Below are 57671 nucleotides of genomic sequence, written 5' to 3' on the forward strand. Positions count from 1 at the left end.
CAGCCAGCCCTTGAACAGGGCTGGCTGACATGCTTTTCAGGGGCATGCGCTACGCCACGATCCTGCAGCCTGGCCAGATTTGGATGTCTTCCGGTCGCGAGGATTCCCAGCGAATCGTCGTCGATGTCTTCAAGGGCAAGGTGCTCTATCGCCTGGCGTCGCAATCGGCCGATGATGCGCCGCAGGAGGCCTCCCGCAGTGCGTTCCGGCGCTGGATTGCCGAGAACGGCGCTGAATTGACCGATCAGGATGCCGAGGCGGGACAGAAGGTTTCACCCAGCGCCGAACTTGGAAAACGGATCCGGGCATTGCGGCAGGCCGCCGGCATGACCCAGCAGCAGCTTGCCGATGCGGTCGAGGTTTCGCGTGCGGCGGTCGCCTTCTGGGAAACCGGGCGAGAGGGCAGCGTCAACAAGCATCTGACGGCTTTGTGCCAGGCGTTGGGTGTCGGGGAAGACACTTTGCTGAACGGGCTCGCCGAAGAGCGTATCGAGATCACCCTGTCGCCCGACGAGGCCGATCTCATCGCACTCTATCGCATGCTCAGCCCGAGCCGGAAACTGAGCGCGCAGAAATGGCTGGAACGCCAGACGAATCAGCGCGAATCCGATGATGGATGAGGCGCCCGCGCCTGGGTGAGATGCAAGCTCCTCGTCTCGTTCCCGGTGCAGGACTCCTCGTTTTTTTCAACGGTTTCCCAGCCGAAAACCTGCCGGCCTCGGCGGAGAATGCTGCAGCCTTGCCATGACGACCGGTCAGAGCGTCCCCGGGCATCGCATTGCCATTCCAGAAATGGGCTGGATTAGCCAAAAGTAGAATTATATAAAATCAAAATAGGTATTAACGCCGCCGCGTCGCCGCCTGCGAGCGACGGGTTGGCTCCTAACCTCGGAAGGGATTGCCTGGTGTCGGTCAGTTTTGCGAAGCCGTTGCATTCGCACCGGCCCTCAGGCCTGTCTCCTGTCCCTTCCGGGCCATGAAGGGTAGGGACATGTTGGATTCCTTGCCTCCGGCCGAAACGGCGGATCCCAGGATGGTGGGGGATCCTGCCCTGCGCCTCTGGTTCGATCAACGCGAATGTCGGCCGGTCTCGATCGAAGGCGCCATTCATACCTTTGTCGTGCCGCCGGACTTCAGGCAGGCGCGCCTCGTCTCGCGATCCGGCCAGGTCGAAGCTGTGGAGGACGATGACCGTGTGCTCGGCGTGGCTGTCGGGCGCATCTGCCTGCGCGGCGAGCATGGCCTTCGCGAGGTCGCGCTCGACCATCCCAGGCTGGAACACGGATTTTATGCCTGCGAACGCGAGGGGCAGGTCATGTGGCGCTGGTCGAACGGGGACGCCCGGTTGCCCGCCGACCTGCTGGATTATGACGGCTCCGCCCCGGTCCTGATCGAGATCCACCTTCACACAAAACTGTCGGCCTACCGGGTCGATCCGAGCGAGGGCGGCAGTGCAGCCGATGGTTCGGCCGGCCGAAACGCGGTGGCGTAGCGGGAGCGTTCGTGGCTGGCAAAAGTTTTCGAAAGACAAGGTGGAATCGCCGCAATGATGCATTCATTGCTGTATTCATGACGGACGGTGTTTCTCCTCTGCAGTTTTTATCGCGCGATCCGGCTCGTGAAATTGCGTGATATTTGCTGCCGAACCGATAAAGATCACCAGCCGGAAGAGGACAACGGGCAAGAGCTGAATCGCCTGCAGTCTTTTTCCGCCCCTGCGATTTCCCGTGGCACTATATCCACAAACCACATGTCGTGCTGGACCAAGATGTAATTGTCATGGCGACGGCGATCGTCAACAGATAGTAATGTGTTCGACGTATCGATGTAGGTCTTGATCAGGAGCTTGAAGCCCAAGGATGATTGTTTTGCCATTTGGCTAAGCCTCCCCGTTTGATGGGGTGTCTCTACCGCCCGAGACGCGGATGCAGGACCGGTACTGACCGGCCGCCGCGATCGGAACCAAAAGCGTGTTTGAATACCGGTGTAGTATGGGCAAGAGCTCTCGTTTCTGGACAAAATTGGCACCGATCAAGAAGATGCCTTCTTTCGCGTCGTCGGGGTATCAGGCCAATCCGGACCTCAATCTACCGAGTGATTTCGACTGGCAGGTCTACGTCAGCGCCCACACCGATCTGCAATCCTTCTCGCAGGCCAGGGCCGAAAAGCACTATGCCAGCCATGGGGCGGCGGAAGGTCGTCTCTATAGCGAGAAGGGTATCGGCCACTACATTGCCGAGCTCGAGGCCGAGCATGGCAAATTGCCGGAGCTGTTCGACTGGAAGGAATATATCGAGCGCTATTCCGACCTCTCCTCCCTCGGTTCGTCCTATGCGGCCGCCAGGCACTTCCTGCTGCATGGCCGCAAGGAAGGGCGCGTTCCCTACCAGTTCGATGCCGATCTCTACCGTGCCCTCTATTTCAAGGGCATCCAGATACCGAACGACGCCCTGCTGGAGCATTATCAATCCATCGGCAAACCGGCCGGCGCGGTCGCGACGCTGGACCAGCTCGCGCAGAGCGAGGGGCTGCAGGACGGGTATTGGCTGCGCTTCCTCAATCTTGAGGAGTTCAACCTTCTCAACTCGCGCTGGGTCGGGGAGGCCGCCAACAAGCAGGAGGCCCTGCAGGCGATGATCCGCGAAGGATTCGAGCGCCTGGCGCCGATCTCCTTCGTGCACGCCTTCGATCCGGTCTATTTTGCCGATGCCAATCCGGCGCAGGCCGGCAAGACGTCGGCCGAACTCTATCAATATTGGCTGTTTACTGGTCTGAAAGCCAAGGTGCCCGGCAATGCCGCCGAACATCTCAAGCTGCACGGCCTTGCCTTGCTCGAATATCCGGCCGGGTTCGACTGGCGGGCCTATGGCAGCCGGCCTGGCGTAACGCCCAAGCATCGCTGGGACCTGCTCTATCATCTCACCGTCAACGACGCGATCCCGGCGCATGAGATTCCGCTCGGCCCGAGCGGCGGCCAGGACTTCCTGCTGGCCCTGGCAGGCGCCTTGAAGGCGCGCAATCCCGACCGTGCGGCCAGCCTCTATGCCTTCCTCGACCGCAAGGGCCCGCTTGGGCCGGTGGAACGGGAGCGCTGGGCCGATTGCCTGGCCGCGCGGGAAAAGTGGGAGGAGGCGCTACCCCTCTATCGCCAGGCCATCGACGCCGGCTCGATCCAGGTCCAGACCGCCGTCAAGGCGATCGAGGCTGCCTTGAAGCTGCGCGAGCCCGAGCAGGCCGTGGAGGTGCTTCTCCAGACCCGGACGGCTTCCGGCGGCGACATCCGTTGGCGCGAGGCGCTGCGCCAGACCATCGATGCCGCGTTCCGGGAAGCCTGGATGGCGGCCGAGGAACTCTATGCCAAGGAGCGCCGCCAGGAAGCGGACGATGTCATGACCAAGGTGGTCGCCGACATCGCAAGCTGGTGGAACACCTTCGATCCGCCCGGCCCGCCGCTGCCGGCAACGCCCGATCAGCGCGTGGTGATGCTGGCCAATGTCGATTTGCGGCAATGCACGCAATATCGCGTGACCCAGAAGATCGAGATCGCCAAGGTGGCCGGCCTCAAGCTGGAAGTCTACACCCAGGCGGAGGTGGATGACTTCATCACGGCCATGCCGGGGGCCAGCGCCGCCATCTTCTATCGCCTGCCGGCCCTGCCGTCGAACATCCGGGCGATCTCGATCTGCCGGGCGCTCGGCATCCCCAGCTATTACGACATCGATGACCTGATCTTCGACGGCACCCATTATCCCGAGCCGATCGAGACCTATGGCGCCTCGGTCAGCAAGAGCTTCTATCATTCGCTGCAGATGGGGGTGCCCCTGTTCCGGGCGGCGCTTGCGATGTGCGACTATGGCATCGCCTCCACGACCCTGCTCGCCGGCTACATGGAAAAGCTGGTGCGCACCGGCCGCTGCTTCGTCCTGCCCAACGGCATCGACAGCCATGACGCCGACCATTTCCAGCAGCGCATTCCGCGCGTGCGGCGCAACGATGACGTCGTGCTGTTCTACGGCTCGGGCACCAAGGCGCATAACAGCGACTTCCTCGATCTCGTCGGCGGGCCGTTGCTGAACCTGATGGAGCGCCACCCGAATGTGCGCCTGATGGTGGTGGGCTATCTGTCGCTTGACGAGCGTTTCGATGCGGTGCGCGAGCGTATCACCCAGCTCGAATGGACCAAGGACGTGCAGTCCTATTGGTCCTTGCTGGCCGAAGCCGACGTCAACATGGCCGTGCTCGTGCCGGCGCCGACCACCAACGGCAAGAGCGAGATCAAGTGGCTGGAGGCCGCCGCCTTCAACGTGCCTTCGGTGGTCAGCGCCACCCATCGCTATGAGGAAGTGCTCGAAGACGGTGTCGACGCCTTTCTCGCGCGTACGCCCGAGGAGTGGGAAACCGCGCTCGAGACCCTGATCCGCTCGCCCGAGCGCCGTCAGGCCATGGCCGAGGCGGCGCGCGCCAAGGCCGTGAGCTTCCACAGCCTCGAGCGCAATGCCGAACGGTTCAAGGAGCTGCTGGCACCCGCCTTCAATCGCAGCGACACCCGGCTGCAGCTTTCCCGGCGCAAGAAGCGCATCCTGTTCTTCAACATCTTCTTTCCACCGCAGACCATCGGTGGCTCGACCCGCGTCATCAGGGACAATATCGACAGCTTCATCGGCTCGAACTTTGCCACCGAATGTGATTTTGCGGTGATGACGTCGGACAATGACAACCGCAAGCCCTACCAGCTGCGGGTCGAGAACTATAAGGGCATCCCGGTCTTCCGGGCCAATTCCCCGATCGAGGACATCCAGGAGTGGCGGCCCTTCAACGAGCGCTATGGCCAGCTCTTCGCCCGCGTGCTGGAATTCTGGCGGCCCGATCTGGTGCATATCCATTCCCCACAGCGGGGGAGTGCCTCGCTGATGACCGCCTGCATCCGGGCAGGCGTGCCCTATATCAACACCGTCCATGACGGCTGGTGGGTCTCCGATTACAACTTCCTGACCGATATCACCGGCGCGCCGGTCGAGCCGGAGGAGGCGCTGCCCTCCAGGCCTCCCTTCGGCAAATCGATCGGGCGTTCGCTCGAACGCCGCCGTCGCCTGCGCATCCTGCTCGAACGCTCCGCCGCCATCCTGGGGGTCTCGGATGCGTTCACCCAGATCATGCATCGCGCCGGCTACCCCGCAGCGCGTTCGGTGCCCAATGGCGTGCCGGCGATGGAACGCATCAGGAAGACCCGCTCCCCCAATGGCAAGGTACGCCTGGTCCAGGTCAGTGGCGAAACCCACCACAAGGGCTTCCACCTCGTGCAGGCCGCCTTCAAGCAGGGGCGCTTTGCCAATCTCGAACTGACGATCGTCGATCATCAGCGCTTTGGCGGGCCGGTCCTGGAAACGCGTTGGGGCGAGACGCTGGTCCGCTTCGTCGGCAAGACCAAGCAGGAAGACATGCACACGCTCTACGCGCAGCAGGACGTCCTGCTGGTGCCCTCGGTCTGGCCCGAGAGCTTCGGCCTGGTCTCGCGCGAAGCCACGTCCGCCGGCCTGTGGGTGATCGCCTCCGACCGCGGGGCGATCGGAGAAGGCATCGAGCATGACGTCAATGGCTGGGTGCTCGACGTCGCCACGATCGAACCTTTGTTGAGTACGCTCGAAGAGATCAACGCTTCCCCCGAGCGCTATCTCGCTTCGCCGCCGGCCCTGGCCGTCAAGCCCCGCACCGCCGCGGACCAGGCGCGCGACCTGATCGCGATCTACCGCGACATTCTCAAGCGCGCGCCCGAACAGCAGCCCTGGCCCTATTTCATGACCGGCGACTTCGTGGAAGACGAGGATGCAAGCCCGGAGGATCGCGACTGGCTGAAGGGCAAGCGCAAGACCTTCTTTGCCGATTTCGGCAGCACCAAGGGAAGTGGCACCAGATGAAGCTTGATCTTTGCGCCCGATGACGTCGCTCGAAGCCACAAAGACAAGCAGAAACAAAGAGTTGTAGAAGAAGCTCGTTTTTCCGAGAGGCGTTGCTCAGGCGCTGCCGGATATTGGGGGAGTGGAAGGCGTTGGAAGGGGTGGTTCTGGACACGCTCACGGGTTCGGCTGGCGGAGGCGGGCCGTTATGGGGTCGGTTCGACCCGGACTGGTATCGGCGAACCTATCCCATTGCCGCCGAAGAGGCGGATCCCCTGGAGTTCTATCTCACCCAGGGCATGAAGCTCGGGCACTCGCCCAATCGTTATTTCGACGAGGCTTTCTACGTTTCCGAGCATGAGCAGGTGGCCCAGGCGATCGCCGAGGGGCGGATCACCTGCGGTTTCGAGCATTATTGCCAGAGCGGGCGCAACGAGCGCTCCGCACACTGGCTGTTCGAACCGGGGTTCTATCGCCAGCTCTACGCGGATTTGACCGATGCCGCCCTGATCAAGGGGGGCTTTGCCAATCTCTACGACCACTATCTGAAAAGGGGTGCCCAGGAAGGGCGGCAGGCCCATCTGCTGTTCTCGCCGCAAATCTATCGCCGGCACATGGCCGACATTGTCGGCCAGCCGGTCCCGACCGCCACGGGCGCGTTTCAGCATTATTTGGCCTGGATCGACGAGGGCAGGGGGGATGTCCCCACCTCGCCCTATTTCGATGCCGCCTGGTATTGTCTGCACTATCCCGAGGTCGAGCAGGCCGTTGCGGAGCAGCAGTTCAAAGGCGCTCTGCATCACTATCTGTCGAACCCGGATCCATCGTCTTTCGATCCGCTCGAATATTTCCGCGAGCGTTTCTATATCGAACGCTATAGCGACATCGAGAAGGTCATCGGCCGGGGCAAGTGGTTCCGCAATGCCTATCTGCATTTCCTGCGCTATGGCCAACATGAGCTGCGCAACCCGACCAACTATATCAATCTGCAATATTACTGGGCCCGCCGCTCCAGCGTGGTGGTCAATGCAGAACTGGCCAAGGTGGCCGATCCCTTCGCCCATCTCCTCACCGTCGGTCTCCTGAAGGGGCTGCCCTTCGCGCCGACCGGCGCCCCGATCGACGTGCCGGAGAAGCAGGCCCGCGCCCTGTTTCTCAGCCATGCCGAGAACATGGCTCCCCAGCATGCGCGCCGGCCGATCGACTTCACCGTCGAAGGCCGCGCCGATGTCTGCGTCATCGTGGTGGTGCACAACCACCTGGCCATGACCTTGATGACCCTGGCGTCACTACGGGACAACTACGCCGGCGGGATCCAGCTCATCCTGGTCGACTCGGGTTCGACGGACGAGGTCAAGCAGATCCAGCGCTATGTCAGGGGCATGGTCCATCTGCGCTTCGAGACCAATATCGGCTTCATTCATGCCTGCAACAGCGCGCTTCTGCATGCGAATGCCCCCGCCATCCTGTTCCTGAACAATGATGTGAGGCTTTCCACCGGGGCGATCGCCGCCGCCATGGCGCGGCTGGAGGCCGATCCGCAGATCGGCGTGGTCGGCGCGAAGGTGATCCGCACCAATGAAAAGCTGCAGGAGGCCGGCTGCATCATCTGGCGGGACGGCAAGACCAACGGCTATATGCGGGACTGGGCGCCGCTCAGCCCGGAAGCGAATTTCGTCCGCGACGTCGATTTCGTCTCCGGGGTCTTCCTGATGGCGCGCGCCGATCTGATTGCACAGATCGGCGGCTTCGATCCGCAATTCGCCCCGGCCTACTACGAAGACGCCGACCTCTGCCTGCAGGTGTGGAAGGAAGGCTACCGCGTCGTCTACGATCCCAATGTGGTGGTCTACCATTACGAATATGGCAGCTCGCGTGACTCGGGCGCCGCTTTCGGGCTGATGCACAAGAACCAGAAGGCTTTCCATGCCAAACATTTGCAGGCATTGAAGCATCGTTTTCCGAACACGCCGGAAGCCCTGCTGGAGGCGCGTTTTGCCGGCAAGACCCAGCCGAAGATCCTCTATGTCGAGGACTATATTCCGCTGCGCGGCCTGGGAGCCGGTGCGGTCCGGAGCAACGACCTCATCCGCGTGATGGCGGGGATGGGCTATCAGGTGACGGTCTTTCCGGTCCACGGGACTGCAGCGCCGATTGCCGAAATCTATGCGGATTTTCCTGATAACGTCGAGATCATTCACGATCTCAATCATCATGACTTCAATAAATTCATTAATGATCGAAAGAATTATTTTGATTGTATCTGGATTTGCCGCGCTCACAATCTGAATTTTCTTTATAGATACCTTGAAGATCTCAATCTCAACCCGAACAAGACGAGCGTCGTCCTTGATACGGAAGCGGTCTTCTCGCTGCGGGAGGAGCTGCAGGCGAAGCGTGAAAACAGGCCCTTCGATCTCGGCGAGGCCATGGCGCGGGAATTCGAGCACGGCCATTTCTGCCAGGAGATCGTCACCGTCAGTCCGTCTGAAGCCGCCGTGCTGCACAAATTCGGCTTCCCCCATGCCAGGGTGGTGGGGACCTACCGGCCCGTCACCCCGACCCCTCGCAGCTTCCAGGATCGGGCCGGCCTCCTCTTCGTCGGCAGCCTCTATGCCGAGAACACGCCCAACTACGATTCATTGAACTGGTTCATCGAGGAAATCCTGCCGCTCGTCGAGGCGGAGCTCGGCTGGGAAACCCGGCTCAACCTGGTCGGGCATGTCGCCCCCGGCCTGGCCCTCGACCGTTTCCTGTCGCATAGCCGGGTCACCTGGCACGGGCCCGTGGCCGATCTCGCTCCGATCTACGATAGCTGTCGCATTGCCATCGCGCCGACGCGCTTTGCTGCCGGGACGCCCTACAAGGTCTATGAAGCGGCCTCGTTCGGTGTGCCCGCCGTGATCACCGACCTGCTTCTCGGGCAGCTTGGCTGGAGCAACGAGCGGGAAGTGCTGTCCGTATCAGTCGATGACACGGAGGGGTTCGCCGCTGCGATCGTCCGGCTCTACCGTTCCGAAGAGTTGTGGCATCGTCTCCGGCAAGGCTGCTGCGACAGGCTCCAATCAGAGCACAACGAGGACAGGTATAGGGAAGCCCTGTCGCAGGTCCTGCCTGCCCTCCATCGGTCGCAGTGATGCCGATGCCCGGCCATTTGAATAGTGAATTGGGCGTGAAGCTGATATGGTGTCACCGTCCGCGAGGGACGGGGCGTCAATCCTGGATGGCAGTTCTTCGGTCGACATGATTCAACTCAGCAATGTGACGAAGTACTACAAGGTCGAGAAACATCGAAAGATGATCCTCGACCGTGTCTCGATGATCTTCGATACATCCTATGCCTACGGCCTCATGGGCGTGAACGGGGCGGGGAAATCCACTCTGCTGCGGCTGATTGCGGGGACGGAGATGCCCAATGGCGGCAAGATCCGCCGCTCCGTCCGCATATCCTGGCCGATCGGATTTGGAGGCGGCTTTCATCCCGCCATGTCGGGCCGCGAGAACGTGCATTTCGTCGCCAGGGCCTATGGCGCCGACATTGCCAGGGCAGCCCGCTTCGTGGAGGATTTCTCCGAACTCGGCGACTATCTCGACGTGCCCATCAAGACCTATTCTTCCGGCATGGCGGCCCGACTTGCCTTCGCCCTGTCGATGGCGATCGAGTTCGACGTCTATCTCATCGACGAGATCATCGCCGTCGGCGATGCCAAGTTCCAGCTGCGCTGCCGCCAGGCCTTCGACGAGCGGCGCAAGAATGCCGGCCTCATCGTAGTCTCTCATTCGATGGGGACGATCTCGACCTTTTGCGACCGAGGCGGCGTCCTGGCGGATGGCCGGCTGACCATGTACCCGAACGTGCCCGACGCCATTGCCATGTACAACCGTTTGAACCGCTGACGGATCGATGAACGATATCCAGACTGAAATCGACGATCGGCAAAGCAGGTCGATCGAACGCGTGCGGTCCGTCTCGAAGGCGCTGTCCGATGCCTCGCGTCGTGCCCGTTTCTCCAGCCGGTCGAAACAGGCCTTCTATGGGGCACAGGGCCTGCGCCGGCGGGCGCGCGAGCGCATTATCCGCCTGGTTCTGCTCGTTCTCGTCGTGGTTCTGCCCAATATCGCGTCGATAGCCTATTTCGGCTTCATCGCTTCCGACCAGTATGAATCGATCGCCAAATTCACGGTCTCCAGCGGTGCCCTGCCCAAGATGGACGATCTCGGCTCGGCTACCGGCCTGCCGCCGATCGCGATCGTGCAGGATACGATGATCGTGGTGTCCTATGCCGAAAGCCAGGCCCTGGTGGCCAAGCTGCAGGACTCCATCGATCTGCGTAAATATTACAGCTCGGACAAGATCGACCGTTTCTCCCGCTTCAATGCGGCGTTGCCGATCGAGAAATTCACGAATTATTGGACACGGCGCTCCTCGGCTGCGGTGTCCATGCCGTCCGGTATCGTCACGCTCCGCGTGCGGGCGTTCAGCGCCGCGGATGCGAAGACGATCGCGACCGCAGTGATCCAGCAATGCGAGGCAATGATCAACCAGCTCAACGAGCGCATGTTCAAGGACACCGTCTCGGCGTCGGAACGGGATCTGCAGCTGGCCGGGGAGGCTCTCAAGACCACGCGCGTCGCCTATGAGAAGGCCCGTAACGCGGAAGGGATCTTCGACATCAAGGAAGAGAGCAAGAATCTGGGCACGCTCCTGACCCAGCTCGAGGGCCAGTTGCTGACGATGCAGTCGGAATATGCGACCCGCTCGGCCTATGTTGCCGCCGATGCGCCCCAGATGCGCTTGGCGGCCCAGCGGATCGCCTCGCTCAAGGAGCAGGTGAAGGGCGTGCAGAACCGCATCACCACGATGCAGCAGCAGGGCGACAAGGGCGCCCTGTCCCAGAAGCTCAGCCTCTTCGCCAATCTCGATCTCGAGCAGAAGATCGCGGAAAAACGCTATGCCCAGGCCTCGATCAGCCTGAACATGGCGCGCATCTACAGCGAACGTAAAATGCTCTATCTGCATACCGTGGAAATGCCGGCCGAGGCCGAGGAACCGCGTTATCCGCGCCGCTGGCTCAGTATCGGCGTGGTCCTGCTGGGCTCGATCCTGGCTTGGTTCATCTGTATCGGCCTGGTCGGGGTCATTCGTCGCCGGCTGGCTTGAGACGTGCCATTGCGCTGCGTTCAGCGCAGCGCAATGGCACGATAGAGATCCGCCAGTTCGCGGCCCTGGTCTGCAGCCCTGCGCAGGAGGCCTTGTGCTGGAGGGGATCCGGCCCGCCATGCCTCGGGATTGGCGTTCATCGCCCCCAGGATCTCGGTGAGCGCCGCATCGCTGGAGACATCGATGACCACGCCTTGCTCGGGCAGGCGGATGCATTCGCCGATCGCTCCCCTGTCGGAGGCCACCACGCGCAGGCCCAGCGAGGCCGCTTCGCGGGCGACCAGGCCGAAGCTCTCCGGCCAGACCGAAGGCGCCAGCACCGTGTCGAGCTCGGCATAGAGCGCCGCCACCTTTGACGGAGGGCAGGGGCCGCGCAGGAGAACCGGCGTGGCGCCCCAACAGGTGGGCAGGCGTTCATCCGGTGCGAGGGTGTGATCGATCATGGTCAGGGCCAGGCGCTCGAAACGGCCTTTGCGGAGAGCGGCCTCGACAAGGGTCGCGCCTTTCTGGATCGAGCGGCCACCCAGATGCCCAAGGGCGAGACGGCCGTCCGTTCTGCGGCGGCGCGGATGGAGCTCCAGCGCGGGCACGCCATTTTCCAGCGCCTCCGCTGTGACGATGCCGGCATCGCGATGGAGGGCGGCAAAGGACTGCGACACGGCGAGCACTGCCGCGGCCTTACCCAGGAGCGCGGCCAGTGCCTGGCGACGCGCGACCGACTGCGGCAGGCTGACCCCCTCGACGGCGCAGGTGTCGAACGGGTTCTCACCCGGCAGCCGCAGGATACCATCGCGATCGATGAAGAACTGGGAATCGCTGAGCCACCAGCCGTCATGGAGCGTGATGAGATAGGGGATCCCGGCCTGCTCCGCGGCTTCGACGATGGAAGCGCTGAGGCGCTGGATGCAATGGAAATGCACGATGTCCGGCTGGACGAGATCGAGCACTCGACGGAATTGCCTGCCGTGGTTCGGGTTGAAGGGCTGCCAGTCCCGCAGAGGGGCCGGTGGGACGGAAACCCGGAAGACCGGACGGCCTCTGTAGCTGTCACAGCTCAGGCTCTCATAGGGCAGGCGTCCCTCGTCGCTGGCGAAGATACTGACCTCGATATCCGGGCAATGATCGATGAGGTGATCGACATTGTCCTCCACCACGCGGGTAGCGCCGCCATGGCTTTGCGGTGCGAAGAAGACATTGCAGACCAGTACCTTGAGAGGCGATGATGACGACGGGGAGGTGCTTTCGCGTCCTGCGGGGGCGAAGGTCTCGGCCAGAATGGCGGCGCCCCTGTCGAGGGCGTAGCGCTGCCGGGCTTTCTCGCGGGCCCGGTTCCCGATGTCCAGCCGTAGTTCGGGGGAGTCGATCAGAGCCTTCAGGCAATCGCGCCATTCCTGCCCGTTTTCGGCCAGAAAGCCGTCGACGCCGTGCGACAGCACCTCGCGATAGGTGGCGGTGGCACTGACCACGGATGGCATGGCGCAGGCGGCGGCCTCCAGCCATTTGATTTCGCTCTTGCAGTCGGCGCTCCCTCCAGGCGAAAGCACGGCGAGATTGATGTCGCAGGCCTGCAGCACACTCCAATATTCGTCGATATCCTCGACGAAGCCGACCCGGGTGATCCGGTCGGCATGAACAGCGAATTCCGGCCCGAGCCGCAGATGACCGGCGACGACCAGGCGCAACTGCGGATAGTCGCGCAGGAGGTCGAGAAGAATGGGAGCAAGCTCCCGGGTGAAATCGAGATTATGCGCCTTGGTGCCTGATCCGTAGAACAAGGTCACCGGCTTGTCGGACGGCTGCAATTGGCGCCTGCGGGCGAGGAAGGCGTCGTTGCGCGCGTCGAGCCCGTTGGGCAGCACCAGCGACCTACCCAGGCGAACCAGCGGCTGCATGTGCCGGGCGAGCGCGGAGGTGGAGGCGATCGCCGTGTCGCACAGCCTCATGGCGAAGCGATGGAGCGGTACCCCGAGCTGGAGCTGAAGGTGCTCGTGCGGCGTGATCTGTCCCTCATAGGTCGACAGGTCCGGTGGGAAATAGCGGCCGTCGAACAGGAGATCATCGATTTCGTAATAGGTCGGCAAGCCGAGGGCGCGGGCATGCAGAATGGCTCGTTGCACGGCAGGCGTTGCGGTCACCCGATAGAACAGTGCGGCCTTGGCGCCGGCAAGAGCGGCAATGAACGCCTCGGCCTGTGTCTCGTCAAAGGCCTCGGCCTGCAAGCCGGCCTGTTCGAACTGGCGCAGTTTCTGCTCCACCCGATAGTGCCGGCATTGGCGCAGCTGCTGGTTGGCCAGAATGATGACGGTGCCCCCGGCTGGGAGCGGCAGTGCGGGCGGCAGGCGGTCGAGCGCGACGAGTGCCGCCTCAATGCCGGCGAGGGCGGCCTCGATCACGCTGTCGGCTTCCTTGCGCCTCCCGAGGGCGTAGAGCTCGAGCGCGCCGGCCTTGGCATGATCGAACCAGGCCTGAAGGGTGCGATGGACGCAGGCGAGGAAGTCGGCACGCTCGTTCCAGCGTTCCTGTTGTTCGCGCAGGACGTGCAGGGCCTGCTCGAAGGCGTTTTCGCCGATCAACAAGGCGATCGCTGCCTGCACGGCATCCCAGGGATGGTCGTCTCGCGCGATTGCCAGGCGGAAATCGGACAGGGCTTCGCCGGCGGATCGAGCCTGTCGGGCCTTGCCGCGCCGACAGAGCAGCGAGCCGTCGAACCCGGCCGCATCGCGTGCCTCGGCCTGGTCATAGGCTCGGGCCGCCAGGGCGAGACGGCCACGCCTGAGCTGAAAGTCTCCGATTGCCGCCAGGAGATCGAAACCGGCGATGTCGCCGACGTCTCCATTTGTCTCGAAGCCTCGTTCGAACAGGTGCGCCAAGGCCCCGGCACGATTGGCTATCCCGGCGCTTTCAGCCGGCGGCAGCCCCGCCCGATAGGCCTGCCAGGCGAAATCCGCGGGATAGCAGCGCCCCCCGAGATAGGGCTCCAGGAATGCGGTTTCGTTGGGCGCGCGGCCGGCCGAAACGCCTTCGGTGAGCCAGGTCCGGTAGAGCTCAGCCGCATCGGTTGCCTCGGCCCGGCCGTAGGTCTGGCGATAGAACTGCGGGTCGAAGCCGTGCTTGAAGCTGATCGGAGCGAGGCGCTCGATGCCACTCTCCACGAAGATGCGCAGCGCCTCGGCGCGCGACAGGGCGCTCGAGGGCAGCCAATCCAGGGCCATCGCCGTGAATTCGGGCGTGCGGAACAGAGCTGGCCAGGCGCCGGGAACGGCGTTCGTTCCGCCGGTCGGCATGTCGAGGAGGAAGGGGCGGCCTTCCTGCCTGCCATGCTCGAGAAAATGGCGGATGAACTGGTGGTCGTGCACGTAAGCGAGGGCAAGGTCCTCATTGAGGAGGCGATAGGCCGTGACGTCGAAGGCGGGTGGTAGCGGACCAAAGCGCCGCTCCCACTCCGCGATTGCCTCGCCGAGATTGCGTGGACGCCCTTCGCGTCGGCCATGCTCGACATAATGGGCCCACAGGCGCTCGGCACTGGGCAGGCCCTGCAGATCGGGATGATGGGCGGCGTAGAAGACAGGGTCGAAATCGGCTGCGATCGCCGGGCGTTCACGAAACGATTTCAGCAGGGACCTGAGCCGTTTCACCGACCGTGGCCTCCCACCCGCATGGCCGAACCGGAGTGCTGGTCGCCGCTGCTCACAGCCGATGGTCTTCCACGGACGCATAGGTGAGGGCGCCGATCGCCCAGATGATCAGCAGGGACAGGAAGAACATCAGGGGATAGACGAGGCGGTAGGGATATTTGGCGAATTCGGGCAGGCTTGGCGGCACGAACATGCTTAGATAGACGGCCTGTCTCTGTGCCCTGATCTCGGCGCGATCCAGCGCCGCCTGTGCCCGGGCGTATTTGCGTTCGTTGAGCAGGCGGTCGACGTCGAGCTCTTCATATTTGGCAAGCGAGGTGGCCAGGGTCTGGGAGTCGCTGCCGGTCAATTGTCCGCGCAACGCCGCGATCTGCTCATCCAGGGAGGCGATGCGATTGCGCAGGACGCGCAGGCTGGGGGCGTCGGGCTGAAGCTCGGCCGCCATCACCGCCTCGTCATTCTTCAGCTTCAGCCGTTCCGTCATCAGGGGCATCAGCAAGGTCGCGATCTGGGTACCCTGTTGGCTCGGATCGATCAGCGCGTCCTTGTTGCGAAAGTCCTGCAGCGCTTTGAGGCTGTCCTGCAACTGCTTGAAGACCTGGCGCGTTTCGGCCTCTGCGGCCTGGGTCGCGTCCCGCCGCGCCCGCTCCGACATGCGATTGATCAGCTTCTCGCTTTCGGCCAGCACGGCCTGGTTCAGCCGCAGGGCATCCTCGGCGCGAAAGGCGGTGACATCCACCGTGACGATGTTGGAGACGGGGTCGACATAGGCATCCACCTTGCGCTGCCAATAGTCGGTGAGTTCGTCGATCGAAGCTTTATTGGACAGGCGGGCGATGCGGTCCACTTCCGGACGCTGGAAGATCTCGCGGATGTTCAGTTGCGCGCCGATGTCATCGATGATGGCACGGCTGCGGATGTAGTTGGCAACGATATGCGCGTTCTGGGCGGTTGCTACGGGTATCATCGAGCTGCTCGTCGGGGTGGCCGCGGTTTCCGATTCGCCGCCCTTGTCCGACATTTCCGGCTCCATGGCCCGCACGGTAAAACGGGCTTCGGACTGGAACTGATCCGATGCGATGACGAAGAAATAGACGAACGCGGCGATGCTCGGGATGAGCACCAGCAGGACGAAACTCCACAGATAAGGCCTGGACTGGCGCGAACCGAGGTCGGGAACGGCTTCGGGCGAACGGGTATCGTCGACGACGGTGACGTCTGTGCTCCGCCCGCGGAACACCTTGGTGGCATTGGCGAACTGGCGCAAGGCGAGCCCGGTCCGCCTGGGCCGTTCCTCCGGGCCGGGGGGCGGCAGGAGCTCCTTGGCTTCGCCGTCCTTTTGCTGCTTCAGATCCGTTCTCATATCCAGATTGCGCTCATCCGCACCGTTATTCCTGTCCGATCGAGCCTGCCGCGGGCGCCGGCCTGCTCGAGGATCTCGGGATCGACCGTTCTATTTCCGCGCATAGATCGACATCGCCGGCCCGTAGCGATGGTCGGGATCCTCATCCTCCAAGGTGATGTGGGCAAAGCCGACCGCCCGCAGGGCGGCCAGCAAATCGTCGCGGTTGAGCCAGCGATGCCGATCCATGGGACCGCCGCAGAATTCGGCATGTTTGGCGGCACCGCGATAGGTTCGCGGATAGGTTCGCACGGCGATGCCGTGAAAATCCTGGACCTGCGGCTGGCGGGCGAAGACGGCTCGTCTCGGATCCGATGGCGGCATGAGTTCATCGTCCACGAAATGGGTCCAGAAATAGACCGCGTCGGTTCGCCTGGCGATCAGTTCGATCAGATGCAGCGGATCGTCGGCATGGTAGAGCACGCCGGACGCAACGATGAGATCGTAGGTTTTCTCGGTGTTCTCCAGCCATTTGACGAAATCGCCGAGCCAGATGCGCGACCGCGACAGGCCGAAGATCTCCTTGGTGATCAAACAGCGCAGAAAAGCCGACTGATTGGCCTCGACGGCATCGACCATGGCGCCGGCGCGTTCGAGCATGACGGTATGGCCGGCCTCCAGCGGTCCCAACTCCAGGACGACCTTGCCCTCGAGCGGGCCGTGCTGATTCATCATCCAGGCGATCCGCGGGTCCAGATAGGTCGCCAGCGGCCCGGCGCTAATACCCAGTTCCGGCGGAAAGCCACTGTTCCAACCCGGGATGACATCGACGGCGTTCTGATGGCTGGGCATCGAAACTACATAGCGATCAAATACTTTTAGCGATTTCTGCTCGGATAGGAATGCGGGAACCGATTGGCGCCGCAGCTTGCCAAGCCATCTCGATAGCATTTACTTTTCCAGTCGGCAGTGTTTCTCGATATGCCACTATGATGGCCCAGCCCCCATCTCTTCATAGCGCAATTCAGCATGGATGAGACCTTAAAATCGCTGCGCCGCAATATGTAGCCCGAAATTTATGTCCAAATAATCTACCTCGAGACAAAATCTCAAAAAACTGCACTCAACCGAGGGCCGCCCTATACCACTCCAGCGAGAGCGCGGGATGGAAGTAGGGGTCGTTCCTAAGTAGGTGGAGCCATTTCGAACGGAAATATCCTATCTCTTTTCTGTACAGCACCTCGGACGGCATCTTGTTGCTGCGCGAGGCGGACTCGTGATGGTGCAGTACCACGCACGGATCCAGCAAGGTTCGCCAGCCGCGCTCGTTGAGGCGCAGGCACAGATCGATGTCGTTCAGGTCGATCGGAAGATTGTGCTGGTCGAAGCCGCCGATGTCGCGAAACTTCTCGCGCGAGACCGCCAGGCAGGCGGCCGTGACCGCCGACAATTCATGCGGCAGGGAGAGCCGTCCGAAGAAGCCGGTATCGGTGCGTGGCAGGCGTCGCTCGAAATGGGCAGCCCGCCCGCCCATGCCGAGCACCACGCCGCCATGTTGCAGCGTATCGTCCTTGTAGAGAAGTTTCGCGCCGACGGCCCCGATGTCCGGTTGCCGGGCCCAGCCCGTCAGCCGGGACAGCCAATCGTCGGACAGGATCTCGGTGTCGTTGTTCAGGAAGACCAGCGTGTCACCGCGGGCCCGCCCTGCTGCCTCGTTGCAGATGGCTGCGAAATTGAAGGATCCGGGGCTGCGCAGGATGGAAAAGCGAGGGTCCTTCGTCACGTTCTCCAGATAGGCCAGGGTGTCCGGATCCCTGCTGCCATTGTCGATGATGACGACCTCGAAACGGTCCTGCGGGGTGCGGTCGAGCAGACTGCCGATGCAGGCCGACAACAGGTCGGCCCGATCCCGGGTCGGAATGATGATCGTCGACATCGGCGACTGCCCCCCGGCGAGCATGACGGCCGGGCTGAGCGGAGGAAGAGGAACGGCCGGGCTGGCATGCGGGGTGGCGAGCAGAATGCGGCGAACATGCACGGCCCGGACGAGGGCGTCGACGGGCGGACGAAACAGCAGGTCCTCGACCGTGGCGCCGGAGGGCATGACCTGACGCAGCCAATTGGCACGAGCGAACCAGGCCCGCCCGAGCAGCGCCGCATGGCGGGCGAGGACGGGGCTCCAGTCCGGCTTGAAGCGGGGCGTGCCGTCACATTCCTCGTCGCCATAATAAAGGGCTGCCGGGTCTTCGACGGCTCGCTGGGCAACGGCGGCCAGGGCGAAAGCGGTCAGCCGGTCGTCTGCCCGCAGGCCGATCACCAGATCATCCTCCGCGATCCCGTTCAGGAGGGGAGCAAGGGAGGTTTGGGGGGAAGCCCATGACAGGGCGATGCCCTTGAGTGGTTGGGAGGCGAGGAAGTCGTGCCACGCCGCCGCATGCTTCGATGGATCCCCGATGATGACGAGATGGAAACCTATGCCGAGGGCAGCCGGCGATGGCATGTCGAGGCCTGTCCACTCGATGGCGCGGCTGCGCTCGAGGCGCCAGGCCTCGTACATGGTGAGGGGCGTCGCCCCCAGCGCACGCCTGAGCCGGGTTTGCTCCACCTGCCGATTGCCGCGCATGCCGGCCCACAGCGCGCTCATGACCGCCTTGGGGTGGCGCCGTGCGCCTCTGGCCAACCGCCGGAACGGGCCGACGCGGCCAAGGCTCACCAGCCGGAACGCGAACGGGCCGGCCCAATCGACCGGCGACAGGTGCAGCTCGGTTGCATCGGACGGCAGGAAGCCGATCCAGCTTCCGCGGCCGAAGGACGGAGCGGGCAGCATCACTTCCTCCTCGCCGCCTGGGCGGACGATGCGCAGGATCGGCCGGGTCAGGGGGTCGAGCAGGCTGGCCTCGAAGACGAGGCGGACCCAACGCCCGGCCCATAGCCGCGCCGGCGCTTCGATCCTGAGCCAGGGCAGGCCACTTTGCGAGATGGTCCGGCCGTCCCGCAGGACGACATCGACGAGCGGCGTAAGCTTCATGCCGGCGGCCGTGCCTTGCGGGATTGGCGCCCGGTGATGACGGTCATGCTTGGTCGGCCTTGAACAGGAGGGACATGTCGGTTTCGCCGGAACCAGTCGGGATTGTCGTCCAGGAGCGCGGCGATGGCAGGCTTGGCGGCAGAATTTCTCGGGGGGTGGCCAAATGCCTGGAATACCAGGGGCTGTAAGCTGGATCCTCGAAGGCATCCGTATGATATTTTTGGCGCAAGGCCTCCTTTTCGCGTTGGAAGCGTTCCTTGTTCGCCTTGGTCTCGTCACTGCCCCGTGAGGCGGATTCATGATGGGTGAGGGTGGCGAAGGGCGTCCACACGGTCCGCAGGCCGGCGGCGGCTGCACGCAGGCAATAATCGACATCGTTATAGGCGATGGCAAAAGCCGTCTCGTCGAACTCGCCGACCCGGGCGTAGCATTGGCGCGAGATCAGCATGCAGGCGCCGGTGACGGCACTGAGCGTCTGGCGTACCTTGAGACGGTTCATCGGTCCCGACGAGTCCTGCGCTGCGTTGGCGTACCAATGGCCGGCCAGACCGCCGAGCCCGACGATGACGCCCGCATGCTGCAGCCTGCCGGTGGGATAGAGCAGGCGGGCACCGACGATGCCGGTTTGCGGATAGTCGAGGCAGCTCACCATTTCCTTGAGCCAGCCGGCGGCGGCGATCTCGATGTCGTTGTTGAGCAGCAGGATCGCCTGCCCCTTTGCTTCCCGCATGCCCCGGTTGACCTGGCGCGAGAAGTTGAAGGGCTCGGTTGTCATCACTGTCCGGAAGTTATCGTGCTGGCCACGCATGGTCTCGTAGAGCGACAGCGTCTGTGCGTTCGTGCTGCCATTGTCGACGACGATGATCTCGAAATCGGCATAGTCGGTGCGTTCATAGAGGTCGGCCAGCAGGCGGCCGATCAAAGCGGGACTGTCGCGATTGGGAATGACGATACTGACGGAGGGCCACCGGTGGCGATCGGGTACAAGTTCGACACGGTGAAGATCGGGTACCAGTGCCGGACCAACCGGCGCGGCGATGCCGTCGCTGGCATAATGCGCGGCCAGGGCCCGGCGGGCGTGGCCGACCGCCGTGGCCAGGTTGGCGTTGGAAAAGGACGTCCGGTGCCGCCGCCACAGATAAGCGGGGTAGGGCAGGTGGACGATGGTCTCGGCCGGCAGTCCCGAGAGATAGCGCAGCAGGAGTTCATAATCCTGCGAACCGTCGAAGCCGGCGCTCAGGCCGCCCAGCGCCTGCAGACGCTGGCGCCGATAGAGCGAGAGGTGATTGATGTAGTTGACCCCGGACAGCAGCACGGGGTCATAGGCGGGCTTGAAGAAATAGCCCGTCGGTTTCAGCTTGGCGTCGGTGATGGTTTCATCGGTATAGATGAACTGTGCGTCGGGATGGCGGCGGATGGTCTCGTTGAGATAGTCGAGGGCCAGCGGCGCGAGGGCGTCGTCATGGTCGATGAGGCCGACCCATTCCCCCTGCGCCGCGGCGAGGCCAAGATTGGTGGTGTCGGCAATGCCCTGATTGCGCGGATTGCGCAGGATGCGGATCCGGGGCTGTCCCTCCAGGCGTTCGAGCCAGGCGAGGGTAGCCCTGTTGCTGGATGCATCGTCACACAGGAGCAGTTCCCAGTTGCCGGCGCGCTGGCCGCGCAGCGAGTTCAGGAGGGTATCGAGAAAGGCGGTCGGCGTATCGCGAAGCGGAACCACGAAGGACAGCAGCGGTGCCGGCGGTCTTTCCTCGGATGGCTCCATCTGCCGAAGGCCGGCCTCGGCCAGATGCAGGACGGCCCGAAAATGCTCCTCCGGCGGGAGCTGGCGCGGAGGTGGCGGCGCTTTGGCCAATTCGTCGAGCTCGAGCAGATGCAAGTGGTCGGCGGCGGTGCCGAGCTGCCGGCGGAGCGAGGCCAGGGAGCGGGCCGTGCGGATGTTCAGGGTGAAGCTGCCCTGCTCCCCGTTCGCCCCCGGATAGTCCTCGCAGGGGTCGAAGCGCACGCGACGGAAGCCTTTGATGCCGCTGGTCCGGAAGGCATAGACGCCGTGACGCGCCGCCGGCAGCGGCAGTACCTGTTCGGGCCGAAAACCATAGCCGGTATCGATGTAAAGGTGCGGTTCGAGCTCTGGGCCGTTCGAAATGACTTCGATGGCGACATATCTGGCGGGCCAGGGGCCGAGCTTGAAGACGAAGTGAGGATCGACCTCGCATACGCTCCATTGCGACGCTCCGACGCGAACCAGCCCCTTATGGCCTTTCATCAAGGGCGCAAACACGATGCCGCTTCCTCACATGGCCAGTCATTCATCACGAACCGGGGAGACATGTCGTCGTTGGTCTTTAGGCTCTTGCGGTCATCCGCGACTAAACCGGGAGATTACAGTAGAGGAAATAACGCGAGAATATTGAAAGATAAACTGTACTGTCCCTTGCGGCAAGGAGCCGGAGAGGTGAACTTGACGGGCAGGTAAACAATGCTTTCATCGACGGTATAGCATTCAAGAACTCATCGCCGATCCTATAGCTGATTCTGGAATAAAAGCGATCTTCCAGTCAATGATCCGACATTTGACGTTTTCTCAGCGCCGGTGCCATAATCGGCTCGCGATGTCCGGCTGCAGGGATGTACTGGCGTGAATGCAGCGCCTGACATCGGCATAAAAACACAAAAACGACATTTGGGAGGGATGAATGGCTTCGAAAGGCGGAGTTGTTGGCGCCGCGTTGATGGCTGCGGCGCTCGCGGGAGCGGCGCTGCCGGCCAAGGCGGGCGAGTTCGATGGCGTCACCGTCAACATTATGACGCAGACGGGCGCCATCCAGGAGCCGCTGCAGCGGCGCGCGCCGGAATTCGAGAAGCTGACGGGCGCCAAGATCAACGTGATCGCGGTGCCCTTCTCCGATCTCTACCAGAAGGTGCTGACCGATTGGGCGAGCGGCACCAATTCCGTGGATGCGGCCGTGTTCGCGCCGCAATGGATGGTGGACTATGTCGCCGGTGGCTATCTCGAGGACATCGGCGGCCGGGTCGCCAAGGACAAGGCGATCGCCTGGGACGATATCGCCCCTTTCTTCCGCGACTTTTCGTCGAGCTATGGCGGCAAGACTTATCTGGTGCCGTTCGATGGCGATTTTCACATGCTCTATTACCGCACCGATATCTTCGACAAGGCAGGGCTGAAACCGCCGACGACCTGGGACGAATATCTGGAAGCGGCCAAGAAGCTGAACGGCATGGAGGTCGACGGCCAGAAGGTCTATGGCTCCTGCATCGCCAAGAAGCGCAACGCCCAGAGCTATTGGTTCGTCACCGACGTGGTCGGCTCGATGACCCAGTCGAAGGGCACGTCACAGGGCACCTTCTTCAACACCAAGGACATGACGCCGCTCGTCGATAACGAGGCCTTCCGCAAAGCGCTGTCCTTCCTCAAGGAATCCGGCAAGTACGGCCCGCCGGACGAATTGAACATGGACGTGTCGGACACCCGCCCGCTGTTCACTTCCGGCAAATGCGCCCTCAACCTCGACTGGGGTGATGTCGGCGTGCTCGCCATCGATCCCGCGACCTCCAGGGTGATCGACAAGACGGGCGCCACCATCATGCCGGGGGCCAAGCAGGTGCTGAACTGGGACACCGGCAAGCTCGAAGCCTGCTCCAAGGAGACCTGCCCGAATGCCATCGACGGCGTGAACCATGCGCCCTATGCCGCCTTCGGCGGCTGGAGCGGCGGCATCAACGTCAAGGCCAAGGACAAGGTCAAGGATGCGGCCTATGCCTTCTTCTCCTATATGAGCGCGCCGGCCCAGTCGAATGTCGACGTCACCATCGGCAAGACCGGCTTCAACGCCTATCGCACCTCCCAGCTCAGCTACAACGACGGCTGGAAGAAGGCCGGCATGAGCGAGAAGGCGGCGGCCTCCTATCTCGGTGCCATCAAGGACAGCCTCAACAGCCCGAACATGATCCTGGACCTGCGCATCCCGCAGAACCAGAAATATCAGCAGGTGGTGCTGGATGAGGCGATCGCCCGCTTCCTGGCCGGCGAGATCGACGAGGAAGCCACCGTCAAGGCGGTCGCCGATGGCTGGAAGGACCTCAACGACCAGATCGGCACCGAGGACCAGCTGAAGTTCTACAAGAACACGCTGGGCGCGAAATAGGGGGCTACCTTCCTCCTGGAGGGGGAGGGGCGAACGAAGTCCGGGGTGGGGTGAAGAGGCGCTTTGTTCTGGCAAGACGAGCGAGGCTGCAGAACGCCCTTCGCCGCGAAAAAGTCACCCCACCCCGACGCTGCGCGTCGACCCCAGGCCATTCAAGAGGAATGGCCGATCCCTCCAGGGGAGGGTAAAGAGCGGCGCCATCTCAAAACCGGTTGAATCTCAAAACGACGCGTTGAGAAAAATATGGCCGTCAACCTCTCCATCCCCGATGAAACCGACCGGCGGGAGCGTCTCTCTCAATGGGTCGATCGCCATTCCGGCCGCATCATGGTGCTGCCGGCGGTGCTCATCCTCTTGGCTTTCGCCATCTTTCCGCTGGTCGCCTCGGCCTATCTGTCGCTGTCGCGCTTCAAGCTCGCCGGCGGCAGCTTCACGCTCACCTTCATCGGCTTCTACAATTATCTGCGCCTGTTCCTCGGGGCCCAGCAATATCACTTCCTCGGTACGCTCAAGGTCTTCGGCCTTCTGGAATGGCTGCTCTTTGCTGCGGCTCTCGCTTTGCTCGCGCTGTGGCTGGTGCGTTTTGCCCGCGACGGCTTCACGCTCTTCGGTTTCCTCGGGCGGCTGATCACCGCCGGCCTGGTCGCCGGCATCGTCTATACCGTGCTCGCCACCACGGTGGCCGGCGGCATTCCCGGCACGCTCCTGAACACGCTGCTCTATGTCGTGGTGGGGGTCTCAGTCCAGTTCCTGATCGGTCTCGGCCTGGCACTGCTCTGCGCCCAGCCGATCCGGGCCCGCAGCTGGTTCCGCGTGATCTTCTTCATTCCGGTGATGGTGACGCCGGTGGGCGTCGCCTACATCTTCCGCATGCTGGCCGACATGCAGAAGGGACCCTTCGCCCCGCTCAGCCAGCTCTTCGGTGTCAGCCAATGGTCCTGGGCCACGGAAGCCTGGTCGGCGCGGCTGATGGTGCTGGTCGGCGATACCTGGCAGTGGACGCCCTTCATGTTCATCGTGCTCTTGGCGGCGATCGAGAACCAGCCGCGCGACCAGCTCGAGGCGGCCCATCTCGATGGCGCCGGCCCCTGGCAGATCTTCAAGGACATCACCTGGCCGGCAATCGCGCCGGTGGCGGCCACGGTGGTGCTGATCCGCCTGATCGAAGCCTTCAAGATCATCGACATGCCGAACGTGCTCACCGCCGGTGGCCCGGGCCTGGCGACGGAATCGCTGACCCTGCATTCCTTCATCGCCTGGCGGACTCAGGATTTCGGCGGCTCGGCGGCGGTCGGCTACCTCCTCCTGTTCGTGTCGACGATCACCTGCGTCTCCTTCTTCAATTTCGTGGTGCGACCCAGCCGGAGGTATCAGGGATGAGTGCAACTCCTGATGATCGTCCCTTGCTGCGCCGCCTGTTCGAGCGCCGCAGCCTGGAGGAACTGGCCCCGATCCCGAAGGCCTTGACCTATGCCGCGCTCGTGGGCTGGACCTTCGTGGTGCTCTTCCCGCTCTATTGGGTGCTGGTCACCTCGCTCAAGGTGCAGATCCAGGTCGATGCCGGCCCCTATTACCTGCCCTTCGTCGACTTCCAGCCGACGCTGGATGCCTGGAACTTCATGCTGTTCCAGAACAACACGCTCTGGCCCTATGTGAACTCGATCATCGTGGCGCTGGTGAGTACCGTCCTGGCCCTGATCATCGGCTCGCTCGCCGCCTATGCCCTGGTGCGCATCCGCTTCCAGGTCAAGCTCGCGGCGATCATCGCCTTCATCGTCCTGGCCGCCGGCGTCATCGTCGCCGTCTCCGTGTTTGCCGTGCCCTGGCCGGCAGCGGTGGTGGCGGCCCTGGTGCTGTTCTTCATGATCCTCGGCACCATCGGCCGGCGCTTCAAGGCGGCGCTCGGCAACAACGACATCGAGTTCTGGATGATCTCCAACCGCATCATGCCGCCGATCGTGGCCGTGCTGCCGATCTATGTGATGTTCCAGAACCTCAAGCTGCTCGACACCCAGATCGCGCTGATCTCGACCTATACCGCCGTCAACCTGCCGATCGTGGTCTGGCTGACGCGCGATTTCTTCGCCGGCATTCCGCTGGATCTGGAAGAGAGCGCCGAGATCGACGGCGCTTCCAAGCTGCGCGTGTTCTTCACCATCGCTTTGCCGCTGGTGCGCTCGGGACTGGCTGCCACCTTCATGCTGGTGCTGATCCTGGCCTGGAACGAATATCTCCTGGCCCTGTTCCTCTCCAATGCCAATGCGCAGACCATGCCGGTGCTGGTCTCCGCCCAGAACACCACGCGCGGCCCGCAATGGTGGTACATGTCGGTGCTGATCGTCATCATGATCGTGCCCGTCATCGTGATTGCCGCATTCCTGCAAAAGCATATTGCGCGAGGCCTGATGGTCGGCGCCGTCAAGGGTTGAAGATGCAAGTCACGCTCAACAACGTCCACAAATCCTTCGGCGCCGTCGACGTGGTCAAGGGGCTCGACCTCGAAGTCAGGGATGGCGAGTTCCTGGTGCTGCTGGGCGCCTCCGGTTCCGGCAAGACCACGGCCCTGCGCATGATTGCGGGGCTGGAGACGGTGACCTCCGGCTCGGTGCGGATCGGCGAGCGCGACGTCACCCATGTCCTGCCGAAATATCGCGACATCGCGATGGTGTTCCAGTCCTATGCGCTCTATCCGCACAAGACGGTGTTCGCCAACATCGCCTATCCCCTGACGGTGCGCAAACGCCCCAAGGCCGAGATCGAGGCGGCGGTGAAGGACGTGGCCCGCCAGGTCCAGCTCGATCATCTGCTCGACCGCCTGCCGCGGCAGCTCTCCGGTGGCCAGCGCCAGCGCGTGGCGCTCGCAAGGGCCATCATCCGCCGCCCCGCCGCCTTCCTGATGGACGAGCCCCTGTCCAATCTCGATGCCAAGCTGCGCGGCCATATGCGCGCCGAACTCAAGCACATGCAGCACGAGCTCGGCATCACCACCATCTATGTCACCCATGACCAGGTGGAGGCGATGACGCTGGCCCATCGCGTGGCCCTGCTCGACAAGGGCGTGCTGCAGCAACTGGATACGCCGGCCAACATCTACAACCGGCCCGCCAACCTCTTCGTCGCCGGCTTCATCGGCTCGCCGCCGATGAACTTCCTGGAGGGAGAGCTGAAGGAAGGGCGCTTTTCCTCCGAGGCCGGCGGCTTCGGCACCACCAACACCAGTTCGACGTCACGGGCGGTTGCCGGCATCCGGCCCGAGGATTGCCGGGTGACCGAGCCGGATCTCGGCAAGTTCGCCGGCGAGGTCTTCGCCATCGAGCTGATCGGCGATCATTCGCTGGTCACCTGCCGCTGCGGGGCGGCCAGCGTGACGGTGAAGGTCGACAAGGAGTTCCAGCGCGAGATCGGCGAAAAGGTCGGCATCGGCTTCGACGACAGGGCCCTCCACCTCTTCGATGGCGAGAGCGGGGAGAGGCTGGGGTAGGTCGTGGATGATTGGAGCGATTGGAGCGCGGGACTGTAACTGTCTGATATCGCGATTGAAACGCTACCTTTTGTCATGCCCGGGCTTGACCCGGGCATCCAGGTGCCGAGGGCTCACTGTGCTGAAAAGAGACTGGGTTGCCGGGTCAAGCCCGGCAATGACAAATGTCGCGCTAGGGTTTGTATAGTTACGCTACGCGCGCAATCTGCACAGGAGTACAAGATGGCCACCGTAAGACTTCTCAGCGACGACGAGGTCGCTGCCAACCCGGCCGCGAAGGCGGTGTTCGACGACATCAGGGCGACGCGCAAATCCGATTTCGTCAATAATTTCTGGCGCGGCCTCGCCAATGATCCGGTGCTGCTGAAACGCACCTGGGAAGAGGTCAAGGCGGTGATGGTGGGCGAGGGCGCGCTCGATCCCCTCACGCGCGAGCTGATCTATATCGCGGTCTCCACCGCCAATTCCTGCCAATATTGCGTACATTCCCATACGGCGGCCGCGCGGGCCAAGGGGATGGATGACGCGCAATATGGCGAGCTCATCGCCATCATCGGCCTGGCCGGCAAGACCAATCATCTGGTCACGGCCATGCAGATTCCGGCCGATCCCGAGTTTCTGGTGACGGGCTGAGATCGCGTTTTCAGCCGTCGTTCTCAGCATTCAGCTCGTCCGGCCGAAGACCGGGCTAAAGCGTTTTGCGATTTGACCGAGTCACCTGGAATCGCAAAGACGCGTCGAACCAAAGAGTTAGAGTAAAAAAGCGTTTTCGTGAAAACGCGTTTTGCTCTAGTGATCCACGCCGGAAGCCTCCCGCAGGATCGCATTGATGCGGTCCTGCCACCCGGGTCCATCAGCCTGGAAGTGCTCCAGCACGTCGCGGTCGATCCGCAGCGAAACCAGTTCCTTGGCATTGGGCAGGGCCGGTCGTGGCGCGGCCGCCGCCGGTGCCTTGGGTGCTGCGGGCTTGAAGACGGCCTCGGCATTCTTCCAAGGATCGCCCGGGGGGCGTGTTCGGTTGTTGCTCATGGCTAAAACTATTTCTTGGGCTGAAACTATTTCTGTTGCCGAAGGATCGGATCTGTCTATCTGCCGCCAATTCGCAGGTCGAGTCCATAGCTGGCACCGATGGGGCGGCGCCACCTGCAACGGCAGGTCTTTCCTCCCGTCCCTGGCCATGCCAAGAATGAGTCGAATCCATATGTCGGACTTATTCTCGGGAGCGAATCGCGATGGCCAAGACGCGCTGGGGCATCCTTTCAACGGCAAAGATCGGCACGGGCAAGGTCATTCCAGGCATCCAGCGGGCGAAGGGCGCGGAAGCGGTCGCCATCGCTTCGCGCGACTTGGCCCGTGCCGAGGCCGTCGCCAAGGAGCTCGGTATTCCCAAGGCCTATGGGTCCTATGAAGCCCTGCTGGCCGACCCCGATATCGATGCCATCTACAATCCGCTGCCCAACCACCTCCATGTGCCTCTCACCCTGCAGGCCGTGGCGGCGGGCAAGCATGTGCTGTGCGAGAAGCCGATCGGCCTGACGGCCCAGGATGCGGCGCAGCTGCTGGTGCTGCCGCGCGACCGGCTGGTGATGGAAGCCTTCATGGTGCGCTTCCATCCGCAATGGCTGCGGGCGAGGGAGGCCGCGCGCTCGGGCGAACTCGGCCAGGTCAGGGCCGTGCAGGCCTTCTTCTCCTATTACAATGTCGATCCCGCCAATGTCCGCAACCAGCTCGACATCGGCGGCGGCGGCATCCTCGATATCGGCTGCTATCCGATCGTCGCGGGCCGCTTCATCTTCGAGGCCGAGCCAAGGCGGGTGGTCGCCCTGGTCGATCGCGATCCGGCGACGGGCGTCGACCGCCTCGCCTCGGCCATCCTCGATTTCGGCGAGGGGCGCCGCACCGAGTTCACGGTGTCGACGCAGCTCACCCCGCTGCAGCGGGTCGACATCGTCGGCACCAGGAAGCGCTTCGAGATCACCATCCCCTTCAACGCACCGCAGGCCGAGGCCGTCACCGTCTATACCGACGACGGCTCCAGGCTCGGCGACGCCTCGGCGGTGGCCGAGACCATCGCCCCGGTCGACCAATATGCCGAGGAGGTCGATGCCTTCTCCGCCGCCATCCGCGGCGAGATCACGCTGCCCTACGGTCCGGCCGACGCCGTGCAGAACATGAAGATCATCGATGCGCTGTTCCGCTCGGAAAAGAGCGGCGCGTGGGAGGCGGTGTGAGGATATTGGGGGGCTGGTCTTCAGACCAGCCTGCAGGCGCCAAGCCGGTGCGGTATAAGGCGGGTCTGAAGACCCGCCCCCCGAATGTCACCATCGTCTTTGCGAAGAGGGAATCTGCCTGAGATTGCAGATCTGCGTGCGCGTGCGGATCGGGCGGCCCTGATAGCGCGAGCCGGGCCGGTACCAGCGGCAGCCATACCAGGGCGGGCGCCGCGTCGTCGTCTCGATATGCACCGATCCGTAGCGGCGGTTGGAGAAATCATGGCCGCCGATGAAGACGTTCCTGCCGAAGCGGACTTCGGCAAGAGCAGTCCCGCCGGCGCTGAGGAGCGCCAGCAGGATGGTGACGGCGAGGAGCCGGAAACGGCCCATCGCGACAGGCTTACTTGGTGCCGAGCAAAGCGGCTTCGAGGATGTCGAGGCCTTCCTTGAGCACCTTGGGCTGGATGGTGAGCGGGGCGAGCAGGCGCACCGTTTCGCCATAGACGCCGCAGGTGAGGATCATCAGGCCGCGCTCGAGGCATTCGGCGGCGAGAGCCTTGGCCGCGGCGGGATCGGGCTCGTTGCCGCCATGGCTGGTGACGAGCTCGAAAGCCGTCATGCCGCCGAGGCCTCGGATATCGCCGATCGGGCGCCCGGTCTTCTTGCGCTTGATCGCCTTGAGGCGCTTGAGGATGAGTTCACCCTGCTTGGCCGACTTGTCGAGCAGGTCCTCGGCCTCGAAGGCCTCGAACACGCCGAGCGCGGCGGCGCAGGCCACCGGGTTGCCGGCATAGGTGCCGCCGAGGCCGCCGGGCTCCGGTGCATCCATGATATCGGCCTTGCCGACGATGCCGGCGAGCGGGAAGCCGCCGGCCAGGCTCTTGGCAGTGGTGATCAGGTCGGGCTCGACGCCGGAATGCTCCATCGCGAACCACTTGCCGGTACGGCCGAAGCCGGTCTGGATCTCGTCGGCGACCAGGAGGATGCCGTGCTCGTCGCACAGGGCGCGCAGGCGCTTGAGGAATTCCGGCGAGGCGATGTAGAAGCCGCCTTCACCCTGCACCGGCTCGATCACGATGGCGGCGACGTTCTTGGGATCGACATCCGTCTTGAACAGCCACTTCAGCGATTCGAAGGTGTCCTCGACCGAAATGCCCTTGTGCTCGATCGGATAGGGCACGCGCCAGACGCCGCCGGGGAAGGGGCCGAACTTGGTCTTGTAGGGCACGACCTTGCCGGTCATCGCCATCGCCAGCAAAGTGCGGCCATGGAAGGCGCCGTTGAACACCACGACGTCGGAGCGGCCGGTATGGGCGCGCGCGATCTTGATGGCGTTCTCGACGGCCTCGGCGCCGGTGGTGACCAGCATCACCTTCTTGGGGCCGGAGATCGGTGCGATCTCGATGAGCTTTTCTGCGACCTGCACGGCCGGCTCATAGGGCGTCACCATCAGGCAGGTATGGGTGTAGCGCTCGAGCTGCTCCTGCACCCGCTTCATCACGGTCGGGTGGCGGTGGCCGGTGTTGAGCACGGCGATGCCGCCGCCGAAATCGATGAAGCGGCGGCCTTCCACATCCCAGATCTCGGAGTTCTTGGCCTTGGCGGCGAAGACCGGCTGGCCCGCGCTCATGCCGCGCGTGAAGACGCTGGCGCGCCTTTCCAGAAGGTCCTCCGTCTGGGTGCGGTTGGCGCCATGCGCCTTGGTGGCGGGTGCATTCATGGATCGAACTCCGATTGCTTGATCAATGCGCTGTGGGCGCATGCTATGGCGCTGTGCGACCGGCTCGTCAATCTCCGTGCGGGACCATCGACGGGCTGTTGTCCGATCGGTTCGGAGCCTTTCCGTGACGACGCTCTTGGATTGCGGCTGATCAGGCGCTTGGGGCGAATCCTGCCACGTCTTGCCGCAAGGCGGCAGGTGCTTTATGCCTGCCGCGGTGGTGCGGATTTGTAACCACTGAAGCCTTGAGGCACCAGTCACCCGGCGTATGGCCGCAGGCGGGGATGCGGGGCGGGATCGGGCATGGAAAGGGCACGGCGCGGTGGCGGGTCCAGGCAACAGGCCTTCGAGCGAAGCTGCATTCGGCACCGAGGAGGCGGATGCCGGCGATGGCGCCGGGCCGGCTTTCGGCGGCCGGCTGCCGCCTTTATCCATGCTCCGGGCCTTCGAGGCGGTCGGGCGCTTTTCATCCATGCGCAAGGCCGGCGAAGCGCTCGGTGTCAGCCATACCGTGGTGTCCCGGCATGTGCGCCACCTGGAAGCCTGGTTCGATCTTCAGCTTGTCACCTCCGGGGCGCGTGGCGTCAGGCTGACCAAGGCCGGTGCCCGGCTGTTCGAAGTGACGACTGCGGCTTTCGGTCAACTCGCCGAAGTCACCATGGAGCTGCGGCCGGCCCAGCGCCTGCGCGGCCAGTTGCGGCTGTGGTGTGCGCCGGGCCTGGCGGCCCGCTGGCTCACGCCGCGGCTCGATGCCCTGCAGGCCGTGCTGCGGGATACGATCATCGTGGTACGCGCGACTTCGGACCAGCCCGATTTCGCCCGGCATGAAGCGGATGCCGCCATCATCTTCGCCGAGGAGGCGCCGGCATCGCCTGTGACGGCTGCGCTGCTCCAGCGCGTGCGCATCTTTCCCGTCGCCAGCCCGGCCTGGCTGGCGACGCAGGCGCCGATTGCGAGCCTCGCCGATCTTGCCGGCCAGAAGCTCATTCATGAAGACAATGCCAGCCAATGGCATCGCTTCTTCCGTCTCGCTGGCTACCGGGCCGCCACGCTGAAGGGGCCGTGGCTGTGGTCGGCCTCGTCGACCCATGACGCCGCCCTGGCGGGCCAGGGTGTGGCGCTGTCGACCAGCCTGCAGGCGGACGGGGACATCGCAGCGGGACGGCTGGTCGAACTCCTCGACACCGACGTCTCGCTGGGCAGCTATTGGCTGATCGCGCCCGAAGCGCGCTGGCGCCATCGCACCATATCGACCCTGCTCAAATGGCTGCGCCAGGAAATCGGCGAGCGGACCCCCACTGCTTGAGCCCGTTAACCAAAGGGCGCTTCCGCCCCCCCAAAAGTGTTGCAAATCGGGCACGGCTGGCAAGATTCGGGTAACCATCCCGTTAAAAAGACACCCGTATGGAGAAGTTTTGCAGGCTCGTTGCAATTCCGCCACAAAAATGATTACCGGTCGTTAACTTTCTCAACGCACAACGAGCGCATGAAGACACGAACCCTCACATCTGCCCTGCGTTTCCTCGCGATTGCGGCGGTCACCTCGGCTCTTGGCGGCTGCGCCCTCTTTTCGACCTCGCGTGTGGCCAGCACCACGAATGAGCGTGAGTGTCTGGCACGTGCCATGTATTTCGAATCCAACCGATCCAGCGACGACGGCATGCTCGCCGTCGGCACGGTGGTGATGAACCGCGTCGAGTCCGGCAAATATCCGCGCTCGATCTGCGGCACGGTTGGCCAGCGTGTGCAGTTCGCCCCGGGCGTGCTGACCAAGAAGATGAACGATTCCGGCCGCGAGCGCGCCTTCCGCATCGCCGATGCGGTGATCAGTGGCAAGCGCTATCCCGGCATGTCGAAGAACGTGCATTTCTTCCATACGGCCGGCTACACCTATCCCTATAACAACATGCATTATGTGGCCGTTGCCGGCGGCAATGCCTTCTACGAGAAGCGCCGCCGCGGTGGCGATGCGCCTTCCGCTCCGCCGGTGATGGTGGCCCAGGCCGAGATGCCGCCGCTGCCGACGACGGTGGCCGCCGCCGAGCCGATGCCCTCGCCGCAGCCGCGCAGATATTCGCGGCCTGCCACCCGGCCTCTGCCGACCGTGGCCTATCAGGATGCCGCTCCGCAGGCCGATCCGGTCATCGACATCCTGCCTCCGACCCGTCCCCGTTTGAGCCCGGCCAAGCGCCGTGCCGTGCCTGACGTGCAGGTTGCCCAGAATGATCCGGATGCCGGCATGGTGCCGGAGGCATTGCCGCCGGTGCGTCCGCGCGGTTCCGTCGGCAAGGTGCATCTGGGCGCAGCCCAGCAGGATGGTTCCCACATCGCTTTGCCGCCGGCCCGTGGCAACGCGCAGCCGCAGTTCAACTTCCAGCAGGGACCGTCCGGTGTCGAGGCATCGGCGCCTGTGGCCAAGCCGCGGCGGCCCATGGTCGCCCAGTCGCGCACCGTACCCACGGTCCGTATCCAGCCCGAGACCGTACAGGCGGATATGGGCGGCATGCCTGAGCCGGCACCCCAGCCCAGGACCAACAAGAGGCGTTCGAGCCTGGAGCCGGAACCACTGTACTGATCGGCTTGCATCAGAGATGACGCCCTTCCGGATTTGAGGGAGGGCATTCGAAGGGCGGATGAGGGGGTCTCTCCGCCCTTTTTCTTTGCCTGGATTCGGGTGAAGGGGGCCAGCGCTCAGGCGATGGTGGTGTAGCCCTGTTCGCGGGCTTCGCGGTCCCAGGCCAGCGTCCTGTCGAAATCGGCCTGCTCCACCGGCGCGAAGCCGTTGAGCCGAAGCGCTGCGCCGAGTGGGGCGAACCAGGGCTGGTGATGGGCGGCGGCGAAGGCGGCCTTGAGCCGCACGATCGTCTCTGCGGGCAGGCCGGGAGCCGCCACGAAGGAGGGGATCGGCGCCAGGCCGGTCGAGCCGATCACGCGGATGCCCTCGGTGAGGTCGGGGCGATAGGCGCGGATCAGTTCATGCCAATAGCCGTCCAGCGGGCCGACATCGATCTCGCCGGCCAGCACCTTGTCGAGAATGCCGCGCGCGGTGACGAGATTGCCGACGACCTCCCGGTAGAGTGCCGGGCGATCGGGGGAGCGATGCGGCAGCAGGTGATGGCGCAATGCGTTGAAGCCGGAGTGGGAATGCTCGACGGTCCAGCCGATGCGATGGCCGAACGTATCCTCGAGGCGCTGGAAGGGACTGTCGGCCTTCACGATCAGGTCGGAGCGGTAAAGCGGCTTGCCGCCCGCCCATGCGGCGGCCGGAATGGGCGCCGCGATCGGGATCACCTCCGAGAGCTGGAAGGCGATCGGATAGCCGCACATGAAGACGCAGCCGAGATCGTCACGCTCCCACAGCACTTCCAGGGGCTGCGGGGCGGGATAGGGCTCGTAGTCGAAGTCCACGCCGGCGCTCGCCATGACATGGCCGAGCAGGACCTTCCAATGCTCCTCGACTTCCGGCGTGACGGAATACATGCGGGCATTGGCGATGAAGCGGGTCATGGGCTTTGAGATCTTTCGAAAACGGATGGATTGTCATCCCCGGCGAGGCCCCTTCCCCTCGCGCTCTCTCGCTATGCTGGCGAGTGGCTCGGTCGGGGATGACAAGGTGCGTGTTGACGGCTCTCACAGCCCGCCCGGCTGGATGGCGAGGCCGGTGCCGATCATGGCATCGCGGGTGACGAGCTGCGCCAGCGCCATTTCGCTCCAGCCCTTGGTGCCGTCGGGCCGCTGGGGCAGCACAAGATAGCGCAACTCCGCGGTCGAGTCCCAGACCTGGATTTCGGTATCGGGCGGCAGGGTGACGCCGAACTCGGCGAGCACCCCGCGCGGATCGATCACGGCGCGCGAGCGATAGGGCGCGGATTTGTACCAGACCGGCGGCAGGCCGAGCACGGACCAGGGATAGCAGGAGCACAGGGTGCAGACGATGAGGTTGTGAACGCCCGGCTTGTTCTCGACCACCTTCATATGTTCGCCCTGCCGGCCCGAATAGCCGAGCGAGGCGATCGCCGCGGTGGCGTCCTCCAGCAGCCAGGCTCGGAATTCCTCGTCCCGCCAGGCATGGGCGACGACATGGGCGCCGTTGCGGGGGCCGACCTTGTTCTCATAGGTATCGATGAAGACGTCGAGGGCCGCCGGGTCGACATAGCCCTTCTCGACCAGCACGGTTTCGAGCTTCTTCACCCGCTCGGCCATGGGGGAGGGCGGCGCGCCATGATGATGGTCGTCGTCATGGTCGTGGTCGTGATCATGCGTGCTCATGGCGAATGTGTCGCAGAGATCGCGGTGAGAGGCAATGGCGCGATGTCCGCGGTCCCAGCCGGTTGCGCTCCCGACGCGAACCCGGTCAGGCTTGCGGGGGTGACGCCGCGGCTGGGCCGTGGACGTCTCGTCCGCCTCTTCTGGATCCCCCACACTTGCGGTGCACCGTCCCGGTCGCTAGATCAGGGCAGGTGTGAATGGCCCGGAAGGCTTGGAGACCCGATGCGCGCGATCCTCGACATCATCCTCATCCTGCTGCAGCTCTATATCTATATCGTGCTGGCTTCCGTGGTGTTTTCATACCTGGTGGCATTCAACGTGGTCAGCCGGCGCAATCCCACGGTGGCGGCGATCGGCGATGCCCTCTATCGCCTGACGGAACCGGTGTTCGCGCCGATCCGGCGCCGCCTGCCCGATTTCGGCAGCATCGACTTCTCGCCCTTCGTGGCGATCTTGATCGCGATCTTCATCGAACGGATCATCGCCTACTACATCTATCCCTACGTGCCTTGAGCGCTTCAGATCCTGGCGCCCCCTGGCGAATCACGCCGGACGGGCTGCTCGTCGCGATGCGCCTGACGCCGCGCGGCGGCAGGGATGCGCTCGGCAGCGTGGAGACCCTGGCGGATGGCCGTGCCGTGCTGACGGCGAAGGTACGCGCCGTGCCTGCCGACGGCGAGGCCAACCAGGCCCTGGTGAAGCTGGTGGCCAAGGCCCTGGGGGTATCCGCGAGCCGTGTATCGATCAGGCAGGGGGCGACCAGCCGGATCAAGATGGTGCTGGTGGAAGGCGAGGGTGCCGCACTGGAACGATCCATTCTCGCCGCGATGGGCCGGTAGCCGCGGAACAAACGACCTCACCTTGCGTTAATCAGGGCAATTTTGCTGGAGCAAGAGTGGGGAACTGGCCATATGGCGATGATTTTGCGTTCACTTCTGGCCGCAGGCGGGATGATGCTGGCGCTCGACGCCCGGGCGGCCGAGGCCCCCGAAGTCGCGGCCTGCAAGGCAAGCGGCCTGCTGGCGCTCCAGCAGAAATCGCCTGACGTCGCCGATCTCGTCATCGACCAGGAGAGCATTGCGGTCTCGGCGGCGGATACCAAGGTCGGAGACGTACCGGTCAAGACCGTCGTGCTCGGCGAGGCCTATATCAAGCGGGCCAAGGAGACGGGCCGGCCCGACCGCTTCGTCTGTCTGATCGGCGAGAAGGGCAAGGTGCTCCTGACCTTCTTCACGGCGAAATAGCGACACGCGCCCAAGCGCTTCCCGGCGCGACGCCTCAGACCGGCGGCTTGTCCCAGCGCTTGCGGATCAGGCCTTCCTGGGCCACCGAAGCGATCAGGCGGCCCTCCTGCCAGATCTCGCCGCGGGCAAAGCCGCGGGCTCCGCCGGTGAAGGGGCTCTCCTGGGCGTAGAGCAGCCACTCGTCCATCTTGAACGGGGCATGGAACCACATGGCATGATCGATCGACGCCGGCTGCACGTCGGGATCGAACACGCTCTTGCCATGAGCGACGAGCGTGGTGTCGAGCAGGGTCATGTCGGTGGTATAGGCCAGCACGGCCTCGTGCAGGGCCCGGTCGTCGGGCAGCCTGCGGGCAGCGCGGATCCAGATATATTGCCGGGGTTCGCGGGGCGTGCGGGCGGTGTAGCGCTTCATGTCCACCGGCCTGAGCTCGATCGGGCGCTCGCGCTCCCAATAGTCGCGGACGACCTTGGGCAGATGGCCGAGGAACTGGTCCTTGAGCTCGGCGAGCGAGGGCAATTGGTCCGGGGTGGGCACGTCGGGCATGGTGGCCTGGTGGTGCCAGCCCTCCTCGGGGCGATGGTAGGAACAGGAAAGCGAGAAGATCGGCTGGCCATGCTGGATGGCGATGGCGCGGCGGGTGGTGAAGCTCTTGCCGTCGCGCAGCCGGTCGACCTGGTAGATGATCGGCACGGCTGGATCGCCAGGCCTCAGGAAATAGCCATGCAGCGAATGGACATGGCGGTCGGGCTCGACGGTACGGGTTGCCGCCACCAGGGCCTGGCTGATCACCAGGCCGCCAAAAACGCGCTGCCAGCCGCCCTGCGGGCTCGTGCCGCGGTAAAGATTGTGTTCGAGCTGTTCGAGATCGAGTATCGAGATGAGATTCGCAAAGGGATCGGACATGAGGCTTTCCTTGATGGAAGGCAGAGCAGCGATCCTTCCTAGAGCAAAGCGTGTTTTGGTAGAAACGCCCTTTGCTCTAGCTCTTTGGTTGGATGCGTCTTTGCGATTCGAGGTGATTCCGTCAAATCGCAAAACGCTTTGGAAAGTCAAGCGCGGGGTTCGGACATGGCCAGCAAAGCCGATCTTGTCATCGCCGGAGGCGGGTTTGCCGGCCTCGGTCTCGCCTTGGCGCTGAAGACCGAACTCGGTGCGGGCTTTTCGGTCGTCATCGTCGATCCCATGCTCGGCAAGGGCCCCTCGCGCGATCCGCGTTCCTCCTCGATTGCCACGGGTGCCCGGCGCTTCCTGGAAAAGCTCGGCGTCTGGGAGGCGGTGGCCGATGAGGCCCAGCCGATCCTCGACATGGTGATCACCGATTCCAAGCTCGACGATCCGATCCGGCCGAGCTTCCTGTCCTTCGCCGGCGATGTCGAGCCGGGCGAGCCCTTCGGCCATATGGTGGAGAACCGGCTGCTGCTCGATGCCCTGGTGGCGCGGGCCGGGGCCCTTGGCATCGAATTGCGCGGGCAGGGGGCTTCCGTCAGCCGCTACAAGCTGACCGAGGACGGCATCACCGCCGAACTGCCCTCGGGCGACGACATCGCCACGCAATTGCTGGCGGCGGCCGATGGCGGGCGCTCGCGCCTGCGCGAGCAGGCCGGCATCGCCATGCATGGCTGGGACTATGGCCAGTCCGGCATCGTCACCACGGTCGAGCATGAGCTCGACCATGAAGGGCGGGCGGAGGAGCATTTCCTGCCGGCCGGTCCCTTCGCCATCCTGCCACTGACGGGCCGGCGCTCCTCCCTGGTCTGGACCGAGAGGACCGAGGAGGCGACCCGCATCCTCGGCCTCGACGATGCCGGCTTCCATGCCGAGCTGGAGCGCCGCTTCGGCCTCAAGCTCGGCGAGCTCAAGGTGATCGGGCCACGCGCCGCCTTCCCGCTGTCGATGCGCATCGCCCGCAGTTTCATCGCTGACCGGCTGGCGCTGGTCGGCGATGCCGCCCACATCATCCATCCCATCGCCGGACAGGGCCTCAATATGGGCATCCGCGATGCGGCCGCTCTGGCCGAATGCGTGGTGGATGCGGCGGCGCTCGGGCTGGATATCGGCAGCCCGGACGTGCTGGAGCGCTATCAGCGCTGGCGGCGCTTCGACACCGTCTCGATGGGCCTCGCCACCGATGGCCTCAACCGCCTGTTCTCCAACGACCACGACGCCATCCGCCTGGTGCGCGATGTCGGCCTCGGCCTGGTCGAGCGCTTTCCGGCGGCCAAGCGGCTGTTCATCCGGGAAGCCACCGGCCTGACCGGCACGGTGCCGCGCCTGATGCGGTGAGGGATGGAGCGCGGACATCTTGTCCGCCCTTGCAAGAGCGGACAAGATGTCCGCGCTCCACACGCCACTCTGACACTGTCGCGCTTCGAGCGTGAATGAGGCCCGCATGGATCTGGAATTCGCCGGCAAGGTCATCGCGCTGACGGGTGCTTCGCGGGGTGTCGGGCGGGCCATCGCCGAGCGCCTGGCGGCGGAGGGCGCGGCGGTGGCGATCGCGGCGCGGTCGGCGCAGGAACTGGCCGAGGCCCATGCCGTGATCGAAGGCCATGGCGGGCGCTGCCTGGCCTATGCCTGCGACCTTTCCGTGCCGGGCGAGGCGGCCGCCTTCATCGCTGCCGTGATCGAGATCTTCGGGCGCCTCGACGGTCTGGTCTGCAACGCGACCATGGCGGCGGGGCAAGAGCGCGAGGGGCAGGAACGGGAGGCCTGGCAGGCGGGGCTGGCGCTCAATCTCGGCCATGCGGTCGAGGCCCTCCAGGCGGCGTTGCCGGTGCTGGCCGCACCGGGCAGTATCGTTCTCGTGGCGCCGAAATCGGGGGATGACTGGCCGGGGGCGGCATGCCGCGGAGGGCTGGGAGCCATCATTCACCATTTCAGCGGCAAGGCGGCCGGCCGTATCAATCTGATCGGCAGGGACAGCACAGCCCTCGCCGATAGTGTCGCTTTTCTGCTGTCTGCCCGCGCCGTTGCGATCGACGGCGCCGTGCTGGGGATTTGAGGCGGCAAGGGCTCTGCCACAGCGGGCCCATTATGACCGCCCGACCGGCAGGCCGATGGCGTCGCCGGGACGCACGAAAACGTAGCGAAACGAAGAATTGGAGCCGGGTGTGTTCCCGCCTAAACACATCTTTGCTTCAGTGCATCAGGACGCCTTGACAATGATTCTGGGGCAGGAGTAACCGTAGCGGGAATGAATGGGGGCAGAAAACTTCGATTCATTGTCATGTCGAACTTAATCTGAATGCCTATTCGATAATGACGGATCGGATTTTATATTAAAATCGCCTATCAATGCTGCGGTAAAAGAAATGAAAAATATAAATACGAAGATTTATGCTTTTGGATCAGTTGTGTTGATAGGCCTGACGCTCTCTACATCGGCTTTTGCAGATGGGACGGTGACGGTGGTCAATCGTAATTCGGGCCGTTCCATCCAGGAAGTCTTCTTTGCCAATGCTGGCGAAAGTGATCCCTGGCAGCCTGCCGACCTGGCGTCTCCCGTCGCGCCGCAGAGCTCGAAGGTGCTGAACATGAGCGGGTCCAACTGCTTCTTCGACATCAAGGTCCGGTTCAGCGACGGCTATGAGGCCACCTTCACGAATGTGAATGTCTGCCGCGACGATCGCGTCCTGGCAGACTGACGCTTATGCAGAATTTCCCCGCGAAACCCACGGATGGGTCTCGCGGGGAAATTCTGCAAGTGTTTGCTATCTTGCAGATTCCTCTTGATCGGGCCCGTGGCTCGATCAAGAGGGGCCTGCCTAGGCCGCCAGCGCCTCCTGCTGCAGCACGGTTTCGCGCAGGAAGGTGGCGAAGCGCTTGGTGGCGACGCTGGCATTGGCGGGCACGACCAGGGCGATGTCGAGATGCGGCAGCTCCGGAAAGCCTTCCTCCTCGCCCAGGCGGCGCCATTCCTTGGGAATGGAGGAAATGCCGAGAATGGTGATGGCCATGCCGGCATTCACGGCCGAATGGATGCCCGGCATGTGGCTGGACGTGTAGGCGATGCGCCAGGGCTTGCCCATGGCGTCGAGGGCGGCGAGCGCGTCCGGCCGGCAGCGGCAGCCTTCGGGAAACATCGCGAGCGGCAGGGGATCGATCAGTTCGGGCCGGTGGTCGCGTGCCGCGCACCAGGCGCGCGGCTCGCGGCGCAGCACTTCGCCGAGCGGGCGGGCGGGATCCTGGGTGATGATGGCCAGATCCACCTCGCCGCGCTCCAGCATGGGCTCGAGGCGGAAGGAGAGGTCGCAGCGCATTTCCAGCTGCACGCGCGGGAAGCGGCGGGAGAAGGCGCCGATCAGCGGCGACACCATCATGTCGACGAAGTCGTCGGGCACGGCCAGGCGCACCCGGCCGGCGGCCTCGTCGCCGCCGATGGCGGCGAGCGCCTCGTCCTCCAGGCTGAGGATGCGGCGGGCATAGCCGATCAGGATCTCGCCGGCGAAGGTCGGCGTGACGCCCTTGCGCGAGCGTTCCAGCAGGCGCTTGCCGATACGCGCTTCCATGCGCGAGACGATGACGCTGACGGCCGCCTGCGTCTTGCCGAGGGCGTCGCCCGCCGCGGTGAAGCCGCCACGGTCGATGATGGTGACCAGCGTTTCCAGGCTGTCCGTATCGAAATGCCGCATCGGGATAGATCCATAAGGAAATGAAATCCTGCCATAAGATACATTCGTTTTCGCTTATGTGAAGCGCGGCTTATCCTGGCAGTAAGTGACGATCCGGAAACAATTGAAACACCGCCTTTGTCATGTCCGGCAATGACAAAGGTCGAGCCAATTCGATCCGTTCATCCGTCGACGAGTCCCAGTACACGAGTACCAGCTTCCGAGCCCGCCATGAGCGACATCGCTTCCGCCCCGCGTCCGGCCAGCCTGCCCACCCTCGATTCCGTCGGCCTGGGCGCCATGATCGCCTCCGTCCTGGCGATCGCCTGGTCGCCCATCCTGATCCGCTTCGCCGATGTCGCGCCGGCCGCCGCCGCCTTCTGGCGGCTGGTGTTCTCGCTGCCGGTGCTGTTCGTCTGGGCCGAGGCCGAGAGGCGGCGGGCCGGGCGCGGCAGCATGGCATCCCTGGTGACCCGGCCGGGTCTGCTGGCGGCCAGCCTCGCCGGCGTGGCCTTTGCCGCCGATCTCGCCTTCTACCATGCCGCCCTGCCGCTGACCTCGGTGGCCAATGCCAGCTTCATCTCGAACCTGGCGCCGGTGGCCTCGGTGGTCGCCGGCTTCGTGCTGCTGCGCGACCGTATCCGGCCGGCGGTGCTGGGGGCTCTCGCCATCGCCCTGGTCGGCGTCGCCATCACCAGCGGCGCCCATCGCACCGGCCTCACCATGGGCAGGGGCGATCTGCTGGCCCTCGGCGCGGCGCTCGCCTATGCCTTCTATCTCGTGGCGCTCAGGGTGGCGCGCAACACCCGCCTGGCCGCCGATGCCTCGCTGGTTTCCACCGTGGTCGCGTCCATCGGCCTCATCGCCATCGTGCTGGTCGAGGGCGGCCCCTTCCTGCCGCAGTCGCCGCAGGGCTGGGCCGTGGTGATCGGCCTCGGCCTGATCTGCCAGGTGCTCGGCCAGGGGCTGAGCGCGGTCGGCATCGGCCGGCTGCCTGCCGGCGTGGTGGCGATCATCCTGCTCTCGCATCCGGTGCTGTCGGCGATCATCGCCTATTTCGTCTTCGGCGAAGCCCTGAGCCTCGACCAGCTCGTCGGCGGCGTGCTGATCCTGGCCGCCGTGGTGATGACGCGCATCAACATGAAGTGATGGGCCTACGCCCAATCGCGGACTCGACAGCACATCGAGCCGGGCATACCTTACCTTAGGTCGCGTCGACGCTCATGGATTGCAATCCGGTCCATGAGCGACGGTGCGGCCTGAGGCATGCGAAGCGGTGGGCCGTTGCATGCTGTTAGGTGATGCATGCGTTTGTTCCTAGCCCTGTCCGCCCTGATGATCCTCGCGCAACTGCCGGCCGCCGCGCAGGCCGCCGCCCCGCAGGACGTCGAGGACCCCATCTTCGACGATGTCAAACTCTACCGGCCCGCCGACAAGCCGGCCAATGTCATCGTGCTGCTGTCCGATGCCGACGGCTTCGGCCGCGACGAGGACACCCTCGCCAGCGAATTCCGCCAGCGCGGCGACCTGGTGATCGGCCTCAACTGGCCGACCGCGCGGCGCACCGCCGGCGGCCGCCGCCGCATGACCTGCCCCGAACTCGCCGGCCATATCGAGGACACCACGCTGCGCATCGAGCGCGAGCAGGCGATCGCGCCCTATGTCACGCCCGTGCTGGCCGGGGCCGGCCTCGGCCGCGATGCCGCGCGGTCGCTCGCCCTGCAGGCCGACAGCCATCGCATCGCCGGGGTGATCGCCGTCCATACCACCACGATGAGGCCCGACACCATCTCGGCCTGCGCCATCGACAAGGCGGCGCTTGCCAGCGCCGACGTCTCGGCCGCGACCACCGCCAGTTTCATGGCCCTGCGGGAAATCGAGGATGGCGACGAGAGCGCCGCCGAGGAGGCGGCCGAGGCCCTCGGCAAGGATGCCGGCCCGCATGGCCCGGGGGATCTCTCCGACCTGCCGCTCTATGTCTCCGAACCCGCCGAGCCGGCCCATCGGCTCGCGGTGGTGCTGACGGGGGATGGCGGCATGGGCCAGCTCAACGTCGACCTCGCTACCGCGCTGACCCGGCGCGGGGTCGGCGTGGTTACCATCGATTCCAGGCGCTATTTCTGGGCCAAGCGCGATCCGGGCGAGGTCGCCACCGATCTCAAGCGCATCATCAAGCATTACCGCGCCGCCTGGCCGGTCGATCGGGTGGCCCTGGTCGGCTATTCCTTCGGGGGTGACGCGCTGCCGCTGGTCTATAACCGCCTGCCCAAGCGCATCAAGAGCATCGTCGCGGTGGTCTCCCTGCTCTCGATCGCGCCGGCGACCGACATGCGGGTCGAGCTGAGCGACGACGACTATCCCAACGAGATCGCGCTCCTGCCCGAGGCGGCGCGCATCGATGCGCCCAATGTCCAGTGCATCTACGGCCAGGAGGACCGCATGGCCGCCTTGGCCTGCCCGGCCCTGGCCAAGGCGCGGCCGGATTTCGCCATCCTGCGCGAGGCCGGCGGCCACGGCTTCAGCGGCGATGCCGAAAGGCTGGCCGACATCATCGTCGCGCCCCTGCTCTCCGCCGATCCGGTGCCGCGCCAGGCGAGGGCCGGCATCGGCGCCAATCACGGGCATTGAGGGTGGGTCTGGGAGCGCGCGGATGTCCTCGTCCACGGGCGCTGATCAAGGGATGGAAGGCTCGACATCCGCCACCCCTTCGCCCCGTTTACGGGGAGAAGGTAAGGATGAGGGGCTGCGCGACCTCATAAATTGCACGCTCGGCGGAGCCCCTCACCTCTATCCTCTCCCCGTAAACGGGGCGAGGGGGCTCATATGTCGAGCTTTATCTCCAAATGCCTCATCTCGCCCCCACCTCAGCCCTCTACCTTGATCCGCCCGCCGACGCCGGTGGTGAGGGTGCCCTTCTCGCGCAGATAGACCATCACCTCATTGGCGAGCAGCTTGCCGTCGGTCGCCCCGATCAGCACGCGCCCGCGGCCGATGGCGTCATAGCCGTCGCCGCCGGCCAGCATGAAATTGTTGGAGGCGACCTTGTAGCGCTTCTGCGGATCGAGCGTCTCGCCATTGACGCTGACCGAGGCGATGCGTGCCCCCACCGGCGCCTTGGCGTCCACCACGATGGCCAGGCCCGAGACCTGGGGGAAGCGGCCGGCATAATTCTCCAGCTGCGAGACGCCGTTTTCGAGCGCGGCCTTGATGTCGGCGCCCTTGAGCTCGACCAGCACGCTGGTGTTGCCGAAGGGGAGTTCGGAGAGGATGTCGCGCCGGGTCAGCTTCGCGCCGGCCGGATAGAGCTTGTTGGCGCGGATGCCGCCGCCATTGATGATGGCGCAATCGGCGCCGGTGCGGGCGCGGATGGCATCGGCGATGAGATCGCCCATGGCGGTTTCCTGGGAGCGCACGCTGGCGGTGCGGCTGTCGAGCTCGACCGCGGTGGTGGCGATCGTCACGTCGAGTTCGCGCGACAGCTCGGCCTCCAATTTGTCGACCGCGGCCTGCACCTCAGGATCCGCCTCGACCGACAGGCTGTCATGCACGCGAAAGCTCGGCAGCCAGGCGATCTTGCGGCTCAGACCTTTTGAACCTTGGCCTTCGCCGCTCGCCGTCGCCACGAAATCGATGGCGGTGACGAAATTGCCCTCCTCGTTGGATTCCACCATCACCGTGCGGCCGTCATAGCTGATGGCGAGATCATGGTCGTGGCCCGTCAGCAGCACGTCGACCAGCCGCGAGCGCACGATCTCATTGTCCATGGCGCGATCGGTATGGGCGACGCAGACGATGAATTCGGCGCCTTGCTTGCGCAGGATCTCCACCTCGCGCTTCAGCGTCTCCAGCTCCGGTGCGAAGACGAGGTCGCCGCTCTGCGACATCTGCGGCGTCGCCGCCAGGGCCAGACTGGTGACGCCGACCTTGATGCCGCCGAGCTCGTGGATCGAATTGTCCTTCATGCCGGGGACCGGGCTGCCATCGGCCCGGCGCATATTGGCGGCGTAGAAGGGAAAGTTCGCTTCCCCCATGCGCTTGAAATAGACCTCGGTGCCGAAGTCGAACTCGTGATTGCCGGGCACGAAGATGTCGGGCCGGATCATGTTGGTGAGGGCGACGATGTGCTCGCCCTGGTCGAAGCCCGACATCAGCGAGGGCGAGAAGCAATCCCCCGCATGGCAGAACAGCATGGGCACGCCGCGGGCGCGCTCGGCCTTGACCACGGCCGCGAGCTTGGCAAAGCCGCCGCGGCCCTTGGTGTCGCCGGCCTTGTAGATGTCGTTGACGAGCAGCAGCGAGAAGGTGGTGCCGGCAGGCGCGGCTTCGGCGGTCTCGGCCGCGCCCGACAGCATGGTGACGGAAAAGCCGGCGGCAAGGCCGAGGCCCAGCGTCTGGCGGCGATTGAGACGAGGCATGGCGGGCATCCCGAAAGGCGGTGGAGGAGGGAAAGTTCCACAGGGATGTGACGGGGGCAAGTCGGGGGGGAGGAGTGGGAGATTCGGGACGGTCGGCTATCGAGTGAAGTCAAGGGGAACTGACATTCATTTTTGGGATGCGGACCTCACCGAGATGGTGATTTTGCGAACCTTATCGGAATGTCCGTTTTGCGCTCCATTTCGGTTGTATGGCCCAATTTTGCGATTGCTCAGGAGCAAACATTGACCAGTTGAGAACCGGGAGGACGTCTTCGTTGACGGGGCGCAATAAGTTCTAACCGAAAGAGGGCTTCGCCCCGCTGGAGCGCTGAGCCGGGTTAAGTTCGACGCGAGCCTCAGCAACCGCGCGAAGATGCCCTGTTAGGCTAGCTGTTTCGGACGTGTTCCGGCATGCAATTGATCAAAAAATCGCTTTCGCGGTGTAGATGGTGTCTTTGTCGAATAATTTTAGAATCATGAGCCGATCTACTTTACAATAGACTTGATTGAGAAGTATTAGAAGATAAGAAAGCGAGCATATAGGCTGATCCGATCGAGTGGATCAGGTTCTCGCTTTGAAAGAAGGCGGAGGGGGGCTCTCATGCGTGTTCTTATAGCTTTGTCCGGCCCAGTCGGCGTCGGAAAATCGAGCTTCTGCGAAGTCTTGAAGGCTCGGTTTGACGCTGATCGGTTTTCGACACGCGAATTACTTTTGACTATCGGTGCGAAAAGAGAGCGAGAAGATCTTCAAGCGACTGGAGAGCGCCTTGATCGGGAAACGGATGGAAAGTGGGTGTCTGACGCGCTCGCGAGGAAGTTGTCAGAAAATAGTCCCCAAGTCATTATCGTCGACGCGATCCGTATCAAAAAACAGATTGATCACATCCGCCGCCATTTTGGCGATCGGGTTCGCGTTTGGCACGTCTTCATCGACGCTGACGACGAGGTTCTCCGCGCACGCTACCACAATCGTCACAGCCAAATCGGAGAGTTCACCGACTACGACCAACTCCAGAACAGTGAAACGGAGCGTGCCATTCGATCGCTGAAAGCGGTCGCGGACCGCGTCGTTGACGCCTCCCGCTGCGAACCCGATTCTGTCGTCGCTCAGGCGGTCGCTGGCCTGGGTCTTTATCCCCTCGAGCTCGATCGTCTCGTCGACGTTGTCGTGGGTGGCCAATATGGCAGCGAAGGCAAGGGGCACGTCTGCAGTTATCTCGCCTCCGGGTATGACATGCTCGTCCGCGTCGGCGGCCCGAACGCCGGACATTGGGCAGCTCTCCCGGAGAAGATCAAATACATTCAGCTCCCCTCCGGAACCGCCGCCAACGCGAAAGCTGACATCGTCATCGGCGCCGGAGCGACGCTTTACCTGCCGCAACTTCTGAAAGAAATCGGGGAGCGCGGGCTGACCGCCGTGCGACTGTCGATCGACCCCCAGGCAATGATCATTGAAGATGCCGACCGGACTTACGAATCTACCCATGGTGACGCCATTGGCTCAACCAAGCAGGGTGTCGGCGCCGCGACTGCCCGAAAGATTCTAGGACGGTTCCACCCCAGTCCAATCGACATTCCAGTGAGATTGGCCCGAGACGTCGCAGAACTAAAAAACTTCGTGCGGCCCGCCATCCCGTTATTCGAGGCGGCGTTCGCGAGGGGCAAGAAGGTCTTTCTGGAAGGCACGCAAGGCACTGACCTGAGCTTGCACCATGGGGTCTGTCCGAGCGAGGACGGCCCGATCGCTAAAGGGGCTTGGCCGCACGTGACGTCGCGTGACACCACCGCCTCGGGGTGTCTCGCTGACGCGGGCATCGCCCCGGGGAGGGTCCGGAAGGTGATCATGGTGACGCGGACCTATCCGATCCGGGTCGGCGGCACGTCCGGGCCGATCGCGCGCGAAATAACCTACAAGGCGATTTCGGATCGCAGCGGTGTGCCGGCGGAGGAGATCGCAGGCACCGAGAAGGGCTCAATATCGAGAAACCCGCGTCGTATCGCCGAGTTCGACTGGGAGCAGGTACGTCGCGCGTCCTCCCTCAATGGCGCAACCGACATCGCTTTGTCGTTCTCGGACTACATCAGCATTGAGAACCGAAAGGCGCGGCAATACGCTGACTTGACCGAGGAGACGCGTCACTTCATCGAGGGAGTCGAGCGCGTAACGAACGCGCCAGTCTCGCTGATTTCGACCAGGTTCGAGCCTCGGGGGATCATCGACCGAAGGAATTGGTTATGACCGTCGACGAACTCCTCGCGACGTATCCTCGTCTTTGGCACATGGCGATGGATGGGAGTTGGCCGTCGATCGAGAGGCACGGCCTTCTCAGCACCAGCGCTCTGCTCGATCTCTACGGCTACGTAGGCAAGAAACGCCATGCGATTGAGGCGGAACACCGCCCGGTCTCGATCCCGATCGAGACCGACGGATTGCCAGGCGCGATCGTGCGGGACCAGAAGCCAATGTCGGACAGTGCGCTTAAAAAGTGCCTGCTCGACGGGCTGACACCCGAGGACTGGTACCGCTTGCTGAACAAGAAGTGCTTCTTCTGGCTGTCGCGCAAACGCCTGCAGCGGCTGCTTGGGGCAAGGGCGTATCGCGCAGATCCACAGGTCGTGCTGACCGTGGACACAGCGAGCCTTTTCAAAGCCAACGAGAAGAACGTCCTGCTCTGTCCCTACAACAGCGGCTCCACGATCATGAATCCCGTGAAGCGCGGAAATGACACGTTCCAGACGACCGCCGACTATGACTTCGCGACTTGGAGAAAGGCTCGCGGCAAGGAACAAGCCGTCGTCGAGCTAGTCATCACTGGCGGCGTACCAGACATTCGGAATCATGTGCTCGCCGTTCACCGCGTACATGAGGAGAAAGCCACGCCGCTTTGGCGCAAGCCTGGCTCGTCCGAGGATGAGGGACCTTACGTGAAGACCTGACCCGGTCAGCTAACGACGATGCGGGCCGGTCTTCCAGCCTTGCGGACGACATCGGCGATATGGCTCGTCAAGCCGACATTGCCGACGAGCGCTAGGCCGGCACCGGGGTGTAGCGTGCGCAATGCGGCCCGCAGCTTCTCAAGACCGTCTCGAGCGTCGAAGCGAACCCAGTCTTCGGCATCGCCCGGAACCAGCACCTTGGACGTGCTGCGAGTGGCGCCGAGGTGCAACTGGACTATCCACACCCGATCACCGTCGTGAACCCATTCGAAACGAACCGGACCGAGTGCGTCCTCAAGCCTACGATTGGTGGCTTTGACTGAGTCCACGATCAGCGCCGGCAGAAGCTCCGGCGCTTTCACGCCCAGCATGAACAAGTCGCCTTCTCCCTCGCGTCCCTCAACCGCCAGCGATCCGTCGCCGGTGACGATCGCCGCACCAGAATAGCGCGCTGGAACGGCGGCTTGGCAAAGAACCGACCGGATGGCGTCTCCGGTCTTGTCTTCCTCGGCAAGCAGAGTGAACGGGTCAATCCAACCCTTGACTGTCGTATAGAGGCCGGGCTCTGGCTCGCGCGGGCAGGTTCGCGTCCACACTTCGCGGCTCGCGGTCGCAAGGCCGAAGCTGAACGGAGCAACGCGACGTCCGATAACAGTGGTTCGAGGCGTTGGAAGTCCCACTAGATGGGCCATCAACAGGCCGTAGGCCTTGTCGCCGAGATGCCGGCTGAAATTGTTCGGCCAGATCAGCGCAGGTTGGTGCTGCTCCAGGCCGATCTCTTCATGCTCCCAAAGCAGTGTATGCGTGTGCCGCCATCCGCGCGGACGCGGATGTACACTGAACTCGATGCGTACGCCGCGAGTTTCGCCGAGCTCTGGCCTGAAGCCATAAACAGTCTCAAGCATCGATAGGCCAAGATGCAGCGGCAGGGACGCGACGCCGTCTTTCTCCACGCAGCGCGGCGTGTCGTCGGGCGAAAATTCGATAACGCCGCCCTGTGCGACACCAGACACGCCGCCATCTTTTACATCAACGGTCTCATTAGCGATGACGAATAAGCCGTCACCGGACAGCCGATCGAGAACGCTGACCGCATCGTCGACGTTGGTTATGCCGTAGACAAATTCGCGGCTGCGTGGATCGTCGGGACTGAAGCTCCTGAGATTTATCGATGCCTCGGGGCTGCGCATCAGCAGCGTCTCTAGGGCGAGGCGCTCAGACAAGAACGGATCGTTGGGCGTGTGGCCCGCGACTCGGCTGAACTCCTGACGCGTCCCGGTGCCGTCTGGCGAGAAACTGATGAACTGCGCAACGTTTCCCGTCTCGGCTAGTCGGTCGAGGGAACGGTCCTTACGGATCTTGGGCGCGTAGTTCGGCTTCATCACAGGCGCAATCTCGGCGAATTCGCGGTTGGCAAAGAGTCTCAAGTGCGACGCGCTATGCAACGCGGGAGCGCCTCGTCGCGGTCGCATGTAAGGTGAGATCGCGATACCGCGCCAGGAACGCTTCCTTAGCCTCAGTCGGCGTCAGGCATTTGACCGTAATTGGCGCGGGCTCAATTCCATCAGAAAACGCCCACAGCGATGTCTCGCGTGGCATAATTTGTACCTGTTCGGCGGCCAGCACGCGCAAATCGGCAGCCTTTACTTCTTTCGGCATCGGCTGCTGTACACCGAAACGGCCAAAGATCGCCTTCTCGACGCGGGCTTCGATCTGCTTGAAGTCAGGCAAAAGCTGCTTCAGAGGACGCGTGATGTCGCCGATGAAAGCCTCTGCCGCGTCATGCATTAGCGCCGCGTAGGCATAATCGTGCGCGACCTCGCTCACCAGCAGGCTGTGCTCCGCGACGGAGTAGAAAGTGGAGCACTGACCAGCATATCGGCATGTGTTGGAAAGGCCAGCTGCGATATCTTCTATTCTGAAGTCACTGCTCTCTGGATCGAGGAAATCGAACCATGTGCCACTTTGCAGCATTATTCTCGGGCCAACGGCAACGCTAACGGCTATCATCTCATCATCCTCGGCCAACAAGCGGTACTTGAACATCGAACGATCGCTACAGCGCAAGCCGCAAAATTAGGTTGTCCACGCTCCTCACATGGCGTCGGAGAAATCGCGATGCCGACGCCGCAGCTTACAATGCTCGCTATCGGTGCTCGTGTCGATTGCCCGAGAACCTGACGTGCTGTGTCTGTGGTCGCGCCGTTCCCCAGTTGCCGCTGAAATGCTACGGTAGTAAGTCTGCTGGAACGACGGTAACAGTAGATTTAATCTTCTTTAGATTTTCCGTCCTCGATTAAATGCGCTGTCACCCTAAGTTGTATCTGCGTAATTCTCGCTACAAGATCTGCTCGGCCTATTCTTTAATCGCCGCTTGCCGATACTACAAAGGCTCGAAACGAAAGCCCTTGCCCGTGCGTGAGAGACGGCCGACACCGGGCGAGTCGAGATGGGCCCCTGCGATGCAATAACCATTGTCGGCTGCCAGGGCCATGAGGCGCATGCGGCTTGCGCGCGCCTGTTCCTGGTCGGCGTCGAACTCCCAGGTCAACTCCGGCCTGTCGAATTGCAGCGATGGTACGTGGATCGTGTCGCCCCAGATCAGGATGGTCTCGCCCTCGCTGGTGACGCGAAAACAAGTATGGCCGGCCTCGTGGCCCGGAGCGGCCAGGGCCTCGATATCAGCCCCCAGGAATTGCCCCGGCTCGAAGGGTTCCGCTCTCTCGTGGAACCCCTGGAGTCTGGCTTCGTCCCGGAACAGCCCGAGTTCTGCCCGCGGCACCAGCAGGCGGGAGAGGTTCGGGAAGGCATCCTCGCCATTGGGCAGAATAAGCCCGTGAATATGATCGAGATGCGTGTGGGTAAAGGCGACGGTCCGGATCCGCTCGACGGCAATGCCCGCCTCGCGCAAGGCCTGAGGCAGAAAGCCCATGCTCGGGTGCCAGGCGTTCGATGATCCGCTGTCGATCAGCGTAACCGCCTCGCCGTCATCGATGGCGAAGGCGTTGACCGATAGCCTCAATCCGCCCTCGACGAGATGAAGCTGCGGTGGCAGGTCGGGGCCGAAGGGGCGGTCGCCCGGCTGGCGCAACCGGGTGACAGGCATGTCGACATAGCCGTCCCGGAGGGAAATCAACGCCAGGCGACCGAATTCATAGGCGGCATGATGCTCGCCGGCGGCAACGCGCTTCATCGATGTCTCCTATGATGCCGCCCTCTCGCGTGGCGTCGGGAATTGAGCCGCGAGACGAGCGATGGCCATCCAGTCGTGCCAGGGAGCCCGGAGATGGGCCCTGGCCGATGCTTGGCGCTACTTCTTCAACCTTTCCAAAATCGCCCGGGCCACCGGCTCGTAATTCCCGTCGAAATGATGCCCGCCCGGCCGTTCGATCAGCGTGGCCTTGCTCATTTCGGGGAAGACGCAGGCAGTGCCGTTCTCCACCACTTCCTCCTTGCCGTAGAAGCACATGGTCTTCTCGAAGGGCAGGCCGGGCAGATAGGGCTTGAGGTCGACATCCGAGGAGGAGGCGACGCCAAGCCAGCCGGAGACGGAGATCTCGAAATCGGCGGTCGGCTCCAGGCCCAGCATGGCGAGGAGGTTGATCTTCTTCTGCATGGGCGGCGGCAGCTTCTGCCAGACGAAGGGGATCACGTCGGCGCCCAGGGAATAGCCGATCACGGCGACGCGCTTGGCGCCCCACAGCTTGGTGTAGTAGCCGATGATGCGGGTGAGGTCGCCGGCGATGACGTCCGGTTCCTTGGTGCTCCAGAAATAGCGCAGCGAGTCGACGCCCACCACGGCGACGCCTTCCTTCTGCAGGATCTCGCCGATGGTCTTGTCGATGTCGCGCCAGCCGCCGTCGCCGGAGATGAAGATGGCGAGGCCCGTGGGCGGGCCCGAGGCCGGCAGCTCCACCAAAGGCAGGTCGCCGAGTTCCTGGTTGGGCGGCGCGCCCATCTCGACGGCGGCCTTCACCGCGGCATCGATGAGGGCGTCCGCTCCGCCATCGGCGACGATGGATTGGGCATCCTTGGTGCCGGTGACGAAGGCCTGGGTGGTCGCGTCAGGGGCGGCGGCGCCGACATAGGTCCAGCGCCCCGGCACCTTGGCGAGCGGCCTGTACTGCCATTTGCCGTCGGCCGCCTTGGAGACGGGCGCGCCCTCGCACATGCGGAGCTTCGAGGCCATCTCGTCGGAAAAGCCGGTCGAGACGGCGCCGGCGGCGGTGTTCTCGGGCGCCTGGGCAAGATTGATATAGGCGAAGGTGCCGCCGAGCGTGCCCAGCCCCATCACCACCGGCCAGCGCCAGGTCTGCATGCCCAATTGGCGCTGCGCCTCGCGGGCCGAATCCTCGATGTCGCCGAAGGCGTAGTGGCAATCCTCCTCGTCGCCCTTGGCGAGGCCGTCGATGAAGGCCTGGCTGTCGATCAGCATCACGGCGGCGCCCTGGTCCACCAATTTGTCGGCCACGGCCCGGTAGGCCGGCGTGAGCCCGTCCTTGTCGGAGAGCAAGGCGACGAATTTGGTGGGCTCCTCCTCGGGGGCGAGCACGGTGACGGTGCCGAGGATCTCCTCCTGCACCTTCACTTCGCGCGGGGCCGCCAGGGCCGATGCCGTCGAGGCCAGCAGGGCGAAACAGAACAGGGCGATGCGGCGCATCAACTGGCCTCCTCGGGCAAAGCGCGTCTCGGGCTCGAAGCGATCAAGCCGGTAACATCCATGAGAATCTGCGGTAGGGCCAGGCCCCCCGGAAAGGCAAGATATTTCGGGCGCCAATCCGGCTTGAACTTGTCCTTGTAGGCCCTGAGGCCCTCGAAATTGTAGAAGCGGTCGCCGCGCTTGTAGACGAAGGAGCCGACGCGGCTCCACAGCGAGGCGAGGCGATGGCGCGGCAGGCCGGAGAGCGGCGCCATGCCGAGATTGAACCAGGCGAAGCCCTCGCTTTTGGCCTGGGCCAGCAGGCCGATGAACAGCAGGTCCATCATGCCGGCCGGGCCCTGCGGCAGATAGCGCATCAGGTCGACCGTGTATTCCTGGCGGTCGGCGCCGCGCCAGATATTGGCGAAGGCGACGATGCGACCGTCCTGGCGGATCACGGCCTGGTCGTAGCGGCGGATATAGTCCGGCGACCAGAAGCCGAGCGAAAAGCCCTTCTCCTTGTTGCCCTTCTCCTCGAGCCAGGCATCGGAGACGGCCTGCAGCTCGGGCAGGATGGCCTCGACTTGCGCCGCGGGCACGATCTCGAAGGAGGCGCCGGAGCGCTCGGCCTTGGCGCGGGCCTGGCGCAGGCGCCGGCCCTCGCTGCCTTCCAGCGTGAACTTGTTCAGGTCGACCCAGGCTTCCTCGCCGAGCTTGGCGAGCGAAAAGCCGGCATCGAGATAGGCGGGCAGGTGGCCGGTGGTGACCTGGTAGAACACCGGCGTGCCGCCATTGCGGTCCACCAGCTCCTTGAAGCGCCAGACCATGGCGTCGACCTCGTCCTCGGGCGCCACCGGGTCGCCCATGGCGATCCAGCTGCGCCCCTGCACGCCATACATGGTAAAGCCCTTGCCGCTGGCCGAGAGCAGGAAGCGCTTGTCGCCGAGCAGGGCGAGATGCGCGTCCGAGCGGGTGGAATCGCTGATCAGCGGCACCAGGGTTTCGAGTTCCTCGGGCGTGGCCGGATCGAAGGCGGCGCGGCTCGGATGCATCAGGATATAGGCGGCGATGCCGATGGCGACCACGGCCATGGCCAAGGTCGCCCGCAGGAAGCGCGGGGCGTCCGCATTATAGGCGAAATCCCACCATAATTTGTGCTGGTAGTCGACATTGGCATAGGCAAAGAAGCCGAGCCAGATCGTGGCGCCGATGGCGACGACGCAGGCCAGGATCCACTCGAAGGAGGGTCTGACCGAAAACAGGTCGGCCTGGCGGTAGAACTCGTCCTTGTAGAGCACGAGCAGGCCGGCGACGATCGAGCAGATGATGGCCTCTTCGATGTCGAGGCCCTTGAACAGCGCGAAGACGGCCCCGGCGACCAGCAGCAGCACCGCGATGCGCTGGGCATTGGCCATGCGCCGGACCAGGCCGTAGGAGATCACCAGCAGGACCAGGCCCGAAATGCTGCCGGCCAGCTGCGAGACCTCGACGAAGGGCAGGGGGATCACGCCGCGCAGGATGGCGATGCGGTAATGTTCCTCGGGCGTGGCGCTGGAGAACAACAGGATGACGCCGCCGATGAACACCGCGATGCTGGCGGCGCGCGGGATGATCGGCCGGGCGATCTCGTGGATGGTGCGGGCGATCCGGCCCACCGATTGCCGGCGCTGGCGGATCTCGTAGCCGCCGAACATCAGGCAGGCGATGGCGAAGGGAATGACGTAGTAGACCAGGCGGAACAGGATCAGCGAGACCAGCATGTCCGCCGCCGGGATCTGCGGCTGGGCCAGGATCAGGGTGGTCTCGAACACGCCGACGCCGCCCGGCACATGGCTGATGACGCCGAGCACCGTGGCGACGGCGAACACCGCCAGGAAGCTCATGAAGCCGGCATCGGGGCCCGCCGGCATGATCAGCCAGAGCGCGCCGGCGGCCGCCACCGTGTCGAGCAGGCCGACCAGGATGGCCCCGAGCGTCGCCCCCGGGCCGGGCAGGGGCATGGCGTGCTCGCCGACCCTGATCGTGCGCGGGCGCAGGGCCGAGACGAGCACCCAGATCGCGACCCCGCCGAGCACGGCAAGGCCGATGGCGAGGTTGAGGCCGGGGGCGAGCCCGTCCAGCGGGGCCAGCACCGAGGGCTGGAACAACAGGCAGATCGCGGCGACCGTGGCGATGCCGAGCCAGAAGGTGAGGGTGGTCAGCGCGCCCACGGCCAGGATCAGGCTCGGCTTCACGCCGTGCGACTGGTAGATGCGCCAGCGCACGGCCCCGCCGGTGAGCACGCCGAAGCCGAGCGTATAGGTGAAGGCGTGGCTGATGAAGGAGGTGAAGGCGATGATCGGCAGCGGCACCTGCCGCGCGCCGACATGGCGCAAGGCGAGCAGGTCGTAGCCGATCAGGGCGCTGTAGGAGAGGGCGGTGGCGAGGAAGGCGAGCGCCACCTGGCCCCAGGCGATGCGCGACAGCGCATTGTTCACCTCGGACCAGGTGATGCCGGAAAAGATCTGGTAGAGCGCGGCGGCGGCGATGGTGAAGATGGCGAGACCGACCAGGAGGCCGGCCTTGCTCCAGTCGATGCGCCGGAGCAGCCCGGTTTTCGGGCGCTCGGCCGTCGGGATGGCGGCCGCCGGGACCTTGGGACCGTCGTCGCGCGCCACGGCGCGGTCGAGCGAGCCCACCACTTCAGCCATGCCCTGTTCCCGTTTCAATGCGACTATCCCAGCTGCTGAATCGTTTCTATACGATCAGAGCCTCCTGTCAGCAGTAGAACGGGTTCGAAGTGGCCACCGTACCCGGTATCCACTCCTGAATTGTTCAGTCCAGGATCAGGAGACGGGCCGTTCATGCTGACAGAACATGGCATTCCAACGGCAGCCGCGTGAATTGTGAGTCACAATCCCGCCATCGCCTCGGAAGGGATGATGGCGCCGCGATGGGTGATCACGCGCGCGGCAAGGCGGTGACCCTGCAGGGCGGCTTCCGCATTGCTGCGATCGCGCCGGCGGGCGGCAAGGTAGCCGGCATTGAAGCTGTCGCCGGCTGCGGTGGTGTCGACGGGCGAGACGGCCTCGGGCACCGGCACATGGCCGTCGACGCCGTCCCGGCGCAGGAAGGCGCCGTTGGTGCCGTCCTTCACCGCGATCTCGCCGATGCCGTGGCCGGCCAGGCGGGCGATGGTGTCCTGCGGCGTGGCATCGCCCCACAGGGCCTGCTCGTCGTCGAAGGTCGGCATGATGATGTCGACCAGCGGCAGGAAGCGGCCGAAGACCTGGCGGGCGCGGGCGGGATCGCCGCCCCAGCCGCGCGGGCGGTAATTGCCGTCGAAGGCGATCGCGGCGCCGCCGGCCTTGGCGCGGGCCAGCACCTGCGCGAAGCGCTCCAGGCCCGCCGGCGCATAGAGCGACAGCGTGATGCCCGAGAAATAGACGATTCCCGCGCTCTCGATGCGGGCGATCAGCGCCTCGGCCTCGGGAAGCTCGAACAGGCTGCGCGCCGGCGCGCTGTCGCGCCAATAATAGAAGCGCCGCTCGCCCTTGGCATCGGTCTCGATGACATAGAGGCCGGGCACCCGGCCGGCCAGGCGCGGCACGCCGGCCATGCCGACCTTCTCGCCTGCGGCAAGGTCGGCGATCGCCTGGGAATAGGGATCGTCCCCCAGTGCCGTGGCATAGGCGACGTCGAGCCCGAGGCGGGCCGCATAGACGGCGGTATTGAAGGTGTCGCCGCCATAGCCCAGCGACATGCCGTCCCCGCGGCGCGACAATTCCACCATGCATTCGCCGATGGAGACGAGATCGGTCATGTCGTTGTTCCTTGCGAATTCAGATCGAAGTGGAAGCGTGGGGCACTATGCTGGCGTGTTAATGGCGCGACGCTGGCCGCTCCTTCGCCCCGTTCTTACGGGGAGAAGGTGAGGATGAGGGGCGGCGCGAGGGGACTGGGTGAGTATTGAGGTGCCCCTCACCCCTCGCACTTGCAAAACAAGTGCGGACCTCTCCCCGCTCGCGGGGCGAGGGGGACATCGGCGTTGCGCCTCGGCTTGCTTCGTCCCACCTTGTCCAACGCGGATCACGACGTCCATCTCCTACGCCTGCGTTCCCGGATTGGCGCTGAGGAATTCGCCCATGCGCACCAGTGCCCGCCGGATGTTCTCGGCGGAATTGGCGTAGGACAGGCGGATATAGCCCTCGCCATGCACGCCGAAATCCGGCCCGCCGATGGTGGCGACGCCGGCCTTTTCCAGGAGGGCGGAGGCAAGCGGCTTGGCCTTCCAGCCGGTCGCCCGGATGTTGGGGAAGGCATAGAAGGCGCCCTTCGGCACCACGGAACTGACGCCGGGCAATTGGTTGAGGCCGTCGACCACGATCTTCCGGCGCCGGTCGAACTCGGCGACCATGGCGTGCACCGCGTCCTGCGGGCCGGTGAGCGCGGCAAGCCCGGCCCATTGCGCGCTGGCATTGACGCAGGAATAGGAATTCACCGCCAGCTTGCGGGCGGCATCGCCCCAGGCTTTCGGCCAGAGCGAGAAGCCCATGCGCCAGCCGGTCATGGCATAGGTCTTGGACCAGCCGTCGAGCAGGATCAGGCGGTCGCGGATGGAGGGATAGGACAGCAGCGAGACATGCTGGAGCCCGTCATAGCTCATCTGGCTGTAGATCTCGTCGGAGAGGATGGCGACATGCGGATGGGCTTCCAGCCCCTGCACCAGCGCGTCGATCTCGGCCTTGGGCGTGACGCCGCCCGTGGGGTTGGCCGGCGAGTTGAGGATGAGAAGGCGGGTCTTCGGCGTGATCAGCGCCAGCGTCTCGGACGCCGAGAAGGCAAAGCCGTTCTCCTCGCGGATCGGCACCGGTACCGGCGTGGCGCCGGTGAACTCGATCATCGAGCGGTAGATCGGAAAGCCGGGATCGGGA

General features: G+C 64.1%; 44 protein-coding genes (1 of these 44 running past the window's edge). 24 read left to right on the forward strand and 20 right to left on the reverse strand.

The features are described from left to right. The first annotated feature begins 29 nt into the window (after positions 1-29). The 6 genes from QM672_RS23530 (at position 30) to QM672_RS23555 (ending at position 11055) form a co-directional block, all read left to right on the forward strand. Positions 30-620, forward strand: a complete 591-nt coding sequence (locus QM672_RS23530) for a helix-turn-helix domain-containing protein (RefSeq protein ID WP_415085502.1) — start codon at positions 30-32, stop codon at positions 618-620. Positions 621-991: 371 nt separating this feature from the next. Next, the gene (locus QM672_RS23535) at positions 992-1492 is read left to right on the forward strand and encodes a hypothetical protein (protein ID WP_415085504.1); all 501 of its coding nucleotides are present in this window, start codon (positions 992-994) and stop codon (positions 1490-1492) included. Positions 1493-2039: 547 nt separating this feature from the next. Beyond that, positions 2040-5915: a glycosyltransferase gene (locus QM672_RS23540; RefSeq protein WP_415085506.1), complete on the forward strand. Its 3876-nt coding sequence runs from the start codon at positions 2040-2042 to the stop codon at positions 5913-5915. A 140-nt stretch (positions 5916-6055) separates the two neighbouring features. Then, positions 6056-9031, forward strand: coding sequence for a glycosyltransferase (locus QM672_RS23545; RefSeq protein ID WP_415085591.1), 2976 nt, complete (start codon positions 6056-6058; stop codon positions 9029-9031). A gap of 106 nt (positions 9032-9137) precedes the next feature. Then, on the forward strand, positions 9138-9791 hold the full coding sequence (locus QM672_RS23550) for an ABC transporter ATP-binding protein (RefSeq protein ID WP_415085508.1): 654 nt from the start codon (positions 9138-9140) through the stop codon (positions 9789-9791). A gap of 7 nt (positions 9792-9798) precedes the next feature. Continuing rightward, on the forward strand, positions 9799-11055 hold the full coding sequence (locus QM672_RS23555) for a lipopolysaccharide biosynthesis protein (protein ID WP_311933012.1): 1257 nt from the start codon (positions 9799-9801) through the stop codon (positions 11053-11055). Between the two features lie 20 nt (positions 11056-11075). Here the strand turns inward: QM672_RS23555 and QM672_RS23560 are convergent, their stop codons facing one another. The 5 genes from QM672_RS23560 to QM672_RS23580 form a co-directional block, all read right to left on the reverse strand. Further along, the gene (locus tag QM672_RS23560) at positions 11076-14690 is read right to left on the reverse strand and encodes a glycosyltransferase (protein WP_415085510.1); all 3615 of its coding nucleotides are present in this window, start codon (positions 14688-14690) and stop codon (positions 11076-11078) included. A gap of 52 nt (positions 14691-14742) precedes the next feature. Then, a complete protein-coding gene (locus tag QM672_RS23565; protein WP_415085512.1) occupies positions 14743-16053 on the reverse strand; it encodes a capsule biosynthesis protein in 1311 nt (436 codons plus the stop codon). 90 nt (positions 16054-16143) lie between these two features. Next, entirely contained in the window at positions 16144-16884 is a 741-nt protein-coding gene (locus tag QM672_RS23570) for a class I SAM-dependent methyltransferase (protein WP_311933018.1), read from the reverse strand. A gap of 271 nt (positions 16885-17155) precedes the next feature. Then, positions 17156-19060 (reverse strand): glycosyltransferase family 2 protein, encoded by a 1905-nt coding sequence (locus tag QM672_RS23575; RefSeq protein WP_415085515.1) that lies wholly within the window; start codon positions 19058-19060, stop codon positions 17156-17158. Between the two features lie 43 nt (positions 19061-19103). Further along, entirely contained in the window at positions 19104-21341 is a 2238-nt protein-coding gene (locus tag QM672_RS23580; protein ID WP_415085517.1) for a glycosyltransferase family 2 protein, read from the reverse strand. A gap of 415 nt (positions 21342-21756) precedes the next feature. Between QM672_RS23580 and QM672_RS23585 the strand changes: the two genes are divergently transcribed. The 5 genes from QM672_RS23585 (at position 21757) to QM672_RS23605 (ending at position 27340) form a co-directional block, all read left to right on the forward strand. After that, positions 21757-23226, forward strand: a complete 1470-nt coding sequence (locus tag QM672_RS23585) for an ABC transporter substrate-binding protein (protein WP_415085519.1) — start codon at positions 21757-21759, stop codon at positions 23224-23226. Between the two features lie 243 nt (positions 23227-23469). Then, positions 23470-24606, forward strand: a complete 1137-nt coding sequence (locus QM672_RS23590) for a carbohydrate ABC transporter permease (RefSeq protein ID WP_394314921.1) — start codon at positions 23470-23472, stop codon at positions 24604-24606. Further along, on the forward strand, positions 24603-25655 hold the full coding sequence (locus tag QM672_RS23595) for a carbohydrate ABC transporter permease (protein WP_415085522.1): 1053 nt from the start codon (positions 24603-24605) through the stop codon (positions 25653-25655). The genes QM672_RS23590 and QM672_RS23595 overlap by 4 nt, the downstream gene beginning before the upstream one ends. Positions 25656-25657: 2 nt before the next feature. After that, a complete protein-coding gene (locus QM672_RS23600) occupies positions 25658-26707 on the forward strand; it encodes an ABC transporter ATP-binding protein (protein WP_394314920.1) in 1050 nt (349 codons plus the stop codon). A gap of 222 nt (positions 26708-26929) precedes the next feature. After that, positions 26930-27340 carry a carboxymuconolactone decarboxylase family protein gene (locus tag QM672_RS23605; protein ID WP_415085524.1) on the forward strand — a complete coding sequence of 137 codons (411 nt, stop codon included), beginning with the start codon at positions 26930-26932 and terminating at the stop codon, positions 27338-27340. Between the two features lie 156 nt (positions 27341-27496). Here QM672_RS23605 and QM672_RS23610 read toward each other — a convergent pair whose 3' ends face one another. Then, the gene (locus QM672_RS23610) at positions 27497-27736 is read right to left on the reverse strand and encodes a BrnA antitoxin family protein (RefSeq protein ID WP_415085526.1); all 240 of its coding nucleotides are present in this window, start codon (positions 27734-27736) and stop codon (positions 27497-27499) included. Between the two features lie 203 nt (positions 27737-27939). On the opposite strand from QM672_RS23610, the gene QM672_RS23615 reads away from it, so the two are divergent. Next, the gene (locus QM672_RS23615) at positions 27940-28938 is read left to right on the forward strand and encodes a Gfo/Idh/MocA family protein (protein ID WP_415085528.1); all 999 of its coding nucleotides are present in this window, start codon (positions 27940-27942) and stop codon (positions 28936-28938) included. A gap of 87 nt (positions 28939-29025) precedes the next feature. On the opposite strand, the gene QM672_RS23620 is transcribed toward QM672_RS23615, so the two are convergent. Both QM672_RS23620 and gabT read right to left on the reverse strand, forming a co-directional pair. Further along, positions 29026-29310 carry a hypothetical protein gene (locus QM672_RS23620; RefSeq protein ID WP_415085530.1) on the reverse strand — a complete coding sequence of 95 codons (285 nt, stop codon included), beginning with the start codon at positions 29308-29310 and terminating at the stop codon, positions 29026-29028. Positions 29311-29320: 10 nt separating this feature from the next. After that, positions 29321-30640, reverse strand: coding sequence for a 4-aminobutyrate--2-oxoglutarate transaminase (gene gabT, locus QM672_RS23625; protein WP_311933036.1), 1320 nt, complete (start codon positions 30638-30640; stop codon positions 29321-29323). Between the two features lie 322 nt (positions 30641-30962). Between gabT and QM672_RS23630 the strand changes: the two genes are divergently transcribed. Continuing rightward, positions 30963-31946: a LysR substrate-binding domain-containing protein gene (locus QM672_RS23630; RefSeq protein ID WP_415085532.1), complete on the forward strand. Its 984-nt coding sequence runs from the start codon at positions 30963-30965 to the stop codon at positions 31944-31946. Positions 31947-32126: 180 nt separating this feature from the next. Next, positions 32127-33215, forward strand: coding sequence for a cell wall hydrolase (locus QM672_RS23635; RefSeq protein ID WP_376717606.1), 1089 nt, complete (start codon positions 32127-32129; stop codon positions 33213-33215). Between the two features lie 116 nt (positions 33216-33331). Here the strand turns inward: QM672_RS23635 and QM672_RS23640 are convergent, their stop codons facing one another. Both QM672_RS23640 and nthA read right to left on the reverse strand, forming a co-directional pair. Further along, positions 33332-34147 (reverse strand): phosphate/phosphite/phosphonate ABC transporter substrate-binding protein, encoded by an 816-nt coding sequence (locus tag QM672_RS23640; protein ID WP_311933039.1) that lies wholly within the window; start codon positions 34145-34147, stop codon positions 33332-33334. Between the two features lie 123 nt (positions 34148-34270). Then, the gene (nthA, locus tag QM672_RS23645; protein WP_367625372.1) at positions 34271-34909 is read right to left on the reverse strand and encodes a nitrile hydratase subunit alpha; all 639 of its coding nucleotides are present in this window, start codon (positions 34907-34909) and stop codon (positions 34271-34273) included. Between the two features lie 222 nt (positions 34910-35131). Between nthA and QM672_RS23650 the strand changes: the two genes are divergently transcribed. The 3 genes from QM672_RS23650 to QM672_RS23660 all read left to right on the forward strand — a co-directional run bounded on the left by QM672_RS23650 (position 35132) and on the right by QM672_RS23660 (position 36153). Continuing rightward, a complete protein-coding gene (locus QM672_RS23650) occupies positions 35132-35422 on the forward strand; it encodes a YggT family protein (RefSeq protein ID WP_068293246.1) in 291 nt (96 codons plus the stop codon). A gap of 56 nt (positions 35423-35478) precedes the next feature. Next, a complete protein-coding gene (locus QM672_RS23655; protein WP_415085593.1) occupies positions 35479-35748 on the forward strand; it encodes a DUF167 family protein in 270 nt (89 codons plus the stop codon). A 72-nt stretch (positions 35749-35820) separates the two neighbouring features. Beyond that, the gene (locus QM672_RS23660; protein ID WP_415085535.1) at positions 35821-36153 is read left to right on the forward strand and encodes a hypothetical protein; all 333 of its coding nucleotides are present in this window, start codon (positions 35821-35823) and stop codon (positions 36151-36153) included. A 34-nt stretch (positions 36154-36187) separates the two neighbouring features. Here the strand turns inward: QM672_RS23660 and tesB are convergent, their stop codons facing one another. Then, positions 36188-37060, reverse strand: a complete 873-nt coding sequence (gene tesB, locus QM672_RS23665; protein ID WP_415085537.1) for an acyl-CoA thioesterase II — start codon at positions 37058-37060, stop codon at positions 36188-36190. A gap of 165 nt (positions 37061-37225) precedes the next feature. Between tesB and QM672_RS23670 the strand changes: the two genes are divergently transcribed. The 3 genes from QM672_RS23670 to QM672_RS23680 all read left to right on the forward strand — a co-directional run bounded on the left by QM672_RS23670 (position 37226) and on the right by QM672_RS23680 (position 39801). Then, positions 37226-38440 (forward strand): ubiquinone biosynthesis hydroxylase, encoded by a 1215-nt coding sequence (locus QM672_RS23670; RefSeq protein WP_415085539.1) that lies wholly within the window; start codon positions 37226-37228, stop codon positions 38438-38440. Between the two features lie 106 nt (positions 38441-38546). Then, a complete protein-coding gene (locus QM672_RS23675) occupies positions 38547-39158 on the forward strand; it encodes an SDR family NAD(P)-dependent oxidoreductase (protein ID WP_367625376.1) in 612 nt (203 codons plus the stop codon). A gap of 310 nt (positions 39159-39468) precedes the next feature. Then, positions 39469-39801 carry a hypothetical protein gene (locus tag QM672_RS23680; protein ID WP_367625377.1) on the forward strand — a complete coding sequence of 111 codons (333 nt, stop codon included), beginning with the start codon at positions 39469-39471 and terminating at the stop codon, positions 39799-39801. Positions 39802-39921: 120 nt separating this feature from the next. Here QM672_RS23680 and QM672_RS23685 read toward each other — a convergent pair whose 3' ends face one another. After that, positions 39922-40788 carry a LysR substrate-binding domain-containing protein gene (locus tag QM672_RS23685; protein WP_149252110.1) on the reverse strand — a complete coding sequence of 289 codons (867 nt, stop codon included), beginning with the start codon at positions 40786-40788 and terminating at the stop codon, positions 39922-39924. A gap of 210 nt (positions 40789-40998) precedes the next feature. On the opposite strand from QM672_RS23685, the gene QM672_RS23690 reads away from it, so the two are divergent. Both QM672_RS23690 and QM672_RS23695 read left to right on the forward strand, forming a co-directional pair. Then, a complete protein-coding gene (locus tag QM672_RS23690; protein ID WP_415085542.1) occupies positions 40999-41916 on the forward strand; it encodes a DMT family transporter in 918 nt (305 codons plus the stop codon). Between the two features lie 156 nt (positions 41917-42072). Continuing rightward, a complete protein-coding gene (locus QM672_RS23695) occupies positions 42073-43395 on the forward strand; it encodes an alpha/beta fold hydrolase (protein ID WP_367625379.1) in 1323 nt (440 codons plus the stop codon). 236 nt (positions 43396-43631) lie between these two features. Here QM672_RS23695 and QM672_RS23700 read toward each other — a convergent pair whose 3' ends face one another. After that, the gene (locus QM672_RS23700; RefSeq protein WP_415085544.1) at positions 43632-45182 is read right to left on the reverse strand and encodes a bifunctional metallophosphatase/5'-nucleotidase; all 1551 of its coding nucleotides are present in this window, start codon (positions 45180-45182) and stop codon (positions 43632-43634) included. 601 nt (positions 45183-45783) lie between these two features. Here QM672_RS23700 and QM672_RS23705 point away from each other — a divergent pair. Both QM672_RS23705 and QM672_RS23710 read left to right on the forward strand, forming a co-directional pair. Then, the gene (locus tag QM672_RS23705; RefSeq protein ID WP_415085546.1) at positions 45784-47421 is read left to right on the forward strand and encodes an adenylosuccinate synthetase; all 1638 of its coding nucleotides are present in this window, start codon (positions 45784-45786) and stop codon (positions 47419-47421) included. After that, on the forward strand, positions 47418-48119 hold the full coding sequence (locus QM672_RS23710; RefSeq protein ID WP_415085548.1) for a DUF7002 family protein: 702 nt from the start codon (positions 47418-47420) through the stop codon (positions 48117-48119). Before QM672_RS23705 ends, QM672_RS23710 begins: the two co-directional genes overlap by 4 nt. A 5-nt stretch (positions 48120-48124) precedes the next feature. On the opposite strand, the gene QM672_RS23715 is transcribed toward QM672_RS23710, so the two are convergent. From QM672_RS23715 to QM672_RS23745, 7 genes are all read right to left on the reverse strand, one after another. Further along, on the reverse strand, positions 48125-49546 hold the full coding sequence (locus QM672_RS23715) for a hypothetical protein (protein ID WP_415085550.1): 1422 nt from the start codon (positions 49544-49546) through the stop codon (positions 48125-48127). A 10-nt stretch (positions 49547-49556) separates the two neighbouring features. Then, complete coding sequence (locus tag QM672_RS23720) at positions 49557-50165, reverse strand: hypothetical protein (protein WP_415085552.1); 609 nt, start codon at positions 50163-50165, stop codon at positions 49557-49559. Between the two features lie 337 nt (positions 50166-50502). Beyond that, positions 50503-51312 carry an MBL fold metallo-hydrolase gene (locus QM672_RS23725; RefSeq protein ID WP_415085554.1) on the reverse strand — a complete coding sequence of 270 codons (810 nt, stop codon included), beginning with the start codon at positions 51310-51312 and terminating at the stop codon, positions 50503-50505. A gap of 117 nt (positions 51313-51429) precedes the next feature. Then, positions 51430-52779: a virulence factor family protein gene (locus tag QM672_RS23730; protein ID WP_415085556.1), complete on the reverse strand. Its 1350-nt coding sequence runs from the start codon at positions 52777-52779 to the stop codon at positions 51430-51432. Then, on the reverse strand, positions 52779-55448 hold the full coding sequence (gene mprF, locus QM672_RS23735; RefSeq protein ID WP_415085558.1) for a bifunctional lysylphosphatidylglycerol flippase/synthetase MprF: 2670 nt from the start codon (positions 55446-55448) through the stop codon (positions 52779-52781). Before mprF ends, QM672_RS23730 begins: the two co-directional genes overlap by 1 nt. A gap of 200 nt (positions 55449-55648) precedes the next feature. Further along, positions 55649-56560, reverse strand: coding sequence for a sugar kinase (locus QM672_RS23740; protein WP_415085560.1), 912 nt, complete (start codon positions 56558-56560; stop codon positions 55649-55651). A 282-nt stretch (positions 56561-56842) separates the two neighbouring features. After that, positions 56843-57671 carry the 3' portion of a pyridoxal phosphate-dependent aminotransferase gene (locus tag QM672_RS23745; protein WP_415085562.1) on the reverse strand. It continues 374 nt past the right edge of the window, so 829 of the gene's 1203 nt are visible here — the last part of the coding sequence; its start codon lies off the right edge, out of view — the gene reads right to left on this strand; the stop codon is at positions 56843-56845.

Source organism: Labrys sp. (in: a-proteobacteria) (genome assembly GCF_047605565.1).
GTDB lineage: Bacteria > Pseudomonadota > Alphaproteobacteria > Rhizobiales > Labraceae > Labrys > Labrys neptuniae.

What these genes read in the sequence shown, in the direction of transcription:
- QM672_RS23530 (WP_415085502.1), top strand. Translation starts at nt 30, where the DNA reads ATGCTTTTCAGGGGCATGCGCTACGCCACGATCCTGCAGCCTGGCCAG.
- QM672_RS23535 (WP_415085504.1), top strand. Translation starts at nt 992, where the DNA reads ATGTTGGATTCCTTGCCTCCGGCCGAAACGGCGGATCCCAGGATGGTG.
- QM672_RS23540 (WP_415085506.1), top strand. Translation starts at nt 2,040, where the DNA reads ATGCCTTCTTTCGCGTCGTCGGGGTATCAGGCCAATCCGGACCTCAAT.
- QM672_RS23550 (WP_415085508.1), top strand. Translation starts at nt 9,138, where the DNA reads ATGATTCAACTCAGCAATGTGACGAAGTACTACAAGGTCGAGAAACAT.
- QM672_RS23555 (WP_311933012.1), top strand. Translation starts at nt 9,799, where the DNA reads ATGAACGATATCCAGACTGAAATCGACGATCGGCAAAGCAGGTCGATC.
- QM672_RS23565 (WP_415085512.1), bottom strand. Translation starts at nt 16,053, where the DNA reads ATGAGAACGGATCTGAAGCAGCAAAAGGACGGCGAAGCCAAGGAGCTC.
- QM672_RS23570 (WP_311933018.1), bottom strand. Translation starts at nt 16,884, where the DNA reads ATGCCCAGCCATCAGAACGCCGTCGATGTCATCCCGGGTTGGAACAGT.
- QM672_RS23575 (WP_415085515.1), bottom strand. Translation starts at nt 19,060, where the DNA reads ATGAAGCTTACGCCGCTCGTCGATGTCGTCCTGCGGGACGGCCGGACC.
- QM672_RS23585 (WP_415085519.1), top strand. Translation starts at nt 21,757, where the DNA reads ATGGCTTCGAAAGGCGGAGTTGTTGGCGCCGCGTTGATGGCTGCGGCG.
- QM672_RS23590 (WP_394314921.1), top strand. Translation starts at nt 23,470, where the DNA reads ATGGCCGTCAACCTCTCCATCCCCGATGAAACCGACCGGCGGGAGCGT.
- QM672_RS23595 (WP_415085522.1), top strand. Translation starts at nt 24,603, where the DNA reads ATGAGTGCAACTCCTGATGATCGTCCCTTGCTGCGCCGCCTGTTCGAG.
- QM672_RS23600 (WP_394314920.1), top strand. Translation starts at nt 25,658, where the DNA reads ATGCAAGTCACGCTCAACAACGTCCACAAATCCTTCGGCGCCGTCGAC.
- QM672_RS23605 (WP_415085524.1), top strand. Translation starts at nt 26,930, where the DNA reads ATGGCCACCGTAAGACTTCTCAGCGACGACGAGGTCGCTGCCAACCCG.
- QM672_RS23610 (WP_415085526.1), bottom strand. Translation starts at nt 27,736, where the DNA reads ATGAGCAACAACCGAACACGCCCCCCGGGCGATCCTTGGAAGAATGCC.
- QM672_RS23615 (WP_415085528.1), top strand. Translation starts at nt 27,940, where the DNA reads ATGGCCAAGACGCGCTGGGGCATCCTTTCAACGGCAAAGATCGGCACG.
- QM672_RS23620 (WP_415085530.1), bottom strand. Translation starts at nt 29,310, where the DNA reads ATGGGCCGTTTCCGGCTCCTCGCCGTCACCATCCTGCTGGCGCTCCTC.
- gabT (WP_311933036.1), bottom strand. Translation starts at nt 30,640, where the DNA reads ATGAATGCACCCGCCACCAAGGCGCATGGCGCCAACCGCACCCAGACG.
- QM672_RS23635 (WP_376717606.1), top strand. Translation starts at nt 32,127, where the DNA reads ATGAAGACACGAACCCTCACATCTGCCCTGCGTTTCCTCGCGATTGCG.
- QM672_RS23640 (WP_311933039.1), bottom strand. Translation starts at nt 34,147, where the DNA reads ATGACCCGCTTCATCGCCAATGCCCGCATGTATTCCGTCACGCCGGAA.
- nthA (WP_367625372.1), bottom strand. Translation starts at nt 34,909, where the DNA reads ATGAGCACGCATGATCACGACCACGACCATGACGACGACCATCATCAT.
- QM672_RS23650 (WP_068293246.1), top strand. Translation starts at nt 35,132, where the DNA reads ATGCGCGCGATCCTCGACATCATCCTCATCCTGCTGCAGCTCTATATC.
- QM672_RS23655 (WP_415085593.1), top strand. Translation starts at nt 35,479, where the DNA reads ATGCGCCTGACGCCGCGCGGCGGCAGGGATGCGCTCGGCAGCGTGGAG.
- QM672_RS23660 (WP_415085535.1), top strand. Translation starts at nt 35,821, where the DNA reads ATGGCGATGATTTTGCGTTCACTTCTGGCCGCAGGCGGGATGATGCTG.
- tesB (WP_415085537.1), bottom strand. Translation starts at nt 37,060, where the DNA reads ATGTCCGATCCCTTTGCGAATCTCATCTCGATACTCGATCTCGAACAG.
- QM672_RS23670 (WP_415085539.1), top strand. Translation starts at nt 37,226, where the DNA reads ATGGCCAGCAAAGCCGATCTTGTCATCGCCGGAGGCGGGTTTGCCGGC.
- QM672_RS23675 (WP_367625376.1), top strand. Translation starts at nt 38,547, where the DNA reads ATGGATCTGGAATTCGCCGGCAAGGTCATCGCGCTGACGGGTGCTTCG.
- QM672_RS23680 (WP_367625377.1), top strand. Translation starts at nt 39,469, where the DNA reads ATGAAAAATATAAATACGAAGATTTATGCTTTTGGATCAGTTGTGTTG.
- QM672_RS23685 (WP_149252110.1), bottom strand. Translation starts at nt 40,788, where the DNA reads ATGCGGCATTTCGATACGGACAGCCTGGAAACGCTGGTCACCATCATC.
- QM672_RS23690 (WP_415085542.1), top strand. Translation starts at nt 40,999, where the DNA reads ATGAGCGACATCGCTTCCGCCCCGCGTCCGGCCAGCCTGCCCACCCTC.
- QM672_RS23695 (WP_367625379.1), top strand. Translation starts at nt 42,073, where the DNA reads ATGCGTTTGTTCCTAGCCCTGTCCGCCCTGATGATCCTCGCGCAACTG.
- QM672_RS23700 (WP_415085544.1), bottom strand. Translation starts at nt 45,182, where the DNA reads ATGCCTCGTCTCAATCGCCGCCAGACGCTGGGCCTCGGCCTTGCCGCC.
- QM672_RS23705 (WP_415085546.1), top strand. Translation starts at nt 45,784, where the DNA reads ATGCGTGTTCTTATAGCTTTGTCCGGCCCAGTCGGCGTCGGAAAATCG.
- QM672_RS23710 (WP_415085548.1), top strand. Translation starts at nt 47,418, where the DNA reads ATGACCGTCGACGAACTCCTCGCGACGTATCCTCGTCTTTGGCACATG.
- QM672_RS23720 (WP_415085552.1), bottom strand. Translation starts at nt 50,165, where the DNA reads ATGTTCAAGTACCGCTTGTTGGCCGAGGATGATGAGATGATAGCCGTT.
- QM672_RS23725 (WP_415085554.1), bottom strand. Translation starts at nt 51,312, where the DNA reads ATGAAGCGCGTTGCCGCCGGCGAGCATCATGCCGCCTATGAATTCGGT.
- QM672_RS23730 (WP_415085556.1), bottom strand. Translation starts at nt 52,779, where the DNA reads ATGCGCCGCATCGCCCTGTTCTGTTTCGCCCTGCTGGCCTCGACGGCA.
- mprF (WP_415085558.1), bottom strand. Translation starts at nt 55,448, where the DNA reads ATGGCTGAAGTGGTGGGCTCGCTCGACCGCGCCGTGGCGCGCGACGAC.
- QM672_RS23740 (WP_415085560.1), bottom strand. Translation starts at nt 56,560, where the DNA reads ATGACCGATCTCGTCTCCATCGGCGAATGCATGGTGGAATTGTCGCGC.